We start from the raw sequence: 54,878 nt of genomic DNA, 5'->3' as shown, positions 1-54,878 counted from the left end.
TCGAAGGGCGGTGTCGAAGGGCGGTGTCGAAGGGCGGTGTCGAAGGGCGGTGTCGAAGTGCGCAGTCGAACTATGTCGAAGTATGCCCACCCCACAAGAGTTTTAAGCTGTTATGCCTTTAACTTGAATAATTAATACAAGCAAGATGCTTGTGCTACTGTAACTTCAGGTTTTTTAATTATACAGTTTAGCTGCACATCAGCTTATTATAGTAAAAACGGATGATTACTAGACTTTTGCCCAGGCAAAAATCTTTGTATAGCAATACTCTTAGCGATTTAAATAGTAAGGCTGTAACCCGTTTTTAGTATATCAAAATTTGTACCTCATAGCAATGTAATCTGCTGTATATCCCACATTCCGAACTTCGCTTTGTAATACATGAAGATTACGAAAATTACGGTTAATGGTGGTTGAATAGCGATCTCCGAATGGCTATAATTAATACGTTTAAATATTGAATAATATCAACATTTTTTGTAAAATTTATTGAAGTATTAACGTATGATATTTTGAAGTGCGAAAAGTCGGTTATATTCGGTTATATATTGATTGTGGGACGGGCTTCTAGCCTGTCCTAGTAAACAATACTATTTGATATTGATTTCATCCCATTTACTGAAAAATTATATGACGTTTCTAATTTGTGATAGTACGAGTGAAAGAATTACTTTGTTAAATGAAATAGCTGCTAGTGGAGAAGCTAAAGTTTGGCGAACTAATCATCATGGTTATTTAGCTAAAATTTACCATTCACCAACACCTGAAAGAATGGAAAAATTAGCGGCAATGATAGCGCACGCACCAAAAGAGCCAAATTCCCATCTTAATCATATTTCTTTTGCTTGGACTAATTCATCATTAAAAGATGATAAAGGTGATTATGTAGGTTTTTTAATGCCAGAAGTTAAAGGTGGAAAAGAGCTTATTAATATTTATAACCCCCAGCTTCGTAAGAGCTTAAAGCTTGAGATTGATTGGCGTTTTCTACACACTACGGCTTTAAATATTGCTTCAATTATTGCAGCATTACATGAAGCTGGTTATGTATTAGGTGATATTAAACCACAAAACATTTTAGTTAATAATCGTGCTTTACCTTCAATTATTGACACAGATTCTTTTCAGGTGAAAAATCCTAAAAATGGTAAAGTTTATCGTTGTTTAGTTGGTTCAGAAGGATATACACCACCGGAATTAATTGGTGAAGATTTTTCTAGGATTGAACAAACGGAAATACATGATAGATTTCGATTAGCAGTAATTATTTATCAATTGTTATTTGGTGGTAATAGTCCTTTTCAGGGAATATGGACAGGTGGGGGAGAAACTCCAGAAGTTAATGAACTTATTAAGCATGGTATATGGTTGTATTCTCAAAATAGTTTGATTGAGCATGTAGAGAGAACAATTCCTATGATAATTGTTCATCCTGCAATTCGGGAATGTTTTCTCAGATGTTTTAATGATGGGTATAAAAATCCTCATTTACGTCCGACTGCTAAGGAGTGGTTAGAGGTTTTAAGAATAGGAAATGATAACTTAACTGTATGTGATAGGGTAGATAGTCATTTTTATAGTAGAACTTATGGTAGTTGTTATTGGTGCGATCGCTCTACAAAGTTGGGTGTTGATATTTTTGCTGGTGTTGTTAAGGTAAAACCATCTCTTATTGTGGAATCACCCCTACAAACCCTCACTGGTCATTCTAACTTGGTTACGTCAGTAGCATACAGCCCTGATGGTAAAACTCTGGCTAGTGGGGGTGACAAGACTATCAAACTGTGGGCTGTAAAAACGGGAAACCTCCTACAAACCTTCACTGGTCATTCTAACTTGGTTACGTCAGTAGCATACAGCCCTGATGGTAAAACTCTTGCTAGTGCAAGTAATGACAACACTATCAAACTGTGGGCTGTAAAAACGGGAAACCTCCTACAAACCTTCACTGGTCATTCTTACTGGGTTGGGTCAGTAGCATACAGTCCTGATGGTCAAACTCTTGCTAGTGCAAGTAATGACAACACTATCAAATTGTGGGATGTAAAAACGGGAAACCTCCTACACACCTTCGTTGGTCACTCTAACTCGGTTTGGTCAGTAGCATACAGCCCTGATGGTCAAACCCTTGCTAGTGGAAGTCGTGACAACACTATCAAACTGTGGGAAGTAAAAACGGGAAACCTCCTACAAATCTTCACTGGTCATTTTCACTGGGTTACGTCAGTAGCATATAGCCCTGATGGTAAAACTCTTGCTAGTGCAAGTAATGACACGACTATTAAACTGTGGGAAGTAAAAACGGGAAACCTCCTACAAATCTTCACTGGTCATTCTCACTGGGTTACGTCAGTAGCATATAGCCCTGATGGTCAAACTCTTGCTAGTGGGAGTGGTGACAAGACTATCAAGATTTGGCGGTTAAAGTAGTCATTGATAGGATTTTATTAGCAATGATCTATTTTATCATCCTGTAAATCCTAAAATTCTGGACATCCTGATTCAGACAATTTTACTAACATATTTCCTCACCATAAATCTATGAATCATAAAGTTTTTTATCTTAACGGTAAAAAAATCAATAACAAACAAACATTTTTAAAACAAGCTGCTGAAGCAATGGAATTTCCTGCATACTTCGGCCATAACTGGGATGGTTTTGATGAATGTATTACCGATTTAACATGGTGTCCGGCTCAAAGATATGTCATATCATAAGATCATGCTGATATCTTTGCTCAAGCTAAACCGACGCAATAACAAATAGCATTAGATATTTTAAATTCAGCCCAGGAATACTGGGAAGGTAATAATATTTTTTTAAAATTTTTAACTATTAAAAAATAGCTTGTCTGAATCAGGATAACCAGGATTTGAGGATGTACAGGATTGTTATTTATAGATTATCTGTGAATAATAAAGATATATTCTCTTGTCTGAATCAGGATAACCAGGATTTGAGGATGTACAGGATTGCAGTTTATAGATTGTCTGTAAATATTTAATGATGATAAATTTTGATGCAGATAAAAAATATAATTCCTATTATTCAAAGAAAACCATAAGTGGTCAAAAACATCCTGTTAATCCTTAAATCCTGGTTATCCTGATTCAGACAAAATCATCATCCTGAAAATCCTTAAATCCTGGATATCCTGATTCAGACAAAAAATATCTTACCTTATGACTAACAATGATATTCGCAGTCAACTAACTGATATAGCTGAACAATTTCATATTTTTGAATGTACTGCTTGTGCTGATGCTTTGCGTCAATTTCTAAATCATCAAAAAATACCTGGTAAAGAAATTAACTTGTTTACAGGAAGTACAGAAGATCCTTTCTGTAATATTTATCATGAAATTCTACAACAAAATATCTCCATTAATGGTAGACATTATGCTATTGCAGTAGAAATTGATGGACAAGAACTAATTTTTGATAACATTCACCCCGAAGGCATTTCTAGGGTAAACTGGATAAATAACTTTTATTGTGTTATCCAAGACTTAGGTGGGGAATTTCAAATTACTGAAACAGAATTTTAACCAGAGGAATATTATGTTAGATTTATACGATTTAATCCGCAACATCCAAAAACGTCCAGCAATGTATTTAGGACGTTCAACTATATCTAACCTGCGTACATTTATAGCTGGTTACAGTTTTGCACGTCGTCAAATGCAAATACCGCAAACTACACAAGAACAGGAATTTTCAAATTTTCAAACTTGGATAAAACAAAAATATAATGTTGCTTATAATCAAACGTGGGATCAGATTATTCTCTTTTTCTCTAAAGATGAAAACTCTGCTTTTGAAGAATTTTTTAACTTGTTTGATGAGTTTATAAACAATGATTCTCTGTCTCAATCACAAGATAGTATAAAAGTCAGTTCAAGAAAATAGTCTGAATCAGGATAACCAGGATTTGAGGATGTACAGGATTGTTATTTTTAGATTGTCTGTGAAGATTGAATAATTAGGGTTTGCTGAGAAAGTCTTTCCGTGAGGGCATAGGAGTCAGGAGTCAGGAGTCAGGAGTCAGGAGGAGATTTGAAAATTTCTTTGCCATCTCTTGAAATCCCAAAAAATGCACACTTTTTCCGGTATACCCTTCAAAACCCTTGCACTAATTTCTGTGTTTATCAGCCTCTAACCTTTGATATATCAAGGTTTTAGGTTTATTCAGCAAACCCTAATTATAAATTCTGATTCAGATAAAAGATATATTCCCTATCATTATCATTAACAAAAAACCATAAATAAATGGTCAAAAACATCCTGTTAATCCTTTAATCCTGAAAATCCTGATTCAGACAAAAAACCATCCTGCAAATCCTTTAATCCTGGATATCCTGATTCAGACATTATTAACTAATACTCCAATCTTCTAAATGCAAATTTGGCACTCTTTCAAAATCCTTCCAATTACGAGTAACTAAAATCCCATCGACTGATAAAGTAATTGCAGCAATGCGTAAATCTTGAGTACCAACGCGGATTTTTTGCTTAACTAATTCGGGTTTGCTGAATAAACCTAAAACCTTGATATATCAAAGGTTAGAGGCTGATAAACACAGAAATTAGTGCAAGGGTTTGGAAGGGTATACCGGAAAAAGTGTGCATTTTTTGGGATTTCAAGAGATGGCAAAGAAATTTTCAAATCTCCTCCTGACTCCTGACTCCTGACTCCTGACTCCTATGCCCTCACGGAAAGACTTTCTCAGCAACCCCTAATTCAGTGTAAATATTACCCGCAGCTTCGGTAAATTGTAGGACATTTAGACTATTTATGTCTTCTAATGTATCCTCTAACCTAGCATAAGCTAAAACTAATTCATTTGCTGATTCGCACCTGTTAATAATATTCAGTCTTCCCCGTAGTTGTTCTGTAGCGGTGATAATAGTTATGGCAATAACTTCAGGATTAAACATGGTTAATTGCTGTCTAATCAAAAAATTACCTCGTTGTAATAAAGATAGATGATCTGTATCTAATATTCTTAAATTATTCACTTCTTTATTAACCTTTATTCATTAATTGCATCTAATTGACGACGATATTCTTCTATATATTCCAACATTTGATCAAATTGCGGATCATCCTTATATTTACCCGCTATTTTCATCCAAGGATTTTCTGTTTTTGGTGCTGCAATTTCTAAAGTCACGATCTTAGCATTTCCTAAACGAGCTTGCAGAATTTTATCTAATGCTTCTATTGCTTCCGTTTCTGTATTTCCTACACCTTGACATTCTGGTAAACTCAATAATGTCGCTTTCACAGTTCCATCTGTTTGATTTTCTATCAATAGATCATAAGTTGATTTAGGTGCAATTTTCAGTGAAGATTGAGACGCAGATTGTTTAATGTCTAAAATCATAATTCTGTCACCTTTTTCTTGGTAAGATAATTATAGCAGAGATTACATAATATATAGCAATAAATCGTTTTTAGTTATAATTGGTGCTTTGATTTGATGATGATGACAAAATCACCATCCTGTAAATCCTTTAATCCTGGATATCCTGATTCAGACAAAATCATCATCCTGTAGTTTATGGATATTTCAATATTTGTTGTTAAAATAGAGCAGTTTCCGTTATTATGACGTACAGATGTTAATGATAAAACTCTTGTAGTGCGGGCATACTTCAATAAGCTCAGTAAAAGTCTTGCCCGCTAATAGTTTCTAAATGAAGAAACGAGTATAAATTTAGCTTTGTTATTTGCGACAGTTCAACCACTTTCTAAACCTGAAAGAATTGCTAATATTGCCCAAGGAATAAAATCCATGAGTTATGAAGAATCCCATTATTGGTTTGCTAAGATTAGTCATGGGAAGCGTAGTCAGGCATTAAAAGCGATGAGGATATTAAGCTGTTACACAGCTAAATTGTATAATCCTAATATTCTGAACTCTTGTTTAACAGGCAAGATGCCTGTTCCACTTATACAAATTAAATGCACAACAGCTTATTAGGAGACTGAGGTTTGTTGACTGATGACTGTTGATTTTGTTTTGAAAGGTAATAAACATGGCTTACAGTGATTTTAAATTAAGTGAAATTATCCAGAAATTTGGGTTGACACTAAATGAAGTATCAGCGTTATTTGCAGATACAATGGAAGAAGAACCCAGTGATTTACTAACAACAATTCTCAAAGAGAATGTTGATTTAGCTGTTTCCATTAACACTGAAAAAGCCCGTTCTGAAATGATAATTAGCCCAATTTTACTAGAATTAAGAAGAAAGTTAAATAATCAAATCAGTCTATTTTCAGGGGTAGATTTTAATGTTGATAATCAACAAGGTTTAAATGGTTTTTGTGATTTCCTAATTTCTCTTTCTAAAGAACAGCTTTTTGTTCGCGCACCTGTAATTATATTGGTAGAAACCAAAAATGAAAACTTGAAATCAGGTTTGGCTCAATGTATAGCAGAAATGATTGCGGCTCAGTTATTTAATGAGAAAAACGAAAATAATATTAGGACTATTTATGGTGCTGTAACTATTGGTACTATTTGGCAATTTTTGAAGTTAGAAGATAAACTTGTTTCCATTGATTTAAGTGAATATTATATCAAGGATGTGAAAAAGATTTTAGGAATTTTAATCAGTGCAATTAAGCAGGAATAATTTTTAATGTAGTGCGGGCATCTTGCCTGCAATTTGAAAATAAAAATCTTCCTGCCTACGGTATCTACCACATTTCACCCCATTCAATTGATATCCTTGAACTCCTGAATCATTGAAATCCTTAATCTGGAAACACTTTTTCAGGAAAGCCTATTTAGGGTTTGCTGAAAAAGTCCCTTCGTTGAGGCAGGGAATAGGGAATAGGGAATAGGGAATAGGGAATAGTTTGAGCTATCTGTTATCCCCAGATTTTCTAATTTATCAGACCCAAAGTGCACAGTTTTTAAGGTATACCCTTCAAAAATCTTGCACTTTCTTTCCTCCTGATCAGCCTCAAACCTTTGATTTACGAGTATTTTGGGTTTATTCAGCAAGCCCTATTTAGACCTATCATACCAAAAATACTCATAACTTAATCCTTGTTTTTAAATTTAAATTCATCTAAACAAATAAAATCTTATTTACATTAATAATCCCAAAAACATGAAAAAAATCTAAAAAAAATCTAAAAAAAATCTAAAATAGAGATAAATCAGCTACAAAATATGCTGCAAGCGAATGTAACACATAGATACAAAACTTCAACATTCCACAGCCTGTCCACAGTAGGTACTTATGCCAACAGGCAGATTTAGATTACAGAATTGACATACTTCTTAATAAATCAGCAGCGTTACCGCAAAACGTTCTAATCTAAAAACTGAACTGGGTTAATTTACTGGCAGTTTGACTGGCGTACTATACATAAATACACCAATATGTCAAGCCAAAAAGCAACCCAGACTTAACACATAAGCTTATTTATAGGAGTTTTAGAAATCCAATGAGTGTTAAGGCAAGTGGTGGAAGCTCAGTTGCGCGTCCGCAACTATATCAAACCTTACCTGTAGCGACCATTTCCCAAGCAGAACAACAAGACCGCTTTTTGGGAAGAGGTGAACTAAGCGAACTGGGAAGCTATTTTGCTTCTGGTGCAAAACGTTTAGAAATCGCCCAGATCCTCACCGAAAATTCTGAGATCATTGTTTCTCGTGCGGCTAACCGGATCTTCGTTGGTGGTTCACCAATGGCTTTCTTAGAAAAGCCCCAAGAACCGGAAATGGCAATGGTGGGCGCTGGTGCTAGTGTGCAAGAAGGCATGAAACTAGGAACAGTCACCTACGTTGAAAGTCGTGGTGGCTTCTTTGAAAACCTCCGTTCCATCTTCAACACTTCCGCAGGTGGTCCCACACCTCCTGGTTTTAGACCCATTAACGTTGCTCGTTATGGTCCTGGCAATATGTCCAAGAGCTTACGGGACTTGTCCTGGTTCTTGCGCTATGCTACTTATGCCATTGTTGCCGGCGACCCCAACATCATCTCTGTAAATACCAGAGGTTTGCGGGAAATCATTGAAAATGCTTGTTCTGGTGAAGCTACCATCGTGGCTTTACAAGAAATTAAAACTGCTTCTTTGTCATTTTTCCGCAAAGATCCTGAAGCAACAGAAATCGTGACTCAGTACATGGATGTGTTGCTGACTGAGTTCAAAGCACCTACACCATCCACAAAATTCCGTCAACGTCCTTCTGGGGATCAACAAGGTTTACAACTACCTCAAATTTACTTCAACGCCGCAGAACGCCGTCCCAAGTACGCTATGAAGCCTGGTTTGTCTTCTAGCGAAAAAACTGAAGTAGTCAAAGCTGCTTACCGCCAAGTATTTGAGCGCGATATTACCCGTGCTTACAGCTTATCCATCTCTGACTTAGAATCCAAAGTTAAAAATGGCGATATCTCCATGAAGGAGTTTATCCGCCGTTTAGCTAAATCTCCCCTTTACCAAAAACAGTTTTATCAACCCTTTATTAACAGCCGGGTAATAGAACTGGCTTTCCGTCACATTTTGGGACGTGGACCAAGCAGCCGGGAAGAAGTGCAAAAATACTTTGCAATTATTTCTAACGGTGGTTTACCCGCTTTAGTGGATGCTTTGGTAGACTCCAAAGAATACGCAGATTACTTTGGGGAAGAAACCGTTCCCTACATTCGGGGTCTGGGTCAAGAAGCTCAAGAGTGTCGCAACTGGGGACCACAGCAAGACCTGTTTAAGTACAGTGCGCCTTTCCGCAAAGTACCTCAGTTTATTACTACCTTTGCAGCTTACGAACAACCATTACCTGATCAACATCCCTACGGTGCTGGTAATGATCCGCTAGAAATTCAATTTGGGGCGATTTTCCCGAAAGAAACCCGCAACCCCAGCAGCAGTCCTGCACCTTTTGGTAAAGATACCCGTCGGATCTTGATTCACCAAGGACCTGGTATCAATAACCAACTCAGTAACCCCGGTGCGCGTGGTGTTGCTCCTGGTGCTTTGGGCGCGAAAGTGTTCAAATTAGACCAGTTACCCGGTACTATGAGCAGAAATGCTGGTAAGGGTACAAGTGTTAAATTCTCTGAAAGTTCTACCCAAGCAGTAATTAAGGCTTGTTACTTACAAGTATTCGGTCGTGATGTTTACGAAGGTCAACGGCTGAAAGTTGCAGAAATCAAACTGGAAAACGGCGAAATCACCGTCCGCGAGTTTGTGCGGATGTTGGCGAAGTCCGATTTATTCCGCAAGATGTACTGGACATCTTTGTATGTTTGTAAAGCGATTGAATACATTCACCGTCGCTTGTTAGGTCGTCCTACCTACGGTCGTCAAGAAAACAACAAGTATTTTGATATTGCTTCCAAAAAAGGCTTCTATGCTGTTGTTGATGCCATCCTTGACACTGTAGAGTACAGTGAAGCTTTCGGTGAAGATACTGTTCCTTATGAGCGTTATTTAACACCTGCTGGTGTTTCCTTGCGTCAACTGCGTGTGGGAACTATCCGTGAAGATATCAACAAAGTTGAGAAGGAAGAAACTCCTCGCTTTGTGGAGTTGGGTGAAGTTAAGGAAATGCGAACCCAACCAGATATTGACTTCCGTATTAACCAAGGTGTTACCAAGCAGCGTGAGCAAACCAAGGTCTTTAAACTGATCACTGGTATTGGTGATAAAGTAGCGGTAAAAACTTTGATTGGTGCTGCTTACCGTCAAATTTTCGAGCGTGATATTCCTCCTTATGTTGCTGGTAACGAGTTTACTGATTTAGAAAGTAAGCTGGGTAACGGAGAAATCACCGTTAAGGAATTTATTGAAGGTTTAGGTTGTTCTAGCCTGTACGTTAAGGAATTTTATACACCCTATCCCAACACTAAAGTGATTGAGATGGGTACTAAGCATTTCTTAGGCCGTGCGCCAATGGATCAAGCTGAAATCCGCAAGTATAACCAAATCTTGGCTACTCAAGGTATCAAAGCCTTTATCGGTGCAATGGTGAATAGTGCTGAGTATGTTCAAGCTTTTGGTGAAGATACTGTTCCTTACCGTCGCTTCCCAACTTTACCTGCGGCTAACTTCCCCAATACTGAGAAGCTTTACAACCAGCTAACCAAGCAAAATGATGATTTGGTTGTACCTAGCTTTGAGACTGTGAAGCCTCGGATCAAGACTGAGAATACGCCAATGTTAGCGAATGCGATCGCAGATTTGGCGGCTCAAGCTAGACAAATGGACAAGACCAAACCCTTGTTCATTGAGTTAGGTCGTTCTTTCAACGATGGTCGTGGTCAGTCGGTAGAAGTTGGTGTTGGTACAAGTCGCCGCAAACCAACCCGTATTTTCCGCGCTACCACTGGTACAAATTCAACTGAAACCAATCAGGTAATTAACGCTATTTATGTTCAGGTGATGGACGTATTTAGCGGGCAAATTCCTGACTATTTACGCCGCAGTGATTTAGATAGCAAACTGCGTAATGGTGAAATTACCGTGCGTGAATTTGTCCTAGAGTTGGCAAGTTCAGAAATTTACCGTAAGCGTTTCTACACACCCTATCCCAACACCAAAGTGATTGAATTTTTATTCCGTCACATTTTGGGACGCGCACCCGCAACCCAAGGCGAAATCCGCCAATATAACAAACTATTGGCTGATAGCGGTTTAAGGGCGGCTGTAGAAACAATGGTGAATAGCCCAGAATACGCTCGTTACTTCGGTGAAGATGTTGTACCTTACAACCGCTTCCCCTCCTTACCTGCGGGTAACTACTTGGGTAGTGTTAAGGCTGATGCTGACCTGGTAAAACAATCTTGGTCTAGCTTGTCTCCTTCTGTTTTAACCGGTCGCGGTGGTAGATAGGTGACTGGGGACTGGTGACTGGGGACTGGGGACTGGGGACTGGTGACAGTGAAGAAAGCAGGGGAAGCAGGGGAAGCAGGGGAAGCAGGGGAAGCAGGGGAAGCAGGGGGAGAATATTAACTTCTGACTCCTGACTCCTGACTTCTGACTTCTGACTCCTGACTCCTGACTTCTGACTTCTGACTCCTGACTCCTGACTCCTGACTCCTGACTCCTGACTCCTGACTCCTATTCCCATTTCTGAAAGAAAATATTACAAAGTATTAAGAGCAGTAATAAATGCTCAACATAATGCCGGAGAATATTTTGCGGAAGGATAATTAAGTTTTTCAACTTATGTACTTTTGTTGAGTAAATGTGACTCACTTTGTACTAAGATGCAAAACAGTTATCAATCAAATCAAAGTCTTACCAGTTTAAAAACTGGTGTCATTAGTTTTGGAGGAATCCATTAATGAGTATCGTCACGAAGTCCATCGTGAATGCTGATGCAGAAGCTCGCTACCTCAGCCCTGGTGAATTAGATCGCATTAAGAGCTTTGTTTCTGGTGGCGCACAACGTCTCCGCATCGCTCAAGTATTGACCGACAACCGCGAGCGCATCGTTAAGCAAGCTGGCGATCAATTGTTCCAAAAGCGTCCTGATGTTGTTTCTCCCGGTGGTAACGCTTACGGTAAAGAAATGACAGCTACCTGTCTTCGTGACTTAGACTACTACTTGCGTCTTGTAACCTACGGAATCGTTTCTGGCGATGTCACCCCCATCGAAGAAATCGGTATCGTTGGTGTACGTGAAATGTACAAGTCCTTGGGTACTCCCATTGACGCTGTTGCTGGTGGCGTTGCTGCTATGAAAGCTGTTGCTTCTACCTTGTTGTCTGCTGAAGACGCATCTGAAGCTGGCGCTTACTTCGACTACGTTGTTGGTGCAATGTCATAGGTTACAGCTAATTAACTGCTGAAACTGAAAACTGTTGCAATCAATCTGGAAATAAGGAAATAACAACAATGCAAGACGCAATTACCTCTGTAATTAATTCCTCTGACGTTCAAGGTAAATACCTTGATACCGCTGCTTTAGAAAAGCTCAAAGGTTACTTCGCTACTGGTGAACTGCGCGTTCGTGCAGCTACAACCATCAGTGCTAACGCTGCTGCGATCGTTAAAGAAGCTGTAGCTAAATCCTTGTTGTACTCTGATATCACCCGTCCCGGTGGTAATATGTACACCACTCGTCGTTACGCAGCTTGTATCCGTGACTTGGATTACTACTTGCGTTATTCTACCTACGCTATGTTGGCTGGAGATCCTTCCATCCTCGACGAGCGTGTATTAAACGGCTTGAAAGAAACCTACAACTCCTTGGGCGTACCCGTAGGCGCTACCGTTCAAGCTATCCAAGCTATGAAAGAAGTAACTGCAAGCTTGGTTGGTCCTGACGCTGGTAAAGAAATGGGCGTTTACTTCGACTATATCTCCTCTGGCTTGAGCTAGGAGTAAGTTTGCACTTATAATTTAGGTGCGGCTTGATTAAGGTCTGGAAATCAACCATGAGTTCTAGGTCGTTCTATTGCTTACTAAACATGAGTATTAGCGGTCTAGTGTTGATGTTTGATTTCCAGGCTTTGAAATGTAAGGAGTCAGAAGTCAGGAGTCAGGAGTCAGAATAATTAATATTTATTTATTTATTTTGGCTTGGTAGATTGATATGTGACAACTGACGGCTAAATCATTTAAATCCTTACAGATAAATTAAAGATTTGCACTCAAGATTTTTGAGATAAAAAAGTTTTTCCAAACAAACACGGAGTTTAGAAAAAAATGGCTCGTTTATTTAAAGTAACTGCTTGTGTTCCTAGCTTAACTCGCACTCGCACCCAACGCGAATTACAAAATACTTACTTCACTAAGTTAGTTCCTTATGAAAACTGGTTCCGTGAACAACAACGGATTCAAAAAATGGGCGGTAAGATTGTTAAAGTGGAATTAGCAACTGGTAAGCAAGGTACAAATACTGGTTTGGCGTAATTTCTATACATACATCAGAGATTATTTTGGTAGATTTTTTAGGGGTCAGTGATGACCTCTTTTTTTTATTGATAGCAGGGAATAGGGATGTCTGATAGCGTAGCGTGGCGTAGCCATATCAGGATGTCCAGGATTAAAGGATGAACAGGATGAAAATTTATGAGAACTATTGAGCTTTCCCAAGCTACATTAACAATATCCGAATTATTAGAATTAGCGGAAAATGATACTGTAATTATTAAGAAAGCTGATGGGAGTTTGTTTTGTGTGTGGTTGATGATTTTGCTGCTGAAGTTCAAGCACTGCAAGAAAATCAGGAATTTATGGACTTTTTAGCCCGACGTTCTCAATCTGATAAACGAGTATCTTTAGAGGAAGCGCGTAAACGTTTGGGTATTTGGTAATTAGGGTTTGCTGAATAAACCTAAAACCTTGATATATCAAAGGTTAGAGGCTGATAAACACAGAAATTAGTGCAAGGGTTTTGAAGGGTATACCGGAAAAAGTGTGCATTTTTTGGGATTTCAAGAGATAGCAAAGAAATTTTCAAATCTCCTCCTGACTCCTGACTCCTGACTCCTGACTCCTATGCCCTCACGGAAAGACTTTCTCAGCAACCCCTAATTAAGATGCAATTTGCAATATGTTGGGTTCAGGGATAGATTCACCTTCTGCTTCCCAAGCTTCTAGGTACATTTCAATTACTTCTTCTCCATTTTTAATTGCTTCTTCACGAGTTTTTCCGTGAGTACAAGGCATGATTACAAGATGACTAAATTCGGGAATTGTAACTAGGAAAAGTTGGTCTTCCTCTGACCATTGAATAATCATACTGTATTGACTCATTAATTTTGCTCCTCTCCTAATTCTTCCAGTTCAGTTAATAATTTTGCTAATTGCTTTTCTAGATAAAGTGGAACATCATCTCCATCTTTACCTGGAATTGTTAATGTTTTCCTCAGTAAAGGATGTTTCCATCTTTCATGACTGCCTTTCCCACGCTTTGGTAGATACACAAACCCTTTACGTGCAATCTCGGCTTTTAACTCCCGAATTTTTCTGGGCATTTATTCTAGATATTTATTTATTCTTGGTCTTAACTTTAATAAGCTAACATCATTTCGGCAATATCTACCTCAGAAAATCTCATTAATTTTCCCACTTGTTTAATGTACATTTTTTCCGTTATGTGAAAATCTCCATCACGCTTTGCAAGTGCGATCAAATCAATTAATAAACCTAAAGCATCATCGGGATATTTAGCTATTATTGAATAATCTACCTCTATTCTCTGAGCAGATAATAAATTTTTGATTTCCTGAATTTCTGCCGATGTTAAATTAGCATTGGTAATAATTGTCTTGAGATATTCTTTTTCTTCAGGTTCAATACTACCATCAACTTTCATTAAATTAATCAGGGTTTTAATCTTTAATAATTCTAGTCTTTATCCTGTTATAGTATTTACTTCTAGGTCAAAAACTGATTACAGATATAACCGATATATTGAATACAACTTTTTCCCGGTTGTATCTTACATATTTATTTCTTCAGTACAATTTTACAGTATAATTTTACAGTATAATTTTATTCAGCGTCAATATTTAATGGTAGCAAATTTACAAAAGTTTAGGTATTAGATTAAGTATCAATGATGAGCTATACCTGCACTCATGATAGACTAAAGTAAAACAAGCTAAAAATTATCTCAACTATGTTAACTGCTACTAATATTGGTACATTAATAACTTGTTCTCCCGATGTAGGTAATGGTCGTCCCATGATAGCAGGGACTAGAACCTCTGTAAGTCGGGTAGTTGTGCTTTATAAACAAGGTGCAAATGCTGAAGAAATTACCCGTCGGATCAGTCACCTCAACCTTGCCCAAGTTTATGCAGCTTTAGCTTACTACCACGCTAACCGTGATCAGATAGAAAATGAGTTAGCACAAGCAGAGGCAGAATACTGGACTTTAGCAGAGTTACACAGTTTTGCGACTGATTAACACCAAATCAGCAAAAGATATGCAGGGACAAGTAGAGTTTTTAAGCAACTGGGTTTATTAATTATCCCATCTGTTATAGTCAATTATCCATTCTATTGTGAGCGATCGCCGATACAATCAAAACTCCCATTCAATCACACCAAGAATGGCAGCAGCAATTTCTAACATTGTAACGTTAGACACATTACCCAATTTGCAAATGAATCTTTGTAAATCTACACCCCTCTGTTGAGTTCAATCCTGCGTAAGTCCTAATTATTTTAGACTAAATGAAACCTTAAAACCTACAATAGCTTATGTTGCTATTCCTGTAACTTGTGAATTTACGCCAATTCATCCCTATTTTTGATAATTCCGTTGCCAGTTGGGCTTTGGAAGCGCGTTTATTGCGCTGGTTAACCTTTCTGTGGCTATTTGTTGGTTTAGTTGTACTTTTTTCTGCATCCTATCCCGTAGCTGATGTACGTCAGGATGATGGAATGTATTATTTTAAGCGTCAAATAATTTGGGTATTAGTTTCACTAATACTATTTAACGTTATTGTGAATCTGCCTTTACGGAAAATTTTGGCAGTGTCTCATTGGTTTTTATTCCTGTTTTTGTTGTTAATTTTCGTCACTCTTATTCCCGGAGTGGGAAAAAAAGCATTTGACGCAGCACGATGGATAGCGATCGGTCCTATTCCCCTGCAACCATCAGAATTGATTAAACCGTTTTTAGTATTGCAAGGTGCGAAGCTGTTTGGCCATTGGGAAAGATTAACGTGGGAAATTCGTTTTTCCTGGTTAGGTGTGTTCTGTCTGGTGCTATTGGGTATTTTAGCTCAACCAAACCTCAGTACAACTGCACTTTGTGGCATCACAGTTTGGTTAATTGCCCTAGCTGGTGGAATACCATACAAATACTTAGGAGGAACAGCTATTGGTGGATTTTTATTAGCCCTATTAAGTATTACTATCAAAGAATATCAACGCCGAAGGGTGATGTCTTTCATCAACCCTTGGGCTGATCCTACCGGAGATGGTTATCAGTTGGTACAAAGTTTATTAGCAGTAGGTACAGGGAAAACTTGGGGTGTGGGTTTTGGACTTTCTCAACAAAAGCTTTTTTATCTCCCCATTCAAGATACTGATTTTATCTTTGCCATCTTTGCTGAAGAATTTGGTTTTGTGGGTAGTATGCTATTTTTGTTACTTTTAGCTGTCTTCGCTACCTTAGGATTAATTGTAGCCATGAAAGCAAAAAGTTCTATCCATCGGCTGGTGGCAATAGGTATTACTGTGGTGATGATTGGACAATCATTATTACATATTGGTGTGGCTACGGGGGCGATACCAACAACGGGTTTACCATTGCCAATGTTTAGTTATGGTGGTAATTCTATGATTGCTAGTTTGGTGGCTTCTGGATTATTAATTCGTGTTGCTAGAGAAAGCAGTGAAGCTGAGGTTTTGCCTTTACCAATTAATACACCAGAAACTAGACGTAGAAAAAGAATTTAGATTTTTCTTGGTGGGTAATTCCCACCTGATTATTAATAGATAAAAGTAGAGTCAATGAAACAAGATATTTTTGATATTCTTGTAATTAATACAAAATTTGGCACAAAATTTGGCAAATAGGTATATATACTAGTAGTTATTGGGAAAACTTAACCATAAAATGTTACGCAAAACAAGATAAGCTGATGTGCAGCTAAACTGTATAATTAAACAACCTGAAGTTAGAGTAGCACAAGCATCTTGCTTGTATTAATTATTCAAGTTCAAGGCACAACAGCTTATTTTAACTTTTCTTCAGCAAAAATGTCAAAAAAGTTAAATTTTGGTTAACACTGAAAAAAGTGTACCGATGTGCGGTATTTAAAAATAAGGATAATAAAAAGTTGTGCATCGCACATTTTCGCACATTGGTAGAACTCAAGATAATACAATGCAAACAATTCCCAGGCTGAATAACTTAGCATCTAATCAAATACCCAAGCTAGATCATTGTAGTACCCAAAACCTACTTAACTATTTTGAAAATTCTTGGGAACTAGAAGCAACCCTACTCAAAAGCATAAATAGCACAGATACATTTTACCGCAGTCCTGATCCTTTAAGAAACAAATTAATCTTTTATCTGGGACATTCCGCAGTTTTTTACATCAACAAATTAATTCGGGTTGGTTTATTAGAAAATCGCATTCATCCCCAATTTGAAATTTTGTTTGAAATTGGTGTTGATCCAGAAACACCAGATGAACTAGAAGCAGCAACAAAAGATATAGTTTGGCCTGATATAGATCAAGTTTGGCAATATCGAGAAAAAGCCAAAACCGCAATTACAAACATTATCAAAAATACCCCTTTAAATCTGCCCATTGATCAACAACATCCTTTATGGGCTTTATTAATGGCAATTGAACACAGTCGTATCCATTTTGAAACTTCATCCATGTTACTGCGTCAATTACCTGTTGATCAATTAAAACGCCCCCAAGGTTGGAATTATGCGCCGACAAATGGGAAAATTCCTGAAAATAAAATGATCGAAATTCCCGGTGGCGTGGTAAAATTAGGTAAAAAAGCAAATGATTTAACTTTCGCTTGGGACAGTGAATATGGTAGTTTAGAAATTGGAGTTGAACCGTTTTTAGCTAGTCAAAATTTAATCACAAATGGGGAATTTTTAGAATTTGTTCAAGCTGGTGGTTATGATAATTTAGAATATTGGATGCTGGAAGCTAGGGATTGGAAGAAACTCTATAATGTGCAACATCCAAAATTTTGGATACCAGATTTTATGGACAACAATAATGGTAAATACCGCTATCGTACCACATTTGATGAAATAGATTTACCATTAGACTGGCCTGTAGAAGTCAATTATTATGAAGCAATGGCTTACTGTCAATGGAAAGGTGAAGGTACTCGTTTAATGACAGAAGCAGAATGGAATCAAGCTTTACAATTTTCCGAGGGTGAGGGTTTAGAAAGTGACTATAATCTCAATTTACAATATGTTTCACCTTCACCAGTAGGAATGTTTTCCAAAAATAAGAAATCAGGAATTTCTGATCTACGTGGTAACGTTTGGGAATGGTTATCTAGTACATTTTACCCCTTACCAGGATTTCAAACCCATTATCTTTATGAAGATCAATCTGCACCATTTTTTGATAATAGACATCAAATGATGTTAGGTGGTTCTTGGGCAACTAATGGTACTATGGCTTTACCATGTTATCGAAATTGGTTTCGTCCTTTTTTCTATCAGCACGTTGGTTTTAGAATTGCTGAAAGTTTGAATTAGTTGACAGGTGACAGGTGACAGGTGACAGTTTTAAATTTCTGAAAACCAAAATTGTAAACAGTTAATTCCCAGGATATTTACTATGATTGCAGAAAGATTAAACCCACAAATTTTAACCGTTTTAGATCATCATTATCAAGAGTTAGCTATTGATGGTAAAGATGTGATTGAGGGATTAAGTAAAAAACATAAAACTTTATCACCAAAATACTTTTATGATGATCGTGGTTCTTTGTTGTTTGAAGAAATTTGTGATTTACCTGAATATTATCCTACTCGTACAGAAGCAGCTATTTTACAACAATATGCTGATGAAATTGCGGCAATTACAAATTGTTGTGAGTTGATAGAGTTAGGAAGTGGGAGTTCTACAAAAACTCAACTTTTATTAGACGCTTATCAAAAAATAGCTGATAATTGTCGTTATCTTCCTATTGATGTCAGTGGGGGTATTCTCAAAACCAGTGTTTTACAGTTACAAGAGAAATACCCTGATATTGCAATTCACGGTTTATTAGGAACTTATGATCAAGCTTTGGTGCATTTAGAAAGCAATTATTTACAGTCACGGATGTTGTTCTTTCTGGGAAGTTCACTAGGGAATTTTAACTCAGAAGAATGCGATGGTTTTTTAAATCAAATTTCCAAAACCTTACAAACAGGTGACTACTTTTTACTTGGAATTGATTTACAAAAACCCAAGGATATTTTAGAAGCTGCTTATAACGATAGTCAAGGTGTGACTGCTGCTTTTAATTTGAATATGCTTTCTCATTTAAATTGGCGTTTTCAAGGTGATTTTGATATTAGTTTGTTTAAACACCAAGCAATTTACAATGAGGTAGAAAATCAAATTGAAATGTATCTACATTGTCAAAAAAGCCATTGGGTTACTTTGGAAGCATTAGATTTAAAAGTATTTTTTGAAGGAGGAGAAAGCATACTTACAGAAATTTCTTGCAAGTTTAATTTAACAAAGATGTCACAACAACTAGAAAGCAAAGGATTAAAAACTATCAAAACTTGGACAGATGAAAAGGGATGGTTTGGATTGATTTTGTGTCAGGTTGAATAATCAATCTTAGATTTAATAATTTTGCCAGGGTTTAGCACTGCTAAACCCAAGATTAATGTTATCATTTTGGTAGGAATGATAATAAATTACCTGAATTGAGATTTTAACTAACCATGAAACCAAATCCCATCCCCCCACAACCAGGACAAGAATCAGTTTGGGACTACCCTCGTCCAGCAATTTTACAAGACAGCAATAAACATATCAAAGTAATTTTTAATGGTATTGTTTTAGCAGACACAAATAAAGCAAAAAGAGTTTTAGAAACCAGTCATCCTCCTGGTTATTATATTCCTGCTGAAGATATTAAAACAGAATATTTAATAGCTACAGCTAGAAAAACGATATGTGAATGGAAAGGTATATGTGAATATTATGATATTTCTGTAGGAGATAAATATGTAAATAATGCAGCTTGGCGTTATATTCAACCAACTCCTAACTTTAAATCAATTCAAGAATACTTTAGTTTTTATCCTAGTTTAATGGATGCTTGTTATGTCAATGACGAATTAGTTAAACCCCAAGCTGGTGGTTTTTATGGAGGATGGATCACTGCTGATGTTGTTGGTCCATTTAAAGGCGAACCTGGTACTTGGGGATGGTAAATAAGTTTTCGTAGGTTGGGTTAAGCGATAGCGCAACCCAACAAAAACCTATTAATCTATCAATGTTGGGTTTCCTAACGTCAACCCAACCTACTTTTCTGAACAATAACTTTAATTAGGGTTTGCTGAATAAACCTAAAACCTTGATATATCAAAGGTTAGAGGCTGATAAACACAGAAATTAGTGCAAGGGTTTTGAAGGGTATACCGGAAAAAGTGTGCATTTTTGGGGATTTCAAGAGATGGCAAAGAAATTTTCAAATCTCCTCCTGACTCCTGACTCCTGACTCCTGACTCCTATGCCCTCACGGAAAGACTTTCTCAGCAACCCCTAATTATGAAAATATCACTTATTAAAATTGACGAATTGAAAATTCATGAACTATTGCCGAATATCTTGAACCTGCGGTATTAGATTTATTTGTACAAATGTATGTATAGTTAATCAAGTTTTCAAAAACAACTTATTTGATGATTTAGACTTACTTCCTACTTTCCGAGAAATGGTAGGTTTAAGTGAACATACACCATTTGAATGTATCGGAGAAATTGAAGAAAGTCGGTTGTATATGAAAAGATGTGTAGAAAGAGGTTTAACAGGTAAAGCTTTGGATATGTTCACTGAAGAAATTTTATCAAATTCGGGCATTAATTGGCAGGAAATAGAACAGAAATATAATTCGGTTTATAGCACAGAACACGCTATTCCTGATTGGATATTTGAGAAAATCAAGGAACAGTTGTAATTGACGATATTGGACTATGCTAATTCTTTTTTGTTGATATAATAAAATTGCGAGTTCAGTTTTAAGCATATAACTATAAGGGATGATTTCAGTCATGAACAAATCACAGCTTAATCTGATATTGCAAGAAGTTAAATGAGCTTTGCAAAATCTTTATCAAGATCAATTATCAGCGATAATACTATATGGTTCTCAAGCGAGAGAAGAAGCTAAAGAATTTTCTGATATTGATATTTTGATAGTTCTCAAATCAGAAATTAACCCCTATCACGAAATTGATAGAACCAGTCAGATAATATCTGAAATTTGCCTAAATCATGATGTGGTTATTTCCCGTCATTTTATATCTTCTGCAAAATTTGAAAAGGAAAATACTCCCTTTAATTATAATGTCAAAAAAGAGGGTATTTTTCTATGAAGAATGTATTACTATTCACTAGCAGTTGTTAAAATATGATTGTAGAGTTTGGGACTAATTCTAAATCCTGCTATATTTATTAAATCATCCACTATGGGTTTAATATTGTTAATTAATCCCCTGTGTTTAACGATTAAGAGAACTCCTAAAATTCCTGTGACTTTTAATCCTAAACGAGAAGCTACAACTCTACCCTTATAGTCATCTATAATTATTCTATCAGCTTTTATTTCCATCGCTAATGCTATTGCCTCAGCTTCACCAGGATCAATTTCTGTTTTTAATTCTGCAACTAATGTAGAATTGCTCACGGGTTGAACTTGAATCCATGCTAGGGTTTTAACTTCCTTTGTTCCTGGAACTTCATAACTTAAATTTGACATTTCGTCATAAACAGCTTGAGGGATAATAATAGTATCATAGATTTTTTCCAATATATCTATTCTCTGAATAGCTGCTAGGTTGGTAATAGGTGAAGTATTGCTGACAACAATCATAATTCACCTAATTCTTTCAATGTTCTGATATCATCCTCAAAATCTTCAACACCATAATTAATGCAAATTCCCCGACTTGCCATTTCTTTTTGAAATTGAATTAAGTGCATTCCTGCTAAATGGCGAGCTTGACCTATGCTAATTCTTTTTTGTTGATATAATAAAATTGCTAGTTCAACTTTAATATCATCCGTTGAGATTTGAGCAGATTCAAGAATTTCATCAGGTATAGTAATATTCATACTCTGCTATCTTGTTTCAAACACTTACTGATAATGGTAACACAAAATTCATATTATTTCTCATTATTTCTCATATTTTTTTAGATTTTAACCACTCCTTTACCACCTCTTCCACAGGTTGAGATTGATTATCAACTTGATAATTCATCTGCTGTATTTCTGCTGTAGAAATTTTACCCGCTAACTTATTAATAGTTTCTACTAACTCTGGATATTTTTCAAGAATTTCTTGATTGAAAACAGGTACTGCTTCATAAGGTGGAAAGTATTTTTTATCATCTGCTAACATCACTAAATCCAAAACTGGAATTAAACCATCTGTAGAATTTGCGGCTATGAAATCAACTTGTTTTTCCTTTAATGCTTGATACATTAAACCTAATTCCATTTGTTTAATATTAGCAAATTTTAAACCATAAGTTTTAGATAAACCAGGATAACCGTCAGCACGTTCTAAAAATTCATAACCAAAACCTGCTTGCATTTGGGGAGTATATTTAGCAATTTCTGAAAGGGTTTTAACTTGCCATTTTTTTGCATCTTCAGCACGAATAAGCATCGCATAGGTATTTTCAAAACCTAAAGGTTGCATGACGGTTAAATTATATTTTTCTTGATATGCTTTTTTAGTTCTTTCATAAACAACTTGCGGATCTGTAATGGTTTTTTCTTTTAAAACTGCTGTAAAAGCTGTACCTGTATATTCTACATAACCGGCTATTTTTCCCGCTTTCACTGCTTCATGGGCAATAAATGTACCACCTAAATTAAACTTTCTATCTACTTCTAAATTAGTATTGTTTTCTATTGTTTGTGCTAATATTTCACCTAAAATTACTTGTTCAGTAAAGTTTTTTGAACCAATAGTGATTGTCGCTGATGTTTGCTGAGAGTTAAATACAAATAATCCAGATATAATAAAGACAATTATTCCTAAAATCACAGCTATTTTTGGTTTACTTCCTTGTTGCTTAGTGAAGGTTTTTTCTAAAAAACCTAATCCAAAATCTGCACCTAAAGCAATTAAAGCTGCGGGTATTGCACCTGCTAAAATCAATTCATTATTAACTGTAGAAATACCCCTAAAAATAAAGATTCCCAAACCACCACCACCAATAGCAGCAGCAATAGTGGCAATTCCTACAGATATAACAGTAGCAACTCTTACACCTGCTAAAATAACTCCTAAAGCTAAAGGAATTTCTACTTGAAATAATAATTCTCTATCTGTCATTCCTATACCTATGCCCGCTTCTTTAATGGCGGGATCAATGCCATTAATACCAATATAAGTATTACGAATTATCGGTAATAAGGCGTAAAGAGTTAAGGCAACAACAGCCGGATTTTTACCGATTCCTCCTAAAAAGGGAACGGAAATTAAAAAACCAAATATGGCTAAACTGGGAATAGTTTGGATAGCGTTTGCTAAACCCAAAATGGGAGGTGCAAGTTTTGGTTGACGGGTGATAAAAATACCCAAAGGAATACCAATAGAAATGGCCACTATCATGGCTATAGCTACTAATATTAAATGTTCGCCACTGCGGAGGATAATTTCTGAAGCATATTTAAATAAAAACATGATTTTTGATTGTTATATATTTTTAATTGATGTATCTAAAGTATTAATTCAGAGTTAATAAAGCGTTTAAATTCAACCTTACTCCCCACTCCTGACTCCTTTCTTAATTAAGTTCTTCCCAATGTTTTAAAGCATTCAAACAAGATAAAAAAGCCTGTGCTTCAGGATGCTGGGATTTAATAAATTCTCTTCTCGTTCCTAAAGCAACTAAATTTCCTTCATACATTAAACCAATTCTGGAGGCTAAAAAGAAAGCTTCTTGAATATCATGGGTGACAAATATCACGGTTTTTCCTAATTGTTGTTGTAAATATTGAAACTGTTGTTGTAATTCTAAACGAGTAATAGGATCTAACGCCCCAAAAGGTTCATCCATTAATAGTATAGGTGGATCTGCGGCTAAAGCCCTAGCAACTCCTACTCTTTGACGTTGGCCTCCTGATAGTTGATGGGGATAACGTTGGGCAAATTTTGTAGGTTCTAAACCTACTAATTCTAACATTTCATGGACTCTTGTTTGAATTTTATTTGCTGACCATTTTTCTAAAGATGGTACAATTCCCACATTTTCAGCTACGGTAAAATGGGGAAATAAACCTGTTTCTTGAATAACGTAACCTATTTTTCTTCTCAGTTTAATTACATTCCATTGGGTAGTGGATTTTGATTGTACTAAAACCTGTCCTTGGGTGGGTGTCAGTAAATGATTGATTAATTTTAAAGTTGTAGTTTTACCACTGCCACTACGCCCTAATAAAATTAATGCTTCTCCTTGATAAATGCTAAGATTTAGGTTAGATAATAAGAGACGGTGATTAATTTCAAAACTGACATTTTTAAATTCAACTGCTAATTCTTTTGTTGGCGACATAAGAGTGTAATAAAACAATCAAAGGTGATCATAAATAATGGAATATTTTAAATGCAATATTTTAGGAGTCAGTAGGGGTTTAGAATTTCTAAACCCTTACAGGTATCAGGATAAATAGTCCCTACACCCTAATTATCTCTGATAACTGATAAATATCAAAATTTGATAGTTGCAGCAGTAATAGCTAAAGCAGCCCAACCAGCCATTAATGAAACTCCTCCTAATGGTGCGATCGCTCCCAGTGATTTTATACCAGAAAATGTGATAGCATACAAGCTGCCAGAAAAAATCACCACACCAATAATAAATAACCAGCCACTAGCTAACAGAGTTGTAGGTGGAGTTTCAAAGCGACTGATGAGGATAGCCACTAACAACAATGCCAGGGCATGATACATTTGATAACGTGCGCCAGTGTCGAAAATTTCCAACATTCTTTCACTGACTTTTTCCCGCAAAGCATGAGCGCCAAACGCACCAGCAGCTACAGATAAACCACCGAAAATAGCAGCTATGGTTAAAAAAATCTGTGTCATTATTACCTAGCTATAAATGAGCAAAGCGACATTAAACATCAAAGTGATATGATACCCCTCCTTCTTCATTGACTTGAAAATTAGCATTAAATTCTTTAGCTTTTTGGTCTAAATATTCTTTAGCTTCTGCGGCTGGTAACTGTGACTGCATGGCAAAACCTAACAATGTAATTCTGCCATTATTTGTTTGTAATATTTGATAAAATTGGGATTGTAACCGCTCATGATTTTGTTGAGTAATCGCTTTTTTATCTTGTCGGCTTTGCTTATATAGTCCTAATGCTAACCAACCACCTAATATCAAACTAGGAACACCAAAAATAATACCCCCTACTATAGTGTCATTATTCTCATAATCGGGATTTTGCCAATCATACTCATCTTGAGTAGGTATATTTATTGATTTTTCTGCTGTCAGTTTTTCAATTCCTGCGGTTACTGATATCGTTAAAAACATGAATCCGAGTGTAAGCAGCCAACCAGCAGCCAATTTTTCCGCCGTTTTCATAGTTTTACTTCTGAGTTAGACTTTGCTTGCGATTTTAACCTGACTTGCTTTTATGTTCCACTAATATTATCTCGTTCCCAGTCTCCGACTGGGAATGCTATGAAGAGGCTCTGCCTCTGATTTAATCGCAGCCAGAGTCTGCTAAAATTCATTCCCATACAGAGTATGGGAACGAGAAACAAGGAATTTTTACCTTGTAGCTTCTAACAAGCGGGAAAAATAGAAACGGGTTCTAGTCATGGCTTTTCTTTGTATTTTAAAGCCATTTTTCTCCAGAATTTTCACTACATCTGCTTCACGGTGTAAATAAGCACGAGTTGTTTTACTTGGTCCTGGGAAGAAAGTACCTATTTTTTTGAGGATAGACAGAAAAAAGGTTTTTGGGGCAAAACTAATCATGATGCGTGATTGTGCCAAAGAACACAGGTGAGAAATCATTTCATCTGCTTTTTCTTGGGGATAATGAATCAGCACATCCAAACAAATAACTGTGTGATAATTGCCACTTAACGATTCTAAGTCTTGTACTGTAAAATCAGGATTAACTGTATTTTTTAAAGCTAATGCAGCCCTATCCTGTGCTTCTGAGACCATTTTGGCGGAAATATCACTGGCGTAAACTTTAGCACCTTCAGTAGCCAGGGGAATACTGAGACTACCAACACCACACCCAGCATCGCAGATGGTTAACTGGGATAAATTGTTATCATCTTTTAACCAGCCGATGACGGTATCTACGGTTTGTTGATGTCCAGTACGGATATCTAGCTGTACTTTGTTGACCTCACCATCTCCATAGATGCGTCTCCAACGGTCAAAACCTGTAGAGTTGAAGTATTCGCGGACTATTGTTTTATCGTCGGCTGCGTTCATGACCTTAATTTTTGACAGTTAACAATTCTTAAAATTATAATAAAATAATGTCAGAATTTAGAAGTCAGGAGTCAGAATTTTTGATAATTTTTGATAAATTGATAGATTATCAAATAGTGATTTTTGGCTTAACCTCTCAAACATTGACTGCTGAAAGCTGATAGATATTTTATGATCTGCCAATTTTTATTTACTTTGTAAAGTAATGATAGTCACTTCTGGCGGACAAAATAAACGTCCTGGTAAATAAGTACCTAAACCGCGATTAATATATAGTTGATTTTTGCCTATTTTATGGAAACCTTGTGACCATTCCCAATGATTACATACAGGGTGTTTTTTTCTGAAAAATGGCAGGAAATTTTGTAATATTTTGGGTGTTATTCTGAGAATTTTATGTTGAATCATTAAGACAGGACCCAACCCAGGAATAACGATTTGTCCGCCGTGAGTATGACCAGATAATTGCAAATCTACGCGCCATTTTTGCAATATTTCTGCTGTATCTGGGTTATGGGATAAAACTATGCAAGGTGTATCAGGATCTAGTTGGTTCATCACTGGTGTAGGATTAAATTCTTTTGAGTAAAAATCTGCTAGTCCTACAATTGGTAATTCTTTTCCTAATGGATAGGAAATTTGATTCCAAAGAACATGAATACCTATATTTGTTAATGTGGTTGTCACTTCAGTTTGGGAATTTTTATAATATAAATCGTGGTTTCCTAGTACGGCATAAATACCATGACGACTTTGCAATTTTTTCAGGTATTTTGCTAGTTGATCAAGGGTTGCGGTGCTGGTGGTGATGAAGTCGCCGGTTAATAAAATTAAGTCGGGTTTTACTTGGTTAGCGATGGCGATCGCCTGACTTAACATTTTATCTGATAACCGTACACCATCATAGTGAAAATCTGACATTTGCACCAGTTTTTTACCTTGTAATGATGCAGGTAAACCCGCAATTTTTACCGTTAATTTTTCTGTCGTCAACGGTCCAGATAATAATCTGTGCATAATGATTTTGATGATTTTGAATAGTGTTATTTATAAGTTAACTGAAAACTTTCGGGTTGTTTGTAGGAATAAGATAACTTTTGGAAAATTTTACAAAATTTGTGTGTTTTTACGTGTTTTTACTTAAACTTTTTAAACATAACTTTAGTTTTTTTTCAAATCCCTGAGTTTTTTAAGAGGATGTTTAAAAAGTAGTAAAGTTTACAGAATTAGGGCGGGCAAGACTTGTACTGAGCTTGTCGTTCGCGTAGCGTGGCGTTAGCCATAGTATGCCCATCCCACAAAAGCTAATGCCAACCCTAACAAAGCGGATAAATTCTGAAAACCTACTCTAAAACAGCAGGTAGAGATTTGGTTAAATTCTCCCCATGACTCAAATTTTCCCCTTGAACGTGGAAAGTTAAAACCTGTTTCAAAACCTGCATGAAAATTCTGGGATGGAAAAATGCCCTGGGAGGTTTGATCATGTTGATTACTTCTAAAAACAACTGATGAACTTCGCCACTTTTGCTTTGTAAAACCAGCACTTGTTCTAAATATTTTTGCATCATTTTATTGATTAAACTGGGTTTTCCTCCCTCGGTGGTAGACCAACGGAAATCTTCACCTGTAGCAATCATCCAAGGTATACTAATTACCTTGTTAAGTTGTTTTTGAAACCGTCGAGATAGACCAGTTAAATTTTCTTGCTTACTTAAACATTCATCCAGAGTTACAGCACCTAAAGCAGCGGTAGTCATACCTTGACCGTAAACAGGATTGAAGCTACAAACAGCATCACCGACTACTACTAAATTTTCTGGGAATCTAGACAGTTTTTCATAATGACGCAGACAGTTTTCTGTGCGTTTATAGGCGTAAATTGGTGAAATTGGTTGAGCGTTTTTGATGGTTTCGTAAATAATAGGCGATCGCAAACTGCGAGCAAATTCCAAAAAACCACCCTCATCCGTAGGTGGATAATCTCGACCTATACCCACCAGTGTCACAATCCACCGATTACCTTCAACTTTATAAATCACACCCCCACGAGTACCTGGTGGTTGTGCTGTTATATACACTGAATGCCAATCTATTTGCAAATCTGATGGAATTTGATACCAGCGACTAGCGTAGCCTAAAAAAGAATTAACAATTGTTGCCTGGGTTGGTTCATAGCCCATTTCTTGCAACCAGTGAGGTGTGCGCGAAGTTCGTCCAGTTGCATCTACCACTAAATCCGCAAATATCTCTATTTCCGGTTCATTACCAGTGCGTATCCGTACACCAGTAACCTGAGTTTTGTCCGCGTTTGATAAAAAGCTAGTTACCTGTGTACCTAACCTCAATTTCACACGATCATTTGCCACCAAACGCTGGCGGATAATCCACTCTAGCAAATTCCGGCTACAGGTGTGGGTAGCTAAATGAGAGTGAAAACGGGGACACCATCCGCTAGAACCCAACCAAGGAACATCTGCTGTCCAATTTACAAAAGGTGTACCTGACTCTGCTAATTCAGCAAGTATACCAGGAAACAATTGTTCTAAAATCTGTTGCCCCCGTATCAGTAGGGCATGAACATGAAAAGATTGGGGAACACCAGGGCGTTTTTCTGGTTGTGCAGTTGACCCTAGCAAGTCCTTTTCTACAATTATTACACGGTCAAAATACCAAGTCAGCACCTGAGCCGCCAACATTCCGGCGATGCTTCCCCCAATCACAACAGCAGTTTTTTCTGTAGATGTGGAATTATTTGAATACATCATTTCAAAATAGACTGAGTTAAAACAAATTTATGTTACATATCAGAATTTTATCAAAATTTTGTGGTTTGGGCATGGTTCGACATAGTTAGACTGCGCACTTCGACTTACTTCGACTACGCTCAGTACAAGTCGCTCAGTACAAGCTCACTAACCGCTGAGTACAAGTCTTGCCCGCCCTAAATATACAACTTAAATGATTCAATTTTTGCTGATCCAAAATCACCATTTTAAAACCTCTTTCCTCATCTCCTCTATATCCAAATAATCCTTAACAAAGGCTTTACGCAACAACTCATCAGGAATAAACTGATCATATTTTTGTAATTTCGGTGCTTCTGCATGACTCACTAAATGTTCTGCTGTAATTCTTTGCTCACATAAACCAACTATTTCTGAATAAACAGCAGAAAACTTATCCTTACCCACTTTCAAAGTCAAATAATAAGGATTTATCCCACCAATACTACTAATCTCTAAAGATTCTCGACAAAAACAATTTAATAATCTTTCTAAAGTTCGATAACCTACCGTACCCATCCAAGGAAAGATGCAGCATTTATTTTTTTCTAATTGTATAATATTCTGTTTATCTAATCCCACCTTGTGCGTTAATTTCCTCACTTCCTGCAAACGCAATTGAGCATTTTTTTGTAAATAACTATATTCTGTATCTTCTAACAAAACCTGACGCATTCTTTGTAAAATTCTCCCATGAATATTCCCACTTCCACCACGCCAATAGATATTATCTTTACCATTAGCCTTACCTTCAACTTGTTTAACCAAAATCACCTGCTTTTTAAAATCAACTTCTAACACTTGCCAACTCTTACCAGCTAACCCAAATTGATTACCCACAGCAGGAGGTGTAGCAATACTACCTATTTCTGTTGTCCCTTGTTTCACAGTATATTCTTGATAGTCAGCAAACACAGCATAAAACTGAAATTTATTAACTACTTTTTCCCCTGCTAAACCAATAATTAATTTACCAGTTTCCGTTTTTTGAATGTGATTAATATCAATTAAATAACGAAGTAAGGTTTTATAATTATCTTGGGAAATATTAGCAAAAGGTGATAAATTCAAAATTTGTTGAGCTAAAGCAGCAGGTGAAATTGCTCCCGTTGCTGCTAAAATACTCATAGTTTGATGATAAAGTAAACTAAAAGGATATTTAATTGGTGTAATTGGTTCTATCCAACGTTCTTCTAAATAAAGTTGAATAATAGCGATACACTGTAAAAGTTGCCAGGGAATTTGATCTGGTAAAAAAGCTTCTGATAATGGTTTTTCTTCTGCACAAATAAAACGCATATCCGCAGTTTCTCCCCTTCTCCCACTGCGTCCCAATCTTTGTAAAAAACTTGCAACAGATAAAGGTGATTCTAATTGAATAACTCTTTCTAAATAACCGATATCTATCCCTAATTCTAAAGTTAAAGTTGCTGCTGTCACTGCAGGAGTATTAGCTTCTCGCATAGCATTTTCCGCAGTTTGTCGTAAGCTGGCAGAAATACTACCATGATGGACATGATATATATCTGGAAACCCTGCGGTTTGTGCTATGTTCCGCAAAGAAGAAATAACAGATTCTGTTTGATTCCGGTTATTAGCAAAAATTAAACATTTACGAGATTTGGTAAGGTTAAAAATATATTTTTCATAATCAGATTCATCAATATCTTCATTAATAAAAAAATGTTCTAAAGCTAGTTTTATTTGTCGCTTTCCTGCTTCAACATTTGGAGTAATTACTGGTTTATCTGTTCCTGAAATTAACCATTGTTCCGCTACTGAATAATCACCAAGAGTTGCGGATAAACCAATGCGTCTAGGTTTAATTTTGGTAAATTTGGCTAATCTTTGTAATTGACAAAGAATTTGACAACCTCTTTCTGAACCCATAAATGCGTGAATTTCATCAATAATAATAAAACGTAAATCAGCAAATAATCTGCTTAATTCCTGATGTTTATTGATTAATAAACTTTCTAAAGATTCCGGTGTAATTTGCAGAATGCCTTGGGGATTTTTTAAAAGTTTGTTTTTGCGACTTTGAGATACATCACCATGCCAAGAATATACAGGAATATCTGCGGTTTTTAATAAGTCATTGAGGCGTTGGAATTGGTCATTAATTAAAGCTTTGATAGGACTAATATACAATACACCTATAGTAGTAGATGGTTTTTCCTGTAGTAAAGTTAAAATAGGTAAAAACGCCGCTTCTGTTTTTCCCGCAGCAGTGGCAGCAGCAACCAGCAAATGAGCATCAGTTTGAAATATAACTTCACAAGCCGCAATTTGTACTGGTCTTAATTCTGTCCAATTGTGAAGATAAATGTATTCTTGGATAAAGGGAGCAAGTCTAGAAAATGTGCTGTTACTCATAGATAGCAGGATATTCACAGAATGTTGTATACAGAATTTTGTGTTTTATATTAGTTGCTGACTTCAGTAAGCTTACAGTAAGCTAGTAACAAGAAGTCAAGTGATCAATTTAGTGAAGTTGTAAAATTAGGAAAATGATAAATCAAGATGCAGGTGATATTACCAAAGAGACGTTATTAGAACGCTACGAAGTCCAGCAACAACTAGGTAAAAAAGCAGGAAGGAGGACACTGTTAACTCGTGACTTACAAACCCAAGAACTGGTAGTAGTGAAATTACTAACATTTGATGATGATTTTCAATGGCACGATTTAAAGTTATTTGAGCGGGAAGCAGAAACCCTCAAATCACTTTCTCATCCTGCTATTCCTCAATATTTAGATTATTTTGAATTAGACACACCAAACTACAAAGGATTTGCACTGGTACAAAGTTATATTCCTGCTGAATCTTTGGAAATGCAACTGAAAGCAGGACGCAGTTTTAGTGAAAAAGAAGTTAAACAATTAGCAACTGCATTGCTAGAAATTCTCAAATATTTACACAGTCAGCAACCACCAGTAATTCATCGTGATATTAAACCGAGCAATATATTATTAACAAATCGCTCTGGTAATAGTGTTGGTGATGTTTATTTAGTTGATTTTGGTTCAGTGCAAACTATTGTTAGAAGTAATAGTACCATGACTGTTGTGGGTAGTTATGGATATATGCCACCTGAACAATTTAGTGGTAAAGCTAGTCCTGCTTCTGACTTGTATGGTTTGGGTGCAACTTTAATTTATTTAGTTACAGGTCAACATCCAGCAGATTTACCGCAACAAGATTTAGTCATTAAATTTGAAGAAGCTGCAAATATTAGTCGTGATTTTAGTAATTGGTTGCGGAGAATGACACAACCGATGTTGAGTAAACGTTTTACTTCTGCGGATCAAGCTTTACAAGCTCTACAAGTACCTATTAATAAAATTCCTGCTCCAGTAAGGACATCTAATTTGATTTTAGAAAAGCCTTTTGGTAGTCAGGTGATGTTAAATAAAAATGCTGAGTTTATAGAAATTCTCATTCCCCCCAAATCAGGAATGTCTAAGGTAGGGGTGATGTTTGTTTGGTATTTTACGACCGTTTTACCGCTTTCTATTGTTTTTTCCATTTTTTCACCTATATTTGGTATCCTTTCACCTTTGCTACCTACACTTAATATATTCCTATTGATTTTTATCGTTCTACTGTCTTTATTTGGCAAAAAAAGACTGTATATCAATAAACGAGAAATTTCTTTATGTTATGACTTATTTGGTATGAGGCGCTATCATCCTCTTCCCAGTCACAGAAAGAATATTATTCGTTTGGAGCGTGGTAGTATATATTATAATCTTGCTCCTCATCCCTGTTTAATTATCTGGGCGGGGCTGACAAAGTATGAAATTAATACCAGTCAAAATAATATGTTTTCTGTTAGTACCATAGAATTAGATTGGTTAGCACAAGAACTTAGTGAATGGCTTGGTTTACCAATTAGGGGTTGCTGAGAAAGTCTTTCCGTGAGGGCATAGGAGTCAGGAGTCAGGAGTCAGGAGAAGATTTGAAAATTTCTTTGCCATCTCTTGAAATCCCAAAAAATGCACACTTTTTCCGGTATACCCTTCAAAACCCTTGCACTAATTTCTGTGTTTATCAGCCTCTAACCTTTGATATATCAAGGTTTTAGGTTTATTCAGCAAACCCCAATTACAAAAGAGTAAGTTATCAATTGATAATTGATAATTGATAATTGACAATTGACAATTGACAATTGTTTCATTCAAGGTTTAAAACCTGTAAGCATTCAGCTAACACCTATGGCTTGCGTGAAGACGTAGGAGTCATACGGTAAGTTACGCTAACAGTAGTCAGCTTTGTAACAGTCACACCATCGAAAAAAACGAAATAATCATAAACTAAATTCGGCAGCATCATCATCTAAATAGCTATCTTTACCTGCTACCGTAAGTTGAAAATTATCACCGTGAATTAATTCAGAGAATTTAATTTCTGGGTTTTGATAAAGAACATTTAACACACTAATAAAATCCCGAATTATTTCCCCTGGTGTTAATAAAGCTTCTGCACCTAAGCGAGTCACAATTTCTTGGACAAATTCTTTTAAATCTGTCTCTTTTAATCTTGGTTCATAACCAAAATTTAAGGCATGAATTTCTGTTAATCTTTGGAAAAGTGTAAGTATCTCTGTTTCTGTTAAGGGGTGCAGACGCATCACAGGCCCGATGTATTCTTGTACATTAGCTTGGGTAACAAATCGGCTTTCTTTGGTGCGTCTGCGCCAAGCTGGATCGGCAAAAAGTCCCCGGTTTGGGTCTTCTAAAAATTGAGTAGTTCCACCAATGAAAATCCCCAGATTTTCGGCTTTACATTGCATGGTATCGTTAAACATTCCCAAGAGTCTATTATAGTTCTTTTCACGAGTAACTGTAGTGGATATTTGATATAAATTTACTGCTTCATCTATTAAAATTAACAGTCCTTTATAGCCGATTTCTGCAACGAATTTAGCTAATAATTTAATATAATCATACCAAGTTTCATCATCAATAATGACACGCACTCCTAAAGCTGCTCTAGCTTCAGTTTTGGTGTTAAATTCTCCTCTTAACCAGCGTAGGGAGGCGTTTTTTAATTCTTCATCATCTAAGCGATAACTGCGCCAATAAGCAATAATGACACTACCAAAATCAAAGCCATGAACTAAGTCTTCAATATAATGAATTACTTCCCGAATTTTGTTTTCTAATTGGTCATCAAAACCTACATCATTGGGACGCATTCCTGTTTCTTTGGCTACTTCTTGCTGAATTTTATTAATCCATCCTTCTAAAATGGAAATTAAAGCACCACCATCAGGACGGGTTTTTGTAGCTAAACGACTCATTAATTCTCGATAGGTTGCTAAACCTTCATTGTTGCTTCCTCCTAGTCTTCTTCCAGAGGATAAATCAACATCAGCAACTACAAATCCTTGCTCCATTGCATGGTTACGAATCATCTGTAGCATGAAGCTTTTTCCTGAACCGTAATTACCAATTATAAACCGAAATGCAGCTACACCTTCTGCTATATCATTGAGATTTTGTAAGAGGCTATTTAGTTCTTTTTCTCTACCTACGGCTATATGTTCAATTCCGGTTCTGGGAACTACTCCTGCACCCAGGGAATTGATTAAAGCTGTGGATACTTTTTTTGATATTTTCTGTTTGCTCATGTAGTTTGTATTAGTGTTTGTTATTAATTGATTTTTCCTTGAAAGCATAATATATTATATCATAAAAGTACAATTTTTTCTATTCAATCAATGGTTAAAATTAGTTTGGTTAAAATTAGTTTGGTTAAAATTAGTTTGGTTAAAATTAGTTTGGTTAAAATTAGTTTGGTTAAAATTAGTTTGGTTAAAATTAGTTTGGTTAAAATTAGTTTGGTTAAAATTAGTTTGGTTAAAATTAGTTTGGTTAAAATTAGTTTATAAATGAGGGCTATTTATTTCTCTAATCTTCATGAATTGCTATAATTTTTTGGACATTGAGCAGATGTTCTGGGTAAATTTCCGGTTTGTCTTCTGCTGTTTCAATAATTAATTCACCAATAGTATTTTTGGCGATTTCATTGATAGCATCAATTAATAAATTAGGCATGGTGATTTGTGCCTCGGCAATTTGTTTAATAATAGCTTGGGGATTATCTTGTTCGATTATGGCTTTTAATACCTGAATTTGATGGGTTGGCATTTGTTCTAAAAAATTCCTCCATTCTGAAGGTAGCTTTTCTTCTATAGGTTCTAGTAATTCATCAAAGGGAAATAATTCAACTTCATTTTCCTGGGTATTATCAGATAATGGTTCTTGATTGAGGTTTTCTATGTTTTGCAGTAGTTCCCAAACTTGGTTTTGTAATAAGTCTCGCTCATCTTGTAATAAGGAAATTTGATTGTGTAATTGGCTAATTTCTGCCTGTTGTGCTTGTTTTTGATTTTGTAAATTTTTCAGTTTATTTTCTAGATTTTCTTGGGCGTTAATTGTCTCTTTTAATAAGTTATTTTTAGTGAAGACTTTGCTTTCTAAGTCTTGGATTTCTATTCTGAGTTCATAGAGTTTTTCTTCTAGTTGGGGTTTGAGTCTATTGGAGAGAATCAGGTGATTTTCGATTTCTTCTTTTTCTTGCTTAAATGCTTCTATTTGGGTTTGTAATTGGGTTATTTCTGAACGGGATACGTTACAATTTAGCTCTAAACGGCGTTTTTCTGCTGCTAGTTCAGAACAAGATTTTTTGAGTTCTATTGTGCTGCCTTCTAATTTGTCTATGGCATTTTTTATACTATTAATTTCTAGCTCCAAATGCTTTTTTTGTCCAGCAAAATTACCTATTTCTCGATGTAAATTATCTCTTTGATTACGAGATTCTGCGATTTGATTTTGTAGTTGCTGTGATTCTGTATAGAGAAGAATTTTATGTTGTTGTACTTGTTCTAATTCTCTGGCAATGCGATATTTTAAGCCTTCCAATTCTCTAATTTTTCTATAGAGAGAACTTAAAACCATCAGTTCATAATTTCTGCGTCTTTTATCCACAAATAAGGCGGCTGAATAGGTGGCAAGTACGGTAATGATTCCAGTAACTAAGGCTTGAGTAAAATCCCAGTTGGGAACAAGACTTAAACCAAAACTTACACTAAAGGCTGATACCCCTAAAATCACTTTATTGCTTACTATTCCTGATTGCATTTTGCTGGTTTTTAGCTTATTAATCTGGTGAGAATCAGTAGTTATTAAGGTCATTATTGTTCACATTTTATTGAAAGTCAGGGTGTGTTACAGCAGGAGTCAGTGGTTCGGCTTCGCTCACCAACCGGAGTCAGGAGTAAAACTAGCTTAGTGTATAGGTTTCAATTTAGATTCTGTACCTCATGGATCTGCAATCTGCTGTATTTAAAAATTTAATAGTATAGCTGTCGCTAAGTTAAGAGTTTTAAAAGCTGACTGCTGATTGCTGTAAATTAATTACAGGCTATTTTTATTATTACCATACACAGCTAAATCTGCTTTTAAGAAGTCAATAAACTGCCGTGCTGTGCGGCCAGAACGGCCATTATGACGAGTTGCCCATTGTAAAGCTTGAAATTCTAAATCTTCGGGTTTAAGATTAATGCCTGTTTGTACTGCTAAATGCTGAACAATGTGTAAATATGTTTTTTGATCTGCGGCTTCAAAGGTTAATGTTAAACCAAAGCGATCGCTAAAGGAAAGCTTTTCCTGCATTGTATCCCAAGCATGGACTTCTTCGTTATCCTTGGGGGTAGGTCTATCACTAAAATACTCTCTAATCAAGTGCCGACGGTTGGATGTAGCATAAACAATTACATTTTCTGGTCTAGCGGTTAAGCTGCCTTCTAAAACTACTTTTAGTGCTTTAAAAGCATCATCATCTTCCTCGAAGGAAAGATCATCGACAAAGATAATAAATTTTTGCGGCACTCCTCGTAAATATTCAACAATTTTTGGTAAGTTTTGTAATTCTGATTTTGCCACTTCGATTAAGCGCAGGTTTTTGTCGCTATATTCGTTTAATAAAGATTTTACTAAAGATGACTTACCAGAACCGCGACTACCGTATAGTAATACGTGCAGTGCTGGTTGTCCTGACAATAAAAACAGGGTATTTTTTAACAAAGCATCTTTTTGCCAATCGTAACCTACTAATGTATCTAGTTTAACTGGATCAGGATAGAGTATACCTAAAAACTGCCCATCTTGCCACCTAAAAGCGCGATATTGGGCAAATAAACCAGTGCCATGCTGTTGATAATAAGCGGCTAAGTCTTCAACAGCATCAGCCCAAGTATCTAATTGTTGTAAAGTGCTGATTAAATCAGTATCAACTTCTACTGCTTGGGGTTCTTGATACCAGACGACTGGGGAAACTGGCAAATGAGATACCACTTGCACCCACTCACTTAAAACAGCACTATTACATTCATATAAATTTTGTAAGGCTTGTAAATCATGCTGGGCTGCTGCAATTAAGGCTGGTGGTAAATCAGTAAATTCTCGCTGTTGAGCTAGTCTGGTAAAGGGGTTATCCGCAATGAGAATTTGTTTAATTAAGTATTCTTCCCAGGTTTGTTTACTGGCTGCCAAAGCTTGAAAATAATTACCGTAAGCTTGGAGACAGTCGCGCCCATCTGCGTCAGTGTAACGTATAGCTTGCAGCAGATCAAGAAATGCGATCGCTACTTCGCCTTTAAGAACTGATTGGTAAATTAAAAGAGACGCTGCTTGGCGTTGGAAGAATTGAACTTTGGTGTAAGACGAAGTATTTACGGTAGACATTCCTTGATCATCCATCAATTAACTGTATTTGTCTGCTCAATCTAAAAGTAAAATCCAAATCAACACAGGCTGTAACAATGAATTTAGGTATAGTTGCCGCTTTTGGCTACGGCATTTTAGCATTATTAGGCGGAATCATTGGCTACATCCAAGCCAAGAGCAAAGTTTCCTTAATTAGTGGTATAATTAGTGGCTTATTCATTATCTTTGCTGCTTACTGCCAACTTCAAGGACAAAGCTGGGGTTTAAGTGTAGCAGCTTTTGTTATTGGTGTGTTAGTATTTTTCTTTTCCATTAGATTGGCTAAAACACGGAAATTTATGCCTGGGGGATTGATGATTATTTTTGGGATCGTGACATTAGTAGTCATATTGAATCAAATTTAACGAAGGCAGGAGGCAGGAGGCAGGAGGCAGGAGTCAGGAGTGAAACTGGCGAATGTGTCTAGGTTTCAATTTTGATTCTGTACCTCGTTGATATGCAATCTGCTGTATCAGTAAAGATAAAAGTTAGTGAGTAAATTTGGTCTTTACAGGCGAATTTTCGCCCAGATGACCACAAATACTGTTAAATTTGAAACATACTGTTCCTAGTAAGTCTGATTTTAGTACAATTATATTATAAATAAAGGCGTGATTTTTATGACACATTGAGGGTATGGATAAAAAAAATCCTTGAGAGCAAAGGATATGAACTAGCAATTATTAAATTGTTAGTAAAAATTACGATTAACAAGATTTAAACAAAGAACTCTATATATACTAGAGTTAGTATTATCAATAGTGTAAAGATTTTATGGTATCTTCAGTATACTTTAAAGGAAAAATAAAGGTAAATTTGCCATATTGGCAGGTTTTCCTGAAATAAATAGGATATTACTAGATAGTAGCAATCTTTATTAATGTTTGCGCTATTGTAGCTATCTACCTAATCCTAAGCAGAGGAAATCAAGGCATACCTAAGTAATTCTTTCAGCAATTTAAGCAACTAGGAAATTAATACATGATATTATCACTGTCTTCTCAAAATGTTATCCAGTATCTGCACAAAGCAGGTCTGTGTAGCTCAGAAGATGGCGCATTATATGAATCTGATTTACCAGAAAGTGGCGGTAATAATCGGAATTTACTGGTGAAGCTGGCAGATAATCGTAAACTTCTGGTTAAACAAGAACGATGCAGGAATTTTGATAGCAGTCCCCATGAATTTTTTAATGAGTGGCTGTTTCATCAATTACTGGATAAATTTCCAGTGCTGGGGAATATTTCGGCGATCGCATCATTATTGGTCCATTTTGATGCAGAAAATTATATCCTGGTTCGTAGTTACCTCAGCGAATATATGGAACTGGGGAAATTTTACGAAAATAACAGTATTTTCCCCATTGAAATTGCCACCGCCATTGGTAATACATTAGCGGTGTTACATCGTTCTACTTTCCAAAAACGAGAGTATCGTGATTTTATGGATACTGCTCCCCAAGGACAGTTTCGCTATCACTATTACAACCCAGCGCAAGGAATAGGATCAATAAATCAAGATATTTTTGGCAATATTCCTACAGAAGCACTCAAATTGCATACACTCTATCAACAATATGAAAGTTTAGAATCAGCGATCGCCGATTTAGCTTATGAATGGAAACCTTGTTGTTTAACTCACAACGATTTACAATTAAACAATATTTTGGTGCATTCCCGTTGGCAAAATCTAGATAACTGTTTGGTAAGATTAATTGATTGGGAAGCTTGCACTTGGGGAGATCCAGCCTTTGATTTAGGCACTTTACTAGGAAGCTATGTCAAAATTTGGCTTTCTAGTTTAGTAGTAGATCCCAGTTTAAATTTAGAAGAATCTCTAAATTTGGCAATCATTCCCTTAGAAGTTATTCAACCTTCAATTTTGGCAGTTATCCACGCTTATCTTCATGCTTTTCCCATAATTTTGGATTACCGTCGGGACTTTATTCTGCGAGTGATTCAGTTTACAGGTTTGGCACTAACTCACCAAATTCAAAACATGATTGAGTATCACAAATACTTTGATAATACCCACCTGTGTATGCTAGAAGTTGCCAAAAGTTTGTTAATTATGCCTGAACAAGCAGTATTAACTATTTTCGGCAGTTCCGAAGCAGAAATTCTCCAATCAGTAACCGGATTAAACACCAAAGCTAAACCTGAAAAAGAAAAACAACTACTACGGATTTATTACGAAAAAACTCGCCTACGTGGTTGTTAGTATTTTAGGTAATATTTTAGGTAGTATTTTAGGTAGTATTTTAGATGATATTCAAATTTGGAGGTGCAATTTCTTCATGTTAGATAACTCTACTAATCAAATTCTCAATTCTTTATTTGATATTGCCAGCAATATTCAGATTGCCCCAAACTTTTGTATTCAACATCCCAATTATCAACCTTTTGCATTGCCAGCGACAGTAGCGAATAGATTTAAACACAATTCACCAGATTTACAACATAAATATCTGGCTTTACTATTGCGGAATTTTCTCCACGGTATTTATTATAATGGTTCGCTGCAAACTGTTTTATCAGTCAATGCCGAAGATGGTAATTACTCACAACAGAACTCACAACAGAACTCACAACAGAAAAGTTTAGAGCAAAATTATAATGTGGGTATTGATTGGGATTTTTATGAGCAATTACACCAAAATAATCATGGTATAGGTAACTATGATTCTAATTGGGAAGTATTAAGACGAGAACCAGATAAAACTCTAGCAGTAACTAAAAATGGGTTAACATTATATGTTGAACCAGAATGCTATCTCAAATCAAGTAAAAAGTCGATAAAAGTAGGTGATTTAATAGCAATTTGGATGCCAAAAAACCGTTTACAAAATAACTGTTATGTGGCGGTTAGTAATTTAGGACAACAACGCCAAAATACATCCGAGACTAATCTAGGAGTAGGGCGAATTTATTTTAATTTTAGTCCATCAGGTGCGATCGCTCTCATGGATACCCTCACACAACAACTCAATAACGACCATATTCCCTTTAGTTTTGAAGTTCTTTATAACCCCGGTGCTTATGGGCGGTATGATGCTGGTACACTTTATTTTGAAAGACAAGATTACCCCATCATTCACAAAATTCTTCAGACAGTTTACCAAGAAAATCAATCTTATTTTCACCCAGAAATTCCCCTATTTACCAAATATTTAGCACCTGGACTGAGTTTAGCAGAAGAACCAAACCAAAAATTTGCCGCCCAGGAAAGTTTTGGGATGAACCGTTGTCAAATAGTTGCTAATGCTTTGTTAGAAGCTTGGGAAAAAGGGAAAAACGCCATTGAAGAACGTATACAGATTATTAACCAACACTTTGCACAGCATTTAATTGATGTGCAACGTCCTTACCTTAACCCCAGTTCTGAAGATATATATATCCCATTAAATTGTTAATAACTTAGTAAGTATTCAGCTATCAGTAATTTGTGTTTTTTATGAGTTTTGCTGATAGCTGACTGCTGACTGCTTACAGAAAATGTAATTTACCTGTTTTTTTGTTTTAATAGAGGATTTTTAGTCGATGATTTTTACATATCAAAGAACTGTCAGATTTGCCGATACTGATGCTGCTGGAGTCGTTTATTTTGCCAATATTTTAAGTATTTGTCATGAAGCCTATGAAGAATCACTTTGGCATTCTGGCATAAATATCAAAACTTTTTTTACACATCCATCTGTTGCTTTTCCCGTCGTTCATGCAAATGTAGATTTTTTGCGTCCGATTTATTGCGGTGACAAGTTAATGATTAGTTTAATACCCCAAAAAATAAGTATTGATAAATTTAACATTACTTATGAAATTACCATAACTGATGTAATAGTTGCTAAAGCAATTACTCGCCACGTTTGTATTGATGTCAATAGTAGAACCAAGCAAGAATTACCAGAAGAGATAATTTCTTGGTTAGAAACGAACCGCAGAGACGCAGAAGGTGCTGAGAGAGGAAAGTCAAGGGAAGAGATTATGTAATTGATAATTGATAATTGATAATTAATTATTCATAATAATGAGATGATTTAGCTAAAAAATCCAGTGCTATTTGTTGCAGTTGTTGACGGTTGATTTTACCTTGTTCATTACGAGGTAATTTTGGTAGGGAAATCCAATATTTAGGAATTTTAAACCTACTAAGTTTATCCTTGAGTTGACTTTCAATATTTAAAATAGAAATATTTGAATGCTGAGGAATATAAATAGCTGTTAACGCTTCTCCCCAATCTTTATCAGGTATACCAATTACACAAACATCAATTACCATATTTGTTTTTATAATCGCTGATTCAATTTCTATCGGATAAATATTTTCACCACCAGAAATAATTTTATTACTACTACGTCCAATAATATGTAAATATCCATCTCCATCTACAAAACCAATATCATCTACTACTAAACTATCCCTATTTTCCCAAAGTTGGGGATAATAACCTAAAGCCAAAGATTTAGCTTGAATATTAATATTTCCCGTTAAATTATTAATAGTAATTTCTGCATGGGGGAGAATTTTACCACTGTTAACATTACCCTGTAAAAATTCATCAGGTTTCAAAGTCGCAACCTGAGAAGCTGTTTCTGTCATTCCATAAGTAGGTGCTAACCTAATATGATGAAATCTCGCTTTTTTTAATAATTCTTCCCATGCCGGCGCACCTCCTAAAAGTACAGTTTCAAACTCAGATAGCCATTTTGTGAGTTGTGTATTTTGCAGCAGTCTTTGTAACTGAGTAGGAACTAAAGATATAAAAAAATCTGAAGGATTAATATTTGGTATTTGTTGAAATTCAATTTCTTTAAATCGAGTAATGACTAATTTACCACCAGTAGTAAAACTTCTCATAAACTGCATTAAACCACTGACATGATACAGCGGTAAAATACAAAAAGAATTTACTGTTTTTAACTGAAAATACTCTGTAAAACCTTGCACAGATGCGGTTAATGTTTCCCATGTATGAATTGTAAATTTAATCTTTCCCGATGAACCACCAGTAGGAATCATGATAGAATTGGTAATTGGTAATTGGTAATTGGTAATTGGTAAATGAGGAGTAAACTGACAACAATCTCCCCAAACTATATCTGGTTGTACCAAATTAAAAACTTGTTCCCATTCATTTTTTCCCCAGTCTGGGTTACATAAAAAAACTGGACATTTTGCAGCACAAGCAGCAATGAAACAAGCTAAAAATCTCACTGGTTCGCGTTCAGATACAATGATTTTTGGTAGTGTTGTATTTTTAGATAATTCGATTATTTCTAAAAGTCCTAAAGATAATTCTGTAGCTATTTGATAAAATTCCTGGCTATTATCAACAATTAACCAATGATAATTTTTGAGTTTTTCTAAATACTCTAAAGGTTGTTCCATAGACTTTGAGGCCAGTTTGCTTGTAGTTGGGTAAAATGGGAGCATCCCAATGAAAGAAAAAATGAACGCAGCAACACTAAAAAATCTCTCATAATCTCTTACCTTTGTGTACTTTGCGTCCTTTGCGGTTCAATCATATCAAGTCTTGGAGCATTTTATTTCCCTAGTTAAAAATAAATTTACACATTTGGGATACTCCCGGTAAAATAGTGATTGATGCCAAAACCGACTGCGCGATTATTGCTAGATAATTCTGCTGCTAATTTTAGTGCAGCTTGTCTACCAATGGCAGTTTCAAATACAGATGAGAATACCACATCAATTTGATGTTGTTGGCAAAATTTTCTTAACCTTGATGGTGAACCTACTATACCAGGTTTAATGACAAAAATACTCCGCCAACCTTGTTGATAACAATTTTCCAGTTGTTGTAATGTAGCTACGGATTCATCTAAGGCAATTTTTGTACTATAATAATTACTTAATTCCAGCATTTCTGAGAATTTATCTACAGGTAATGGTTGTTCAATAAATTCAATTTTATTGGGGAAATTATCGCATTTTTCTAACCATAATTTAGCTGCATTATCATCAAGTCCACCATTAGCATCTAACCGCAGTTTTGCTGATTCTGGTAATTGATCAATCAGTAAATTTAAAATTGCTAATTCTTCGGTTATATCATTAACTCCAATTTTCCATTTAAAGGTTTTATAACCCTGTTTCCATAAATTTTGCCATTGATTTAAAGCCGCTTTTCCTGCTGGTAATAATCCGCTAAAATTCAGATGATGGTAATTTAGAGATTCGTGATTTTCTTGTAAATTCTCTAGTGCTGATTCAAAACCAAATTGACAAGCTGGTAATTTATCGGGAATTTTCAAAATTATCTCAAAAATTATCTCTGATGTAATTTCTCTTGGTAGTTGATGACAAAAATCTAAAGCTTCTTCTAAAGTTTCCGAACCAAACCAAGAAATGGGGGCAATTTCCCCCCAACTAATTTTACCTTTTATATCAATCAGTCTGATAATTACACTTTCTCGTATTTCCCAAACTCCATGATTGGTAATCACAGGACGAGTGAATTTTTGACTAATGTTGCGAAAAGAAAATTGATATTTCATGTTTATCAATTGATAATGGATAATTGACAATTGACAATTGTTTCATGCAATGTTGAAAAATTATCAACTTTCCATTAGACATCTCTAGAAAAGAAATTATGGAACTTATGTATGGGGGCAGGTCGAAGCTTATGGGATATCTATATCTCTGATTTTTCCGTTAAATTATCGCCCATAAGCTTCGCCTCTACGTTGCCCCTACGTCATCCGACTCCTTACAATTATCCCAGCATAAATCCTGTACCCAATAATAAGCAAGTCCAGAAATGTACAGCAACAGCAATGAATTTAGAGTTACTAACTTTTTCTGGTAAGTGATGATTTTCTAAAACATGACGACATAATTTAAACGCAAAAGGTAAACTTAGCCAACTTAATAAAGTCCAAAGGGGGAAAATTCCTAACACAACTAATAACAAAGATAAGGGATAAATACTAGCTGTAAACCAAACTAATACCTGTGCGCCTTTTTCTGTACCTAACCGCACAATAGGCGATCGCTTTCCTGCTGCTATATCATCCTTAACTTGGTGAAAATGTGAACAAAATAAAACTAAACTGGTGACAATCCCAACAATCACAGAAGCTGCTAAATTAGTCATTGACCAAGTTTGAGTTTGACTGTAATATGCTGCTGTCATTCCCAATGGTCCAAAGGCAAAAAAGCAAAGAATTTCGCCTAAACCCTGGTATCCTAAACGAAAAGGAGGTCCTTGGTACATATAACCCAAAGCACAGCATAGCAAGATTATACCAATTACAGTAGGGTCTTTTTGCAAAAAGGCGATCGCTATTATCCCCAACAAACCCGAACTTAAACACAAATTACCTAACCAAAACATTAACTGCTTATTACCAGTTAAATTCACCAAAGAATGATGTTTATTTTTATCAATACCTGTTTCTGCATCAAAAACATCATTACTGATATTTTCCCAAGCTAAAATTAAAATTGCCGCAGTCATAAAAACTGCAAATATTAAACCATTAAAAATCTTAGTTTCTGCAAATGCTACCGCCGAACCTACCCATATAGGCATAATAGCAACACTGTACATTGGCGGTTTGATAGCAGCCATCCATAACTTATTTTTGGGTATTGATATCTGATTTGTAGTCATCAGTCTTGATAAATTAAATTACTAAAAATTGACTTATCAATTAGATTTTATAGTTGGCTGAGACATTTTACGGTAGTAAATTACCAAAAAATGCTAATTTTGTGATTGATAGTTTACCTACTGTTAACAAAACTTGACTTGACATTTTGCAGTATGCAAGAGTATGTGTTTTCAGTTTTACCAGAACCCAGCAAATTAGAGGCTGGTTAATGGTAACAGAATATGCTACCTATAGAAATACGACCATGACTTATTACACTTTAGGAAGATAACTTAAAAAAAATTAACTTATACATCCATGACAATTTCACCATGTCGCAGCAGTTTCTTTATAGAATATAAAGATTTGCATCAATTACTGTTAGCAGTGCAAGAAAAGTGCTATGAACAGCGTAGCCAGCAAATTGTGAGTATTTCCCTGGCAATTGATTTCATAGATCCTTTAGTGGTATTAGATAAGTTTGCCCAAAAAAATACATTAAACTTTTACTTTGAGAACAGAAGTAAAGGTGAAGCTATTGTAGCCATTGATGCTATCAAAAAATTAGATATTAGTGGTCAAAATAGATTTCATAAAACCGAAGAATTTATCAAAGATTGTCTCAAAAACGTCATAAATTTTGGCAATATAAACCCTGTAATGGGTCAACCTTTTGCCGGTACTCACTTTTTTTGTAGCTACAGTTTTTTTGATCAGCATCACTATTTAGATTATCCATTTTCATCTGCTACTATTTTTCTGCCTAAATTACAAGTAGCAGTCAAAAATTCATCTTGCACCTTAGTTGTGAATCATTTAATTCATGCTGACATTAATATTCAAACAATATTACGGGAATTACAGGACAAAATTAAGACTCTCCAATCTTTAGTAAAATCATCGCCAAACATTGAAAATTCTTCAGCCAATTTTATCAAAACCAAGATTAATAATGCCGATAATTTTAAATATTCAGTACTATCAGCTTTAGAAAAAATTGAATCCAAACATTTAAGAAAAATTGTTTTAGCCGATGCTTTAGATGTCAAATCATATAATTCTTTTAACTTATTCAAATCTTTAAATAATCTGCGACATTTCCATCCTAATTGTTATGTTTTTTCTATCAGCAATGGTAAAGGGCAAAACTTTATAGGTGCGAGTCCAGAACGTTTAATTAGTATTCAAAATCAGGAACTCATTACTGATGCTTTAGCAGGTTCAGCCCCTAGAGGTAAAACACCAAATGAAGATGCGGCCAATGCCAACAACTTAGTTAATAGTACCAAAGAAAAACACGAACACAACCTAGTAATTGATTTTATCACCCAACGGTTATCACAACTCGGTTTATTTCCGCAAATTTTAGCCCCTCGTCTGCGACAATTATCTAATATTCAACATTTATGGACACCCATTACTGCGGTAGTACCTGCTAACGTCCACCCTTTAAAAATCGTTGCCCAATTACATCCTACACCAGCGGTTGCCGGTGCAGATAGAGATATTGCTTGTGCAGAAATTCGCTGTTATGAAAAATTTGAAAGGGGTTTATATGCTGCACCTTTGGGATGGGTAGATGCAAAGGGAAATTGTGAGTTTATTGTCGGTATTCGTTCAGCTTTAATTGATGGCGATCGCGCTAGACTTTATGCAGGTGCTGGTATTGTCGCCGGTTCTGATCCTGAAAAAGAATTTGCTGAAGTGCAGCTTAAACTGCAAGCATTACTCAAAGCTTTGGTTTAGGTTTTGGTAAATAATTGTTTCCATCCCCTTGCGGGGAAGTTGATTTGTAAAGTAAGAGTCACGGCATTTGGCATACGACCAAGGAGACAGAGTTTCCATCCCCTTGCGGGGAAGTTGATTTGTAAAGTATTTAATCAAATCATCGCTGTTGGCTCCGTTGATGGGTTTCCATCCCCTTGCGGGGAAGTTGATTTGTAAAGCCAAGGATGGCGAATTGCCAAAGCGCGTCAGCAGTTTCCATCCCCTTGCGGGGAAGTTGATTTGTAAAGGTGGTTGTGACCACAACCTGGCCCAGTTTATCCCGGGAGTTTCCATCCCCTTGCGGGGAAGTTGATTTGTAAAGAGTTTACTTCTAGAAACCTTACAGAGCAAGGGTTTTACATACCCCAATCGACACACCTTTTTTTATTGAGAAAAAATCAGTGCTTATTGAGAAAAAACTGACTCATTCAAGAGTCAAAAGCCTTGCTACAAAAGCAATCGACACAGGTCAACGAATTTATTAGGTTTTCAAGGTTCGGGGGACGTGTGTCGATGTTCTCGATACACTTTTTATATATACAACACATCGCCATAAATGTCAAGCTTTTGACAGATGACAATACCTTTGCCATTTTCCCGTAGGTTGGGTTGAACGAAGTGAAACCCAACTTACAGCGATTTTCAGGTAAATGAACCACATTTTTTAATCTCACGCAAAGACGCAAAGGCGCAAAGGAAGAAAGGAAGATAACAAGAAGGATGTGGTACAAATACATGAAAACTGCTGTAAACTCAACGTATTCGTTGGGTTTCGTTCCTCAACCCAACCTACAAATCAAGATATTTTTGATTTTGGCGAAGGTATTGATATTGGTATAAGTTTGCTCGGATGTGAGGAAATATCTAATTTTAGTATTCCCCATCCAGAAGCAAAAATCCCAAATATCTATTAAATTCGGCTACATTAATTATTTTTCTGGCAACACCCTACCTGTATTAAAATATAAATGTGATTATTTAATGTGTTCATTTTCCAGGGTTAACTATAATTTTTGATGTTCACATAAAAAACTTTTCAAACTTTTTAACCTTGATTTATTGTAAAATATAAAATAAAATATAAAAGGACTGAAGTCCTTACTAATAACCATGCAGAGTTTATTTACTAAATATCGTCTATTCTGGTCTATTATTTTTCTGGTCGGTGCTTTGGGATTGACTTTTTTTATCTCTCTTTCTCAAGGTGCTGTTAATTTTAATTTTGTTGATTTTTACCAAGCTTTATTTCGAGAAGGCGACCCTATTAAACAAACTATTCTCTGGGATTTACGACTTCCGAGAATTATTGCTGCTATGGTTGTAGGGGCGGCTTTAGGTATGTCAGGCGCACTTTTACAGGGGATGTTGCGTAATAGTTTGGCTGACCCTTTTATCTTGGGAATTTCTGCGGGCGCTGGGTTAATTGTGATTATTATGATTGTTTTGCAGGTGTTCCCTATTGCGATTCCTTTTGCTGCTTGGTTGGGGGCAATTTTAACTTCTGCTCTTGTTATTTTCCTCGGTTGTTCTCCAGGAGGAATTTCTGTAGAAAGGTTAATTTTGGGCGGTGTTGCTGTTAGTGCTTTGTTTGGTTCTGTGCAAAGTACGTTATTATTAATGGCGGAAGATGGTCAGGTGCAAATTGCTTTAAGTTGGTTGGTTGGTAGTTTAAATGGTCGTGGTTGGCCAGAAATTTCTACTGCTAGTCCTTATATCCCACATTCCGCACCCCCCAGTGTCACAATCGGTAATTTCGGATTTTTGAAGACCTTTGAGGATAATTTTAATACAAAATGGTCTAAAGTTTAGGTAGCGATCGCCAATCTCAAATCCCCAAATGACCATTTTTCGTTGTGTGACAGTTTAGGGTGCGGAAGGTGGGTTATATTATTTTGGCTTTATTATGTGGTTGTTTGTTAGCGCGATCGCTCAATGTTTTGGCTTTGGGTGATGAGTTAACTGTGGGTTTGGGTGTTTCTTTATTTCGTTCTCGTTTATTAATTGGTGGTGTTGCCACTTTATTAGCTGCTGGTGCTGTGAGTATTGCTGGTTTAATTGGTTTTGTGGGTTTACTTGTTCCCCATGCTGTACGTTTAATGGTGGGAACTGATAACCGTTTTGTTTTGCCTTTTTCTGCTGTTGCTGGTGCTTGGTTATTGATGTTTGCAGATTTATTAGCGCGACTCGGTGCGGTGGAACTTCCTGTTGGTTCGGTTACTGCTTTGTTAGGTTCTCCTTTGTTTATTTGGTTACTTTATCGTCGTTCCAGTGGTTTAGGTTAGAATTATCAATTATCAATTATCAATTATCAATTATCAATTATCAATTAAAAACTATGCCTTTAGAATTAGAAAATCTCTCTGGTGGTTACACTGCTTTACCCATTGTTAAAGATGTGAATTTGTCTTTACAAACTGGTGAATGGTTGAGTTTAGTTGGTGCTAATGGTTCTGGTAAGTCTACTTTATTAAAGTTAGTTAGTCGTATTCTCTCTCCTCAAGGTGGAGTAATTTTATTGGATGGTAAAGCTATTCATTCTCAACCACCTAATTTAGTTGCTCAGAAATTAGCTCTTTTACCACAACAACAACCTGTTCCTACTGGGTTAACTGTGCATCAATTAGTTAGTTTAGGTAGAACTCCTCATCAAAAATGGTGGCAATGGGAATTAACTGGTAATGATAAACAAATTGTAGAAACTGCAATTCAAAAAACACAACTTGAAAAATTTAGCGATCGCCTAGTAGAAAATCTCTCAGGAGGTGAAAGACAACGGGCTTTTTTAGCTTTAGCTTTAGCACAAGAACCCAAGGTTTTATTATTAGATGAACCGACTACTTATTTAGATATCAATTATCAACTTCAGTTATTAGAATTACTCAAAAATCTGAATCTCCAACAACAATTAACTATCGTCACTGTTTTACATGAATTAAATTTAGCTGCTCGTTATAGTTCGAGAATTGCTTTATTAAAACAAGGTCAACTTTGGGAAGTTGGTACACCGGAAACTGTGTTAAACCCAAGTAATATTTCTGAAGTTTTTGGTGTTGAATCTTTAATTATTCAAACTCCTATTGGTTTACAGGTTTGTGCAGTTTCATCTTTATAAATTGAGAATTGACAATTGATAATTGACAATTGTTGTACTCAAGTTTTAAAACCTCTCCTTTCTAGGAGAGAAAATAAAAAATTGCCTATTTCCTAATTCTCTCACTTCTAGTAAGAGGTAATTTTCAGTTGTCCATTGTTAAAAAAATGTTCAAAAAACCTCCCACTACAAGAGGGTTTTACTCCTGACTCCTGACTCCTGCTATAACTGTCATAATTTATCAACAGTTATAAATTCATAACCCTGTTGTAACAGTTGGGGAATCAAAATTTTGATAGTTTCTGCTACATCTTGTCCACCACAAACTCCATCATGTAATACTATTAATGATCCATTTTGAACTTGTTTTAAAACTCGGTTCACAACAATAGAAACACCAGGACGCACCCAGTCTTCTGGAACAACACTCCACATCACTGGTCTATAATTCCACTGTTGAAATAATTGTAATGTTTTGGGTGTGAAAAAACCGTTAGGAGGACGCACATCTCTCACTTGTTCCGGTTGTAATTCACAAGCATTATAAATTGCAGTTTGGGTTTTTTCTAAACTCTGTTTAAGTTGAGTTTCTGACAGGGTGGGAAATGAATGATGTTCGTAACCATGTAACCCTATCCAATGTCCTCTATCTTTAACAGCTTTAGCAATATCGGGTGAACGGTTAACACAAACACCCAACCAAAAAAAACTAGCTGTAATTTTATAATGTTCTAAAACCTTCAATACTTGGGGTGTGTATTGAGGATGGGGACCATCATCAAAAGTAAGTGCTATTTTTTTAGTCTTACTATCTCCACACCAAAGACAGTGGGGAAAAGTCGGTTGAAGTATGCGGTAAACTATTGGAAATAGAGGTGCAAACTGCATAATTGATAATTGATAATTGATAATTGATAATTGATAATTGATAATTGATAATTTGTAATTAAGATTTAATTTTCTGCAATTATCATCATGTTAATTAGCCTTCCTAAACTTCCGATATTCCCAAGGATCAACAAATTTTCGATCATTCCAAACTCCTAGCTTTTGCTGTTGTGCTTGTGCTTCTGCCTGTTGGATGATATCTTTACTGGGACACTTGGTTAAATAAGGACGATAAACTTTAGCTAAACCTTCCTCTAACAAAACTTGTTGGATAAAAGTGCCATTTTTTAATCGCACTTCTGCCAATTTTCTACCATAGCGATCGCTTTCTATAATATCCAACTTCACGCGATCGCCTGACTGTTTCACCAATTCTTGTACCCGTATTTGTGCTTTTACTCCCCAATTAAATTGATTTATATCCCGAACCCGCCTACTATTTTTTTCTTTGTTGGTGTGAGGTATTTCTGGTGCATCCACACAAGCAAATCTAACTGTAAATTTTTGATTATCTGCACCTCTTAACACCAATGTATCACCATCACTTACCCTTTCCACAACTTCACCAGAGCCAGCAAATAGGATATTATATTCCATCAAACTCACAACAATGAGAACTGCACTTAAACCAATGATAATTTTTTTAATTAATTTATTCATTTAACGATAACAACAGTGACGACACAGACAATATTGATCTAGATGCTTTAGAAGATGCAGTTGCGGATATTGAACAATATTTAGCACAAAAGGACAAAAAAACGAAAAATTAAGAATTGTTCACCTATGAGTTAATTGTCGCTGGGCTTCATATAACATTAAAGCTGCGGCGATCGCCACATTCAATGATTCTACTCCAGGACTAAGGGGAATTTTAACTTGAGTATCTGCCATTGCGGCTAAATCATCTGACAAACCAGCACCTTCATTTCCCAGTAAAATTAAACTCGGTTTTTGCCAATCTACGTCCCAATAAGTTAAACTGGCAGTTGGTAAAGTCGCAATTACTTGCATTCCCGCTTGCTGACATTGTTGAACTGTTGCTTTTAAATCTTCACTTACTGCCTTATTTAAACGAAACCACTGCCCCGCAGATGCACGTAAAACCTTGGGATTATCTAAATCAACACTATCATCACTCAACCATAAACCCGACGCACCCGCAGCTGCCGCAGTTCTAATAATAGTTCCCAAATTACCGGGATCTTGCAAAGTTTCCACAGCCAAAACTAACCCACTCCAAGGAACTTGGTTTTCCTGTTCACCCCGTTTTGCAGTCGCTACCACACCATCTGGTTGTACTGTAGTTGCGATCGCTGCTAAAACTTCTGTACTGACAATTTCTGCCCGATTACACTGATTACAAGCCACTTGCCATAATTGAGGATGTGTCTGTTCCCATTGCGGAGTACAGCAAACTACATCTAAAGGATAATCAACCGCACAAGCTTCTTCTAACAAGTGCGTCCCTTCCAATAAAAATAATTGTTGTCTATGCCTCTCTTTGGTAGAGTGCAACTTGCGGATCTGCTTAACTAGGGGATTTTGTAAACTGGTCAGCACGATTTTAAATTTTAGATTTCGGATTTTAGAATGATCTAAAACCCAATATTATGTTAATAATGCGGAACCCGGGACTTGAACCCGGAAGCCTTGCGGCACTAGAACCTGAATCTAGCGCGTCTGCCAATTCCGCCAGTTCCGCTGGCTTTTATTATCTTATCACCAATTTCCTATTATTGCGTAAATCTTGAAAATTGTCAATATAATTCTTTATAGGGAACAGGGGACTGGGGAAGAAGCAGGGGGGCTGGGGACAGGGTGCAGGGGAGAAAAGAGTTATTTAGTTTTGACTTTTGACTTGATCTTGCCCAATGCCCAATGCCCAATGCCCAAAGAAAGAAAATGTAGACAAATCTACTCTTTACTGTAGAATCGAAACCAACTTCAAACCTTTATTGTTACTTATTTTTTGGAGGTAGGCTTATTAATTCTTCTAGCAGCTTACCAGAGGGCAAGTTGTCACCTGAAGCAGACTCCTCAGTCTTGCAAATTTGGGGTGGACATTCTTTGCAAGGTCATGTAAGAATCAGCGGGGCAAAAAATTCAGCATTGGTAATCATGGCTGGAGCTTTGCTTTGTTCAGGAGATTGTCGGATTCGCAATGTCCCCTTATTGGCGGATGTAGAACGCATGGGGCAAGTTTTATCCGCTTTAGGTTTGTCCTTAACCAGACAAGGGGATATGTTAGATATCAATGCCATAGATATCAGCACATCTAAAGCACCCTATGAATTAGTTACCCAACTGCGAGCCAGTTTTTTTGCCATTGGTCCAATTTTGGCGCGATTGGGTGTAGCACAAATGCCATTACCGGGGGGTTGTGCTATTGGTGCGAGACCAGTTGATTTGCACGTCCGAGGACTGCAAGCAATGGGGGCAGAGGTGCAAATTGAGCATGGTATTTGTAATGCCTACGTTCCTGGTAGCAATAAAAGATTGCAAGGGGCGAAAATTTACTTAGATACTCCCAGCGTTGGTGCAACCGAAACCTTAATGATGGCAGCTACCTTAGCTGATGGGGAAACCATTATTGAAAATGCAGCCAGAGAGCCAGAAGTAGTTGATTTAGCCAACTTCTGTAATTCAATGGGAGCAAAAATTCAAGGTGCCGGTACAAGTACCATTACCATTGTTGGTGTCGAAAAATTACATTCTACCGACTATACAATTATTCCTGATCGCATTGAAACAGGAACTTTTTTAGTCGCTGGCGCAATCACTCGTTCAGAACTGTTACTGTCTCCCGTAGCACCGGATCATCTAATTCCCGTCATTGCCAAATTGCGAGATATTGGTGTACCGATCATTGAAGAAGGTTCAGACTGTTTGCGAGTTTTACCCGCCGAAAAACTCAGAGCTACAGATATTGATACTTTACCCCATCCGGGATTTCCCACAGATATGCAAGCACCGTTTATGGCCTTGCTAACTTTGTCCGAAGGTGACAGTATCATTAACGAATCTGTGTTTGAAAATCGGCTGCGCCATGCTTCTGAGTTGAACCGCTTGGGGGCAGATATTCGCGTTAAAGGTAATACTGCCTTTGTTCGCGGAGTGCCAATGTTATCCGGCGCACCAGTAATAGGTACAGACTTACGAGCATCCGCAGCTTTAGTCATTGCTGGACTAGCAGCAGAAGGAAAAACCACTATTCAAGGACTAAAACACCTAGATCGTGGTTATGACAGATTAGATATGAAGTTACAGCAACTGGGAGCGAAAATTATTCGAGTAAATGAAGCATCGGCAGATGCTGAATTACATTCAAATCATCAAATCTCGTCAGCTTCTGCATCTATCTAGGGTCTAGAGCGTCGATTCAGTAATGCTAGGTAATTTGTTTTTACCTTGTAGGGGCGAAGCATTCGGGTGATAACCTATTGCTGAAACCAGTTCATATTCCGTCCGAATGCTTCGCCCTTACGATTAATGAATCGGTGTTATAGGAGTCAGGAGTCAGGAGTCAGGAGTCAGGGAGAGAATATTAGACAATATTAGAGAATATTAACTTTTGGCTTTTGGCTTTTGCGATTCATATCATGTCCGGTGGAACACTTACGATCTCTGTCAACAATAGGTGATTTTTGGACTAACCGATACAAAAAGCTGATTGCTGTTAACTGATAGCTGAATGCTTACCCCAAAACAAAAATACCCCCCATTTCTGGAGGGTATTTTCTTATTTAACTAAGCTTATTAAACCCAGTTTCAGATTAACCGTTGATTGCAGGAGCAGTCAAAGCAACAG

Annotated in this window: 51 protein-coding genes, 1 tRNA gene, 4 pseudogenes and 1 CRISPR repeat array; of the genes and pseudogenes, 29 read left to right on the top strand and 27 right to left on the bottom strand. The window is 36.3% G+C overall.

The genetic code is table 11. From position 1 onward, the window contains the following. Positions 1-630 precede the first annotated feature (630 nt). From H6F47_RS11090 to H6F47_RS11075, 4 genes are all read left to right on the top strand, one after another. Positions 631-2,430 (top strand): hypothetical protein, encoded by a 1,800-nt coding sequence (locus H6F47_RS11090; RefSeq protein ID WP_190649184.1) that lies wholly within the window; start codon positions 631-633, stop codon positions 2,428-2,430. Between the two features lie 111 nt (positions 2,431-2,541). Beyond that, positions 2,542-2,718: a barstar family protein gene (locus H6F47_RS11085; protein WP_190348107.1), complete on the top strand. Its 177-nt coding sequence runs from the start codon at positions 2,542-2,544 to the stop codon at positions 2,716-2,718. Between the two features lie 465 nt (positions 2,719-3,183). Beyond that, positions 3,184-3,549, top strand: a complete 366-nt coding sequence (locus tag H6F47_RS11080) for a papain fold toxin domain-containing protein (protein ID WP_137669491.1) — start codon at positions 3,184-3,186, stop codon at positions 3,547-3,549. Between the two features lie 13 nt (positions 3,550-3,562). After that, positions 3,563-3,910 (top strand): hypothetical protein, encoded by a 348-nt coding sequence (locus H6F47_RS11075; protein WP_137669490.1) that lies wholly within the window; start codon positions 3,563-3,565, stop codon positions 3,908-3,910. A 464-nt stretch (positions 3,911-4,374) separates the two neighbouring features. Here the strand turns inward: H6F47_RS11075 and H6F47_RS27880 are convergent. The 3 genes and pseudogenes from H6F47_RS27880 to H6F47_RS11065 form a co-directional block, all read right to left on the bottom strand. Further along, positions 4,375-4,524, bottom strand: a pseudogene (locus H6F47_RS27880) (type II toxin-antitoxin system VapC family toxin); the annotation flags it as partial. A 187-nt stretch (positions 4,525-4,711) separates the two neighbouring features. Then, positions 4,712-5,020, bottom strand: coding sequence for a hypothetical protein (locus tag H6F47_RS11070; protein WP_190649181.1), 309 nt, complete (start codon positions 5,018-5,020; stop codon positions 4,712-4,714). A 14-nt stretch (positions 5,021-5,034) separates the two neighbouring features. After that, positions 5,035-5,388, bottom strand: a complete 354-nt coding sequence (locus H6F47_RS11065; RefSeq protein WP_137669165.1) for a hypothetical protein — start codon at positions 5,386-5,388, stop codon at positions 5,035-5,037. A 309-nt stretch (positions 5,389-5,697) separates the two neighbouring features. Here H6F47_RS11065 and H6F47_RS28855 point away from each other — a divergent pair. The 3 genes and pseudogenes from H6F47_RS28855 to H6F47_RS11050 form a co-directional block, all read left to right on the top strand. Next, positions 5,698-5,883 (top strand): annotated as a pseudogene (locus H6F47_RS28855) (hypothetical protein); the annotation flags it as partial. Between the two features lie 160 nt (positions 5,884-6,043). Continuing rightward, positions 6,044-6,646, top strand: coding sequence for a hypothetical protein (locus tag H6F47_RS11055; protein WP_096567337.1), 603 nt, complete (start codon positions 6,044-6,046; stop codon positions 6,644-6,646). Positions 6,647-7,469: 823 nt separating this feature from the next. Then, positions 7,470-10,859, top strand: a complete 3,390-nt coding sequence (locus H6F47_RS11050; protein ID WP_190649178.1) for a phycobilisome rod-core linker polypeptide — start codon at positions 7,470-7,472, stop codon at positions 10,857-10,859. Here H6F47_RS11050 and H6F47_RS11045 read toward each other — a convergent pair. Further along, the gene (locus H6F47_RS11045) at positions 10,816-11,097 is read right to left on the bottom strand and encodes a hypothetical protein (RefSeq protein WP_190649176.1); all 282 of its coding nucleotides are present in this window, start codon (positions 11,095-11,097) and stop codon (positions 10,816-10,818) included. The genes H6F47_RS11050 and H6F47_RS11045 overlap by 44 nt on opposite strands. A gap of 216 nt (positions 11,098-11,313) precedes the next feature. Between H6F47_RS11045 and apcA the strand changes: the two genes are divergently transcribed. From apcA to H6F47_RS28505, 4 genes are all read left to right on the top strand, one after another. Then, a complete protein-coding gene (apcA, locus tag H6F47_RS11040) occupies positions 11,314-11,799 on the top strand; it encodes an allophycocyanin subunit alpha (RefSeq protein ID WP_137669508.1) in 486 nt (161 codons plus the stop codon). A gap of 68 nt (positions 11,800-11,867) precedes the next feature. After that, a complete protein-coding gene (gene apcB, locus H6F47_RS11035; protein ID WP_015213876.1) occupies positions 11,868-12,353 on the top strand; it encodes an allophycocyanin subunit beta in 486 nt (161 codons plus the stop codon). A 327-nt stretch (positions 12,354-12,680) separates the two neighbouring features. Then, positions 12,681-12,887, top strand: coding sequence for a phycobilisome linker polypeptide (locus H6F47_RS11030; RefSeq protein WP_096567343.1), 207 nt, complete (start codon positions 12,681-12,683; stop codon positions 12,885-12,887). Between the two features lie 269 nt (positions 12,888-13,156). Further along, positions 13,157-13,291, top strand: coding sequence for a hypothetical protein (locus tag H6F47_RS28505; protein WP_268932475.1), 135 nt, complete (start codon positions 13,157-13,159; stop codon positions 13,289-13,291). 220 nt (positions 13,292-13,511) lie between these two features. On the opposite strand, the gene H6F47_RS11020 is transcribed toward H6F47_RS28505, so the two are convergent. The 3 genes from H6F47_RS11020 to H6F47_RS11010 are packed head-to-tail and all read right to left on the bottom strand — an operon-like array spanning position 13,512 to position 14,304. Then, positions 13,512-13,733, bottom strand: a complete 222-nt coding sequence (locus tag H6F47_RS11020; protein WP_096567345.1) for a type II toxin-antitoxin system HicB family antitoxin — start codon at positions 13,731-13,733, stop codon at positions 13,512-13,514. Next, positions 13,733-13,954: a type II toxin-antitoxin system HicA family toxin gene (locus tag H6F47_RS11015; RefSeq protein ID WP_096567347.1), complete on the bottom strand. Its 222-nt coding sequence runs from the start codon at positions 13,952-13,954 to the stop codon at positions 13,733-13,735. The genes H6F47_RS11020 and H6F47_RS11015 overlap by 1 nt, the downstream gene beginning before the upstream one ends. A gap of 35 nt (positions 13,955-13,989) precedes the next feature. Continuing rightward, positions 13,990-14,304, bottom strand: a complete 315-nt coding sequence (locus H6F47_RS11010; protein ID WP_268932464.1) for a TerB family tellurite resistance protein — start codon at positions 14,302-14,304, stop codon at positions 13,990-13,992. Positions 14,305-14,601: 297 nt separating this feature from the next. Here H6F47_RS11010 and H6F47_RS11005 point away from each other — a divergent pair, with 297 nt between their 5' ends. The 7 genes from H6F47_RS11005 (at position 14,602) to H6F47_RS10975 (ending at position 21,036) form a co-directional block, all read left to right on the top strand. Next, positions 14,602-14,892, top strand: a complete 291-nt coding sequence (locus H6F47_RS11005) for a DUF433 domain-containing protein (RefSeq protein WP_137669101.1) — start codon at positions 14,602-14,604, stop codon at positions 14,890-14,892. A gap of 317 nt (positions 14,893-15,209) precedes the next feature. Then, positions 15,210-16,394, top strand: coding sequence for an FtsW/RodA/SpoVE family cell cycle protein (locus H6F47_RS11000; RefSeq protein WP_190348109.1), 1,185 nt, complete (start codon positions 15,210-15,212; stop codon positions 16,392-16,394). 430 nt (positions 16,395-16,824) lie between these two features. After that, the gene (gene ovoA, locus H6F47_RS10995) at positions 16,825-18,189 is read left to right on the top strand and encodes a 5-histidylcysteine sulfoxide synthase (RefSeq protein ID WP_190348125.1); all 1,365 of its coding nucleotides are present in this window, start codon (positions 16,825-16,827) and stop codon (positions 18,187-18,189) included. A gap of 82 nt (positions 18,190-18,271) precedes the next feature. Next, positions 18,272-19,264 carry an L-histidine N(alpha)-methyltransferase gene (gene egtD / locus H6F47_RS10990; RefSeq protein WP_190348110.1) on the top strand — a complete coding sequence of 331 codons (993 nt, stop codon included), beginning with the start codon at positions 18,272-18,274 and terminating at the stop codon, positions 19,262-19,264. Between the two features lie 113 nt (positions 19,265-19,377). Next, the gene (locus H6F47_RS10985; RefSeq protein WP_137669097.1) at positions 19,378-19,872 is read left to right on the top strand and encodes a DUF427 domain-containing protein; all 495 of its coding nucleotides are present in this window, start codon (positions 19,378-19,380) and stop codon (positions 19,870-19,872) included. Between the two features lie 503 nt (positions 19,873-20,375). Next, positions 20,376-20,618 (top strand): hypothetical protein, encoded by a 243-nt coding sequence (locus tag H6F47_RS10980; RefSeq protein WP_228051956.1) that lies wholly within the window; start codon positions 20,376-20,378, stop codon positions 20,616-20,618. 142 nt (positions 20,619-20,760) lie between these two features. Then, complete coding sequence (locus H6F47_RS10975; RefSeq protein WP_199291134.1) at positions 20,761-21,036, top strand: nucleotidyltransferase domain-containing protein; 276 nt, start codon at positions 20,761-20,763, stop codon at positions 21,034-21,036. 11 nt (positions 21,037-21,047) lie between these two features. On the opposite strand, the gene H6F47_RS10970 is transcribed toward H6F47_RS10975, so the two are convergent. The 10 genes from H6F47_RS10970 to H6F47_RS10925 all read right to left on the bottom strand — a co-directional run bounded on the left by H6F47_RS10970 (position 21,048) and on the right by H6F47_RS10925 (position 31,307). Next, positions 21,048-21,533: a DUF3368 domain-containing protein gene (locus tag H6F47_RS10970; RefSeq protein WP_190649173.1), complete on the bottom strand. Its 486-nt coding sequence runs from the start codon at positions 21,531-21,533 to the stop codon at positions 21,048-21,050. Next, positions 21,530-21,775 carry a UPF0175 family protein gene (locus tag H6F47_RS10965; RefSeq protein WP_137666765.1) on the bottom strand — a complete coding sequence of 82 codons (246 nt, stop codon included), beginning with the start codon at positions 21,773-21,775 and terminating at the stop codon, positions 21,530-21,532. Before H6F47_RS10965 ends, H6F47_RS10970 begins: the two co-directional genes overlap by 4 nt. A 70-nt stretch (positions 21,776-21,845) precedes the next feature. Then, on the bottom strand, positions 21,846-23,360 hold the full coding sequence (locus tag H6F47_RS10960; RefSeq protein WP_190649170.1) for a glycine betaine ABC transporter substrate-binding protein: 1,515 nt from the start codon (positions 23,358-23,360) through the stop codon (positions 21,846-21,848). A 103-nt stretch (positions 23,361-23,463) separates the two neighbouring features. Then, positions 23,464-24,231 (bottom strand): ATP-binding cassette domain-containing protein, encoded by a 768-nt coding sequence (locus tag H6F47_RS10955; RefSeq protein ID WP_137666763.1) that lies wholly within the window; start codon positions 24,229-24,231, stop codon positions 23,464-23,466. A 155-nt stretch (positions 24,232-24,386) separates the two neighbouring features. Beyond that, positions 24,387-24,767 carry a DUF423 domain-containing protein gene (locus tag H6F47_RS10950; RefSeq protein ID WP_096567371.1) on the bottom strand — a complete coding sequence of 127 codons (381 nt, stop codon included), beginning with the start codon at positions 24,765-24,767 and terminating at the stop codon, positions 24,387-24,389. Between the two features lie 31 nt (positions 24,768-24,798). Further along, positions 24,799-25,275 (bottom strand): hypothetical protein, encoded by a 477-nt coding sequence (locus H6F47_RS10945; protein WP_190649168.1) that lies wholly within the window; start codon positions 25,273-25,275, stop codon positions 24,799-24,801. 189 nt (positions 25,276-25,464) lie between these two features. Next, entirely contained in the window at positions 25,465-26,148 is a 684-nt protein-coding gene (gene bchM, locus H6F47_RS10940) for a magnesium protoporphyrin IX methyltransferase (protein WP_096567375.1), read from the bottom strand. Positions 26,149-26,334: 186 nt separating this feature from the next. Beyond that, a complete protein-coding gene (locus H6F47_RS10935) occupies positions 26,335-27,165 on the bottom strand; it encodes a metallophosphoesterase (RefSeq protein WP_190649165.1) in 831 nt (276 codons plus the stop codon). Between the two features lie 326 nt (positions 27,166-27,491). Continuing rightward, positions 27,492-28,913, bottom strand: coding sequence for an FAD-dependent monooxygenase (locus tag H6F47_RS10930; protein WP_190649163.1), 1,422 nt, complete (start codon positions 28,911-28,913; stop codon positions 27,492-27,494). Positions 28,914-29,132: 219 nt separating this feature from the next. Continuing rightward, entirely contained in the window at positions 29,133-31,307 is a 2,175-nt protein-coding gene (locus H6F47_RS10925; RefSeq protein ID WP_190649161.1) for a DEAD/DEAH box helicase, read from the bottom strand. 134 nt (positions 31,308-31,441) lie between these two features. On the opposite strand from H6F47_RS10925, the gene H6F47_RS10920 reads away from it, so the two are divergent. Further along, entirely contained in the window at positions 31,442-32,839 is a 1,398-nt protein-coding gene (locus tag H6F47_RS10920; RefSeq protein ID WP_190649158.1) for a serine/threonine-protein kinase, read from the top strand. Positions 32,840-33,240: 401 nt separating this feature from the next. Here H6F47_RS10920 and H6F47_RS10915 read toward each other — a convergent pair whose 3' ends face one another. From H6F47_RS10915 to H6F47_RS10900, 3 genes are all read right to left on the bottom strand, one after another. Continuing rightward, complete coding sequence (locus H6F47_RS10915; protein ID WP_190649155.1) at positions 33,241-34,566, bottom strand: ATP-binding protein; 1,326 nt, start codon at positions 34,564-34,566, stop codon at positions 33,241-33,243. Between the two features lie 280 nt (positions 34,567-34,846). Beyond that, positions 34,847-36,133, bottom strand: coding sequence for a tellurite resistance TerB C-terminal domain-containing protein (locus tag H6F47_RS10905; RefSeq protein WP_242027379.1), 1,287 nt, complete (start codon positions 36,131-36,133; stop codon positions 34,847-34,849). 222 nt (positions 36,134-36,355) lie between these two features. Then, a complete protein-coding gene (locus H6F47_RS10900) occupies positions 36,356-37,684 on the bottom strand; it encodes an ATP-binding protein (RefSeq protein ID WP_190649152.1) in 1,329 nt (442 codons plus the stop codon). A 77-nt stretch (positions 37,685-37,761) separates the two neighbouring features. Between H6F47_RS10900 and H6F47_RS10895 the strand changes: the two genes are divergently transcribed. The 4 genes from H6F47_RS10895 to H6F47_RS10880 all read left to right on the top strand — a co-directional run bounded on the left by H6F47_RS10895 (position 37,762) and on the right by H6F47_RS10880 (position 41,694). After that, positions 37,762-38,070 carry a TMEM14 family protein gene (locus H6F47_RS10895; protein ID WP_096567388.1) on the top strand — a complete coding sequence of 103 codons (309 nt, stop codon included), beginning with the start codon at positions 37,762-37,764 and terminating at the stop codon, positions 38,068-38,070. Positions 38,071-38,686: 616 nt separating this feature from the next. Next, positions 38,687-39,925, top strand: a complete 1,239-nt coding sequence (locus H6F47_RS10890) for an aminoglycoside phosphotransferase family protein (protein WP_187040374.1) — start codon at positions 38,687-38,689, stop codon at positions 39,923-39,925. Positions 39,926-40,001: 76 nt separating this feature from the next. Beyond that, on the top strand, positions 40,002-41,117 hold the full coding sequence (locus tag H6F47_RS10885; RefSeq protein ID WP_190649190.1) for a T3SS effector HopA1 family protein: 1,116 nt from the start codon (positions 40,002-40,004) through the stop codon (positions 41,115-41,117). Positions 41,118-41,244: 127 nt separating this feature from the next. Continuing rightward, positions 41,245-41,694, top strand: coding sequence for a thioesterase family protein (locus H6F47_RS10880; protein WP_190649149.1), 450 nt, complete (start codon positions 41,245-41,247; stop codon positions 41,692-41,694). 25 nt (positions 41,695-41,719) lie between these two features. Here H6F47_RS10880 and H6F47_RS10875 read toward each other — a convergent pair whose 3' ends face one another. The 3 genes from H6F47_RS10875 to menA all read right to left on the bottom strand — a co-directional run bounded on the left by H6F47_RS10875 (position 41,720) and on the right by menA (position 45,341). Continuing rightward, positions 41,720-43,093 (bottom strand): 2-succinylbenzoate--CoA ligase, encoded by a 1,374-nt coding sequence (locus H6F47_RS10875; RefSeq protein ID WP_190649145.1) that lies wholly within the window; start codon positions 43,091-43,093, stop codon positions 41,720-41,722. Between the two features lie 179 nt (positions 43,094-43,272). Beyond that, positions 43,273-44,220 (bottom strand): o-succinylbenzoate synthase, encoded by a 948-nt coding sequence (locus H6F47_RS10870; RefSeq protein WP_190649142.1) that lies wholly within the window; start codon positions 44,218-44,220, stop codon positions 43,273-43,275. A gap of 221 nt (positions 44,221-44,441) precedes the next feature. After that, positions 44,442-45,341 (bottom strand): 2-carboxy-1,4-naphthoquinone phytyltransferase, encoded by a 900-nt coding sequence (gene menA, locus H6F47_RS10865; protein WP_096567398.1) that lies wholly within the window; start codon positions 45,339-45,341, stop codon positions 44,442-44,444. Between the two features lie 298 nt (positions 45,342-45,639). Here menA and H6F47_RS10860 point away from each other — a divergent pair, with 298 nt between their 5' ends. The 5 genes and pseudogenes from H6F47_RS10860 to H6F47_RS10840 all read left to right on the top strand — a co-directional run bounded on the left by H6F47_RS10860 (position 45,640) and on the right by H6F47_RS10840 (position 50,200). After that, a complete protein-coding gene (locus H6F47_RS10860) occupies positions 45,640-47,067 on the top strand; it encodes an isochorismate synthase (RefSeq protein ID WP_190649139.1) in 1,428 nt (475 codons plus the stop codon). Between the two features lie 16 nt (positions 47,068-47,083). Next, positions 47,084-47,410: direct repeats of the CRISPR family, unit length 36 nt; unit sequence GTTTCCATCCCCTTGCGGGGAAGTTGATTTGTAAAG. 400 nt (positions 47,411-47,810) lie between these two features. Next, entirely contained in the window at positions 47,811-48,002 is a 192-nt protein-coding gene (locus tag H6F47_RS10855; protein WP_137666751.1) for a hypothetical protein, read from the top strand. Positions 48,003-48,198: 196 nt separating this feature from the next. Then, a pseudogene (locus tag H6F47_RS10850) lies at positions 48,199-48,804 on the top strand (iron ABC transporter permease); the annotation flags it as partial. Between the two features lie 167 nt (positions 48,805-48,971). Then, a pseudogene (locus tag H6F47_RS10845) lies at positions 48,972-49,370 on the top strand (iron chelate uptake ABC transporter family permease subunit); the annotation flags it as partial. A gap of 53 nt (positions 49,371-49,423) precedes the next feature. After that, positions 49,424-50,200 (top strand): ABC transporter ATP-binding protein, encoded by a 777-nt coding sequence (locus H6F47_RS10840; protein ID WP_137666749.1) that lies wholly within the window; start codon positions 49,424-49,426, stop codon positions 50,198-50,200. A 210-nt stretch (positions 50,201-50,410) separates the two neighbouring features. Here H6F47_RS10840 and H6F47_RS10835 read toward each other — a convergent pair whose 3' ends face one another. The 4 genes from H6F47_RS10835 to H6F47_RS10820 form a co-directional block, all read right to left on the bottom strand. After that, positions 50,411-51,067 carry a polysaccharide deacetylase family protein gene (locus H6F47_RS10835; protein WP_190348122.1) on the bottom strand — a complete coding sequence of 219 codons (657 nt, stop codon included), beginning with the start codon at positions 51,065-51,067 and terminating at the stop codon, positions 50,411-50,413. A 90-nt stretch (positions 51,068-51,157) separates the two neighbouring features. After that, on the bottom strand, positions 51,158-51,727 hold the full coding sequence (locus H6F47_RS10830; RefSeq protein WP_190649136.1) for a thermonuclease family protein: 570 nt from the start codon (positions 51,725-51,727) through the stop codon (positions 51,158-51,160). Between the two features lie 120 nt (positions 51,728-51,847). Then, positions 51,848-52,630 (bottom strand): RNA methyltransferase, encoded by a 783-nt coding sequence (locus tag H6F47_RS10825; RefSeq protein ID WP_096567412.1) that lies wholly within the window; start codon positions 52,628-52,630, stop codon positions 51,848-51,850. Positions 52,631-52,690: 60 nt separating this feature from the next. Further along, positions 52,691-52,772 (bottom strand) — tRNA-Leu (locus tag H6F47_RS10820). A 281-nt stretch (positions 52,773-53,053) separates the two neighbouring features. Here H6F47_RS10820 and murA point away from each other — a divergent pair. Further along, a complete protein-coding gene (murA, locus tag H6F47_RS10815) occupies positions 53,054-54,433 on the top strand; it encodes a UDP-N-acetylglucosamine 1-carboxyvinyltransferase (RefSeq protein WP_190649187.1) in 1,380 nt (459 codons plus the stop codon). Positions 54,434-54,878 lie beyond the last annotated feature (445 nt).

This window comes from Sphaerospermopsis sp. FACHB-1094, from assembly GCF_014696195.1.
GTDB lineage: Bacteria > Cyanobacteriota > Cyanobacteriia > Cyanobacteriales > Nostocaceae > Sphaerospermopsis > Sphaerospermopsis kisseleviana.
The sequence above is the reverse complement of the archived record's forward strand: the minus strand, read 5'-3'. Positions and strand labels throughout refer to the sequence as shown.

What these genes read in the sequence shown, in the direction of transcription:
- apcB (WP_015213876.1), top strand. Translation starts at nt 11,868, where the DNA reads ATGCAAGACGCAATTACCTCTGTAATTAATTCCTCTGACGTTCAAGGT.
- H6F47_RS11080 (WP_137669491.1), top strand. Translation starts at nt 3,184, where the DNA reads ATGACTAACAATGATATTCGCAGTCAACTAACTGATATAGCTGAACAA.
- H6F47_RS10925 (WP_190649161.1), bottom strand. Translation starts at nt 31,307, where the DNA reads ATGAGTAACAGCACATTTTCTAGACTTGCTCCCTTTATCCAAGAATAC.
- H6F47_RS11045 (WP_190649176.1), bottom strand. Translation starts at nt 11,097, where the DNA reads ATGGGAATAGGAGTCAGGAGTCAGGAGTCAGGAGTCAGGAGTCAGGAG.
- H6F47_RS11005 (WP_137669101.1), top strand. Translation starts at nt 14,602, where the DNA reads ATGTTAACTGCTACTAATATTGGTACATTAATAACTTGTTCTCCCGAT.
- H6F47_RS10985 (WP_137669097.1), top strand. Translation starts at nt 19,378, where the DNA reads ATGAAACCAAATCCCATCCCCCCACAACCAGGACAAGAATCAGTTTGG.
- H6F47_RS10955 (WP_137666763.1), bottom strand. Translation starts at nt 24,231, where the DNA reads ATGTCGCCAACAAAAGAATTAGCAGTTGAATTTAAAAATGTCAGTTTT.
- H6F47_RS10885 (WP_190649190.1), top strand. Translation starts at nt 40,002, where the DNA reads ATGTTAGATAACTCTACTAATCAAATTCTCAATTCTTTATTTGATATT.
- H6F47_RS11055 (WP_096567337.1), top strand. Translation starts at nt 6,044, where the DNA reads ATGGCTTACAGTGATTTTAAATTAAGTGAAATTATCCAGAAATTTGGG.
- H6F47_RS11020 (WP_096567345.1), bottom strand. Translation starts at nt 13,733, where the DNA reads ATGAGTCAATACAGTATGATTATTCAATGGTCAGAGGAAGACCAACTT.
- H6F47_RS10960 (WP_190649170.1), bottom strand. Translation starts at nt 23,360, where the DNA reads ATGTTTTTATTTAAATATGCTTCAGAAATTATCCTCCGCAGTGGCGAA.
- H6F47_RS10835 (WP_190348122.1), bottom strand. Translation starts at nt 51,067, where the DNA reads ATGCAGTTTGCACCTCTATTTCCAATAGTTTACCGCATACTTCAACCG.
- ovoA (WP_190348125.1), top strand. Translation starts at nt 16,825, where the DNA reads ATGCAAACAATTCCCAGGCTGAATAACTTAGCATCTAATCAAATACCC.
- H6F47_RS10830 (WP_190649136.1), bottom strand. Translation starts at nt 51,727, where the DNA reads ATGAATAAATTAATTAAAAAAATTATCATTGGTTTAAGTGCAGTTCTC.
- H6F47_RS10915 (WP_190649155.1), bottom strand. Translation starts at nt 34,566, where the DNA reads ATGAGCAAACAGAAAATATCAAAAAAAGTATCCACAGCTTTAATCAAT.
- H6F47_RS11050 (WP_190649178.1), top strand. Translation starts at nt 7,470, where the DNA reads ATGAGTGTTAAGGCAAGTGGTGGAAGCTCAGTTGCGCGTCCGCAACTA.
- H6F47_RS11085 (WP_190348107.1), top strand. Translation starts at nt 2,542, where the DNA reads ATGAATCATAAAGTTTTTTATCTTAACGGTAAAAAAATCAATAACAAA.
- H6F47_RS10930 (WP_190649163.1), bottom strand. Translation starts at nt 28,913, where the DNA reads ATGATGTATTCAAATAATTCCACATCTACAGAAAAAACTGCTGTTGTG.
- H6F47_RS10875 (WP_190649145.1), bottom strand. Translation starts at nt 43,093, where the DNA reads ATGGAACAACCTTTAGAGTATTTAGAAAAACTCAAAAATTATCATTGG.
- H6F47_RS10965 (WP_137666765.1), bottom strand. Translation starts at nt 21,775, where the DNA reads ATGAATATTACTATACCTGATGAAATTCTTGAATCTGCTCAAATCTCA.
- H6F47_RS10870 (WP_190649142.1), bottom strand. Translation starts at nt 44,220, where the DNA reads ATGAAATATCAATTTTCTTTTCGCAACATTAGTCAAAAATTCACTCGT.
- H6F47_RS10890 (WP_187040374.1), top strand. Translation starts at nt 38,687, where the DNA reads ATGATATTATCACTGTCTTCTCAAAATGTTATCCAGTATCTGCACAAA.
- menA (WP_096567398.1), bottom strand. Translation starts at nt 45,341, where the DNA reads ATGACTACAAATCAGATATCAATACCCAAAAATAAGTTATGGATGGCT.
- H6F47_RS10945 (WP_190649168.1), bottom strand. Translation starts at nt 25,275, where the DNA reads ATGAAAACGGCGGAAAAATTGGCTGCTGGTTGGCTGCTTACACTCGGA.
- H6F47_RS10860 (WP_190649139.1), top strand. Translation starts at nt 45,640, where the DNA reads ATGACAATTTCACCATGTCGCAGCAGTTTCTTTATAGAATATAAAGAT.
- H6F47_RS11030 (WP_096567343.1), top strand. Translation starts at nt 12,681, where the DNA reads ATGGCTCGTTTATTTAAAGTAACTGCTTGTGTTCCTAGCTTAACTCGC.
- egtD (WP_190348110.1), top strand. Translation starts at nt 18,272, where the DNA reads ATGATTGCAGAAAGATTAAACCCACAAATTTTAACCGTTTTAGATCAT.
- H6F47_RS10840 (WP_137666749.1), top strand. Translation starts at nt 49,424, where the DNA reads ATGCCTTTAGAATTAGAAAATCTCTCTGGTGGTTACACTGCTTTACCC.
- H6F47_RS10880 (WP_190649149.1), top strand. Translation starts at nt 41,245, where the DNA reads ATGATTTTTACATATCAAAGAACTGTCAGATTTGCCGATACTGATGCT.
- H6F47_RS10970 (WP_190649173.1), bottom strand. Translation starts at nt 21,533, where the DNA reads ATGATTGTTGTCAGCAATACTTCACCTATTACCAACCTAGCAGCTATT.
- H6F47_RS11075 (WP_137669490.1), top strand. Translation starts at nt 3,563, where the DNA reads ATGTTAGATTTATACGATTTAATCCGCAACATCCAAAAACGTCCAGCA.
- H6F47_RS11065 (WP_137669165.1), bottom strand. Translation starts at nt 5,388, where the DNA reads ATGATTTTAGACATTAAACAATCTGCGTCTCAATCTTCACTGAAAATT.
- apcA (WP_137669508.1), top strand. Translation starts at nt 11,314, where the DNA reads ATGAGTATCGTCACGAAGTCCATCGTGAATGCTGATGCAGAAGCTCGC.
- H6F47_RS10905 (WP_242027379.1), bottom strand. Translation starts at nt 36,133, where the DNA reads ATGACCTTAATAACTACTGATTCTCACCAGATTAATAAGCTAAAAACC.
- H6F47_RS10935 (WP_190649165.1), bottom strand. Translation starts at nt 27,165, where the DNA reads ATGCACAGATTATTATCTGGACCGTTGACGACAGAAAAATTAACGGTA.
- H6F47_RS10980 (WP_228051956.1), top strand. Translation starts at nt 20,376, where the DNA reads ATGGTAGGTTTAAGTGAACATACACCATTTGAATGTATCGGAGAAATT.
- H6F47_RS10920 (WP_190649158.1), top strand. Translation starts at nt 31,442, where the DNA reads ATGATAAATCAAGATGCAGGTGATATTACCAAAGAGACGTTATTAGAA.
- H6F47_RS10895 (WP_096567388.1), top strand. Translation starts at nt 37,762, where the DNA reads ATGAATTTAGGTATAGTTGCCGCTTTTGGCTACGGCATTTTAGCATTA.
- H6F47_RS10900 (WP_190649152.1), bottom strand. Translation starts at nt 37,684, where the DNA reads ATGTCTACCGTAAATACTTCGTCTTACACCAAAGTTCAATTCTTCCAA.
- H6F47_RS11090 (WP_190649184.1), top strand. Translation starts at nt 631, where the DNA reads ATGACGTTTCTAATTTGTGATAGTACGAGTGAAAGAATTACTTTGTTA.
- H6F47_RS11015 (WP_096567347.1), bottom strand. Translation starts at nt 13,954, where the DNA reads ATGCCCAGAAAAATTCGGGAGTTAAAAGCCGAGATTGCACGTAAAGGG.
- H6F47_RS10950 (WP_096567371.1), bottom strand. Translation starts at nt 24,767, where the DNA reads ATGACACAGATTTTTTTAACCATAGCTGCTATTTTCGGTGGTTTATCT.
- bchM (WP_096567375.1), bottom strand. Translation starts at nt 26,148, where the DNA reads ATGAACGCAGCCGACGATAAAACAATAGTCCGCGAATACTTCAACTCT.